This is a genomic window from Streptomyces sp. NPDC086549 (assembly GCF_044746205.1).
Lineage (GTDB): Bacteria > Actinomycetota > Actinomycetes > Streptomycetales > Streptomycetaceae > Streptomyces.
Genome location: NZ_JBIVBS010000001.1, coordinates 1375012 through 1432682 on the forward strand (window position 1 = coordinate 1375012; position 57671 = coordinate 1432682).

General features: G+C 70.5%; 47 protein-coding genes and 1 other RNA gene (1 of these 48 running past the window's edge). 21 read left to right on the forward strand and 27 right to left on the reverse strand.

The window, feature by feature from the left end:
• Positions 1–26: 26 nt before the first annotated feature.
• Positions 27–548, reverse strand: a complete 522-nt coding sequence (locus ACIPSA_RS06315) for a sigma-70 family RNA polymerase sigma factor (RefSeq protein ID WP_010039908.1) — start codon at positions 546–548, stop codon at positions 27–29.
• A 329-nt stretch (positions 549–877) separates the two neighbouring features.
• The gene (locus tag ACIPSA_RS06320) at positions 878–1477 is read right to left on the reverse strand and encodes a CGNR zinc finger domain-containing protein (protein WP_402629200.1); all 600 of its coding nucleotides are present in this window, start codon (positions 1475–1477) and stop codon (positions 878–880) included.
• A gap of 177 nt (positions 1478–1654) precedes the next feature.
• Between ACIPSA_RS06320 and ACIPSA_RS06325 the strand changes: the two genes are divergently transcribed.
• Positions 1655–2200 (forward strand): DUF1772 domain-containing protein, encoded by a 546-nt coding sequence (locus ACIPSA_RS06325; RefSeq protein ID WP_402629534.1) that lies wholly within the window; start codon positions 1655–1657, stop codon positions 2198–2200.
• Positions 2201–2291: 91 nt separating this feature from the next.
• Here ACIPSA_RS06325 and ACIPSA_RS06330 read toward each other — a convergent pair whose 3' ends face one another.
• From ACIPSA_RS06330 to ACIPSA_RS06340, 3 genes are all read right to left on the reverse strand, one after another.
• Positions 2292–3443 (reverse strand): uroporphyrinogen-III synthase, encoded by a 1152-nt coding sequence (locus ACIPSA_RS06330; RefSeq protein WP_402629203.1) that lies wholly within the window; start codon positions 3441–3443, stop codon positions 2292–2294.
• 85 nt (positions 3444–3528) lie between these two features.
• Positions 3529–4914, reverse strand: a complete 1386-nt coding sequence (locus tag ACIPSA_RS06335) for a nitrate/nitrite transporter (protein WP_402629206.1) — start codon at positions 4912–4914, stop codon at positions 3529–3531.
• Between the two features lie 321 nt (positions 4915–5235).
• Positions 5236–6096, reverse strand: a complete 861-nt coding sequence (locus ACIPSA_RS06340) for a hypothetical protein (protein ID WP_402629209.1) — start codon at positions 6094–6096, stop codon at positions 5236–5238.
• A 162-nt stretch (positions 6097–6258) separates the two neighbouring features.
• Between ACIPSA_RS06340 and ACIPSA_RS06345 the strand changes: the two genes are divergently transcribed.
• Complete coding sequence (locus ACIPSA_RS06345) at positions 6259–6894, forward strand: hypothetical protein (RefSeq protein WP_402629213.1); 636 nt, start codon at positions 6259–6261, stop codon at positions 6892–6894.
• A gap of 408 nt (positions 6895–7302) precedes the next feature.
• Here ACIPSA_RS06345 and ACIPSA_RS06350 read toward each other — a convergent pair whose 3' ends face one another.
• Both ACIPSA_RS06350 and ACIPSA_RS06355 read right to left on the reverse strand, forming a co-directional pair.
• Complete coding sequence (locus ACIPSA_RS06350) at positions 7303–7770, reverse strand: NUDIX domain-containing protein (RefSeq protein WP_402629216.1); 468 nt, start codon at positions 7768–7770, stop codon at positions 7303–7305.
• Positions 7763–8479: a DUF5919 domain-containing protein gene (locus ACIPSA_RS06355; RefSeq protein WP_402629219.1), complete on the reverse strand. Its 717-nt coding sequence runs from the start codon at positions 8477–8479 to the stop codon at positions 7763–7765. The genes ACIPSA_RS06350 and ACIPSA_RS06355 overlap by 8 nt, the downstream gene beginning before the upstream one ends.
• 262 nt (positions 8480–8741) lie before the next feature.
• Here ACIPSA_RS06355 and ACIPSA_RS06360 point away from each other — a divergent pair, with 262 nt between their 5' ends.
• A complete protein-coding gene (locus tag ACIPSA_RS06360; protein ID WP_402629222.1) occupies positions 8742–9092 on the forward strand; it encodes a hypothetical protein in 351 nt (116 codons plus the stop codon).
• A gap of 1123 nt (positions 9093–10215) precedes the next feature.
• Here ACIPSA_RS06360 and ACIPSA_RS06365 read toward each other — a convergent pair.
• From ACIPSA_RS06365 to ACIPSA_RS06395, 7 genes are all read right to left on the reverse strand, one after another.
• Positions 10216–10863 (reverse strand): hypothetical protein, encoded by a 648-nt coding sequence (locus tag ACIPSA_RS06365; RefSeq protein ID WP_402629225.1) that lies wholly within the window; start codon positions 10861–10863, stop codon positions 10216–10218.
• A gap of 66 nt (positions 10864–10929) precedes the next feature.
• Positions 10930–11541, reverse strand: coding sequence for a hypothetical protein (locus ACIPSA_RS06370; protein ID WP_402629228.1), 612 nt, complete (start codon positions 11539–11541; stop codon positions 10930–10932).
• A gap of 117 nt (positions 11542–11658) precedes the next feature.
• On the reverse strand, positions 11659–13017 hold the full coding sequence (locus ACIPSA_RS06375; protein ID WP_402629231.1) for a hypothetical protein: 1359 nt from the start codon (positions 13015–13017) through the stop codon (positions 11659–11661).
• Positions 13014–13331, reverse strand: a complete 318-nt coding sequence (locus ACIPSA_RS06380; protein WP_402629234.1) for a type VII secretion target — start codon at positions 13329–13331, stop codon at positions 13014–13016. Before ACIPSA_RS06380 ends, ACIPSA_RS06375 begins: the two co-directional genes overlap by 4 nt.
• A 121-nt stretch (positions 13332–13452) precedes the next feature.
• Entirely contained in the window at positions 13453–14487 is a 1035-nt protein-coding gene (locus ACIPSA_RS06385) for a hypothetical protein (RefSeq protein WP_402629536.1), read from the reverse strand.
• On the reverse strand, positions 14475–15131 hold the full coding sequence (locus ACIPSA_RS06390; protein WP_402629237.1) for a hypothetical protein: 657 nt from the start codon (positions 15129–15131) through the stop codon (positions 14475–14477). The genes ACIPSA_RS06385 and ACIPSA_RS06390 overlap by 13 nt, the downstream gene beginning before the upstream one ends.
• 349 nt (positions 15132–15480) lie before the next feature.
• Positions 15481–16452, reverse strand: a complete 972-nt coding sequence (locus tag ACIPSA_RS06395) for a LysR family transcriptional regulator (protein WP_402629241.1) — start codon at positions 16450–16452, stop codon at positions 15481–15483.
• Between the two features lie 92 nt (positions 16453–16544).
• Between ACIPSA_RS06395 and ACIPSA_RS06400 the strand changes: the two genes are divergently transcribed.
• The gene (locus ACIPSA_RS06400; protein ID WP_402629244.1) at positions 16545–17765 is read left to right on the forward strand and encodes an MFS transporter; all 1221 of its coding nucleotides are present in this window, start codon (positions 16545–16547) and stop codon (positions 17763–17765) included.
• A gap of 114 nt (positions 17766–17879) precedes the next feature.
• Here ACIPSA_RS06400 and ACIPSA_RS06405 read toward each other — a convergent pair whose 3' ends face one another.
• From ACIPSA_RS06405 to ftsE, 6 genes are all read right to left on the reverse strand, one after another.
• Entirely contained in the window at positions 17880–19184 is a 1305-nt protein-coding gene (locus ACIPSA_RS06405) for a hypothetical protein (RefSeq protein ID WP_402629247.1), read from the reverse strand.
• 127 nt (positions 19185–19311) lie between these two features.
• Positions 19312–19709, reverse strand: a transfer-messenger RNA (tmRNA) gene (ssrA, locus tag ACIPSA_RS06410).
• A 94-nt stretch (positions 19710–19803) separates the two neighbouring features.
• Complete coding sequence (smpB, locus tag ACIPSA_RS06415; RefSeq protein WP_402629539.1) at positions 19804–20346, reverse strand: SsrA-binding protein SmpB; 543 nt, start codon at positions 20344–20346, stop codon at positions 19804–19806.
• Between the two features lie 68 nt (positions 20347–20414).
• Positions 20415–21584, reverse strand: coding sequence for a S41 family peptidase (locus tag ACIPSA_RS06420; RefSeq protein WP_402629250.1), 1170 nt, complete (start codon positions 21582–21584; stop codon positions 20415–20417).
• A 67-nt stretch (positions 21585–21651) separates the two neighbouring features.
• Entirely contained in the window at positions 21652–22569 is a 918-nt protein-coding gene (ftsX, locus tag ACIPSA_RS06425; RefSeq protein WP_402629252.1) for a permease-like cell division protein FtsX, read from the reverse strand.
• 41 nt (positions 22570–22610) lie between these two features.
• A complete protein-coding gene (ftsE, locus tag ACIPSA_RS06430; protein WP_361289025.1) occupies positions 22611–23300 on the reverse strand; it encodes a cell division ATP-binding protein FtsE in 690 nt (229 codons plus the stop codon).
• Positions 23301–23525: 225 nt separating this feature from the next.
• On the opposite strand from ftsE, the gene ACIPSA_RS06435 reads away from it, so the two are divergent.
• Positions 23526–23717 (forward strand): hypothetical protein, encoded by a 192-nt coding sequence (locus tag ACIPSA_RS06435; RefSeq protein ID WP_235452640.1) that lies wholly within the window; start codon positions 23526–23528, stop codon positions 23715–23717.
• A gap of 118 nt (positions 23718–23835) precedes the next feature.
• Here ACIPSA_RS06435 and ACIPSA_RS06440 read toward each other — a convergent pair whose 3' ends face one another.
• The 4 genes from ACIPSA_RS06440 to ACIPSA_RS06455 all read right to left on the reverse strand — a co-directional run bounded on the left by ACIPSA_RS06440 (position 23836) and on the right by ACIPSA_RS06455 (position 29621).
• Positions 23836–24450 (reverse strand): hypothetical protein, encoded by a 615-nt coding sequence (locus ACIPSA_RS06440; protein ID WP_402629257.1) that lies wholly within the window; start codon positions 24448–24450, stop codon positions 23836–23838.
• 314 nt (positions 24451–24764) lie between these two features.
• The gene (gene prfB, locus ACIPSA_RS06445) at positions 24765–25871 is read right to left on the reverse strand and encodes a peptide chain release factor 2 (RefSeq protein ID WP_402629260.1); all 1107 of its coding nucleotides are present in this window, start codon (positions 25869–25871) and stop codon (positions 24765–24767) included.
• Positions 25872–26564: 693 nt separating this feature from the next.
• A complete protein-coding gene (locus ACIPSA_RS06450) occupies positions 26565–27812 on the reverse strand; it encodes a serine/threonine-protein kinase (RefSeq protein ID WP_402629262.1) in 1248 nt (415 codons plus the stop codon).
• A gap of 111 nt (positions 27813–27923) precedes the next feature.
• The gene (locus ACIPSA_RS06455; protein ID WP_402629265.1) at positions 27924–29621 is read right to left on the reverse strand and encodes a serine/threonine-protein kinase; all 1698 of its coding nucleotides are present in this window, start codon (positions 29619–29621) and stop codon (positions 27924–27926) included.
• 328 nt (positions 29622–29949) lie between these two features.
• Here ACIPSA_RS06455 and ACIPSA_RS06460 point away from each other — a divergent pair, with 328 nt between their 5' ends.
• The 8 genes from ACIPSA_RS06460 (at position 29950) to ACIPSA_RS06495 (ending at position 45401) form a co-directional block, all read left to right on the forward strand.
• The gene (locus ACIPSA_RS06460; RefSeq protein WP_402629541.1) at positions 29950–33255 is read left to right on the forward strand and encodes an FtsK/SpoIIIE domain-containing protein; all 3306 of its coding nucleotides are present in this window, start codon (positions 29950–29952) and stop codon (positions 33253–33255) included.
• Positions 33256–33422: 167 nt separating this feature from the next.
• Positions 33423–34802, forward strand: a complete 1380-nt coding sequence (locus tag ACIPSA_RS06465) for an ABC transporter substrate-binding protein (RefSeq protein ID WP_402629268.1) — start codon at positions 33423–33425, stop codon at positions 34800–34802.
• 7 nt (positions 34803–34809) lie between these two features.
• Entirely contained in the window at positions 34810–36153 is a 1344-nt protein-coding gene (locus ACIPSA_RS06470; RefSeq protein ID WP_402629271.1) for a carbohydrate ABC transporter permease, read from the forward strand.
• Positions 36150–37058, forward strand: coding sequence for a carbohydrate ABC transporter permease (locus ACIPSA_RS06475; protein WP_402629274.1), 909 nt, complete (start codon positions 36150–36152; stop codon positions 37056–37058). The genes ACIPSA_RS06470 and ACIPSA_RS06475 overlap by 4 nt, the downstream gene beginning before the upstream one ends.
• Before the next feature lie 208 nt (positions 37059–37266).
• Positions 37267–39534, forward strand: a complete 2268-nt coding sequence (locus ACIPSA_RS06480; RefSeq protein ID WP_402629277.1) for a CDP-glycerol glycerophosphotransferase family protein — start codon at positions 37267–37269, stop codon at positions 39532–39534.
• Between the two features lie 161 nt (positions 39535–39695).
• Positions 39696–41897 carry a CDP-glycerol glycerophosphotransferase family protein gene (locus ACIPSA_RS06485; RefSeq protein WP_402629280.1) on the forward strand — a complete coding sequence of 734 codons (2202 nt, stop codon included), beginning with the start codon at positions 39696–39698 and terminating at the stop codon, positions 41895–41897.
• A 7-nt stretch (positions 41898–41904) separates the two neighbouring features.
• The gene (locus ACIPSA_RS06490) at positions 41905–44130 is read left to right on the forward strand and encodes a CDP-glycerol glycerophosphotransferase family protein (protein WP_402629283.1); all 2226 of its coding nucleotides are present in this window, start codon (positions 41905–41907) and stop codon (positions 44128–44130) included.
• Positions 44127–45401, forward strand: coding sequence for a hypothetical protein (locus ACIPSA_RS06495; protein ID WP_402629286.1), 1275 nt, complete (start codon positions 44127–44129; stop codon positions 45399–45401). The genes ACIPSA_RS06490 and ACIPSA_RS06495 overlap by 4 nt, the downstream gene beginning before the upstream one ends.
• 308 nt (positions 45402–45709) lie before the next feature.
• Here ACIPSA_RS06495 and ACIPSA_RS06500 read toward each other — a convergent pair whose 3' ends face one another.
• Positions 45710–46123 carry an organic hydroperoxide resistance protein gene (locus ACIPSA_RS06500; protein WP_402629289.1) on the reverse strand — a complete coding sequence of 138 codons (414 nt, stop codon included), beginning with the start codon at positions 46121–46123 and terminating at the stop codon, positions 45710–45712.
• A gap of 130 nt (positions 46124–46253) precedes the next feature.
• Between ACIPSA_RS06500 and ACIPSA_RS06505 the strand changes: the two genes are divergently transcribed.
• Complete coding sequence (locus ACIPSA_RS06505; RefSeq protein WP_402629291.1) at positions 46254–46757, forward strand: MarR family winged helix-turn-helix transcriptional regulator; 504 nt, start codon at positions 46254–46256, stop codon at positions 46755–46757.
• Here ACIPSA_RS06505 and ACIPSA_RS06510 read toward each other — a convergent pair.
• Positions 46687–48237: a hypothetical protein gene (locus ACIPSA_RS06510; protein ID WP_402629294.1), complete on the reverse strand. Its 1551-nt coding sequence runs from the start codon at positions 48235–48237 to the stop codon at positions 46687–46689. The genes ACIPSA_RS06505 and ACIPSA_RS06510 overlap by 71 nt on opposite strands.
• 253 nt (positions 48238–48490) lie before the next feature.
• On the opposite strand from ACIPSA_RS06510, the gene ACIPSA_RS06515 reads away from it, so the two are divergent.
• The 3 genes from ACIPSA_RS06515 to galE all read left to right on the forward strand — a co-directional run bounded on the left by ACIPSA_RS06515 (position 48491) and on the right by galE (position 52409).
• Positions 48491–49753, forward strand: coding sequence for a glycosyltransferase 87 family protein (locus tag ACIPSA_RS06515; RefSeq protein WP_402629297.1), 1263 nt, complete (start codon positions 48491–48493; stop codon positions 49751–49753).
• Positions 49754–49819: 66 nt separating this feature from the next.
• Positions 49820–51391, forward strand: coding sequence for a glycosyltransferase (locus ACIPSA_RS06520; protein ID WP_402629300.1), 1572 nt, complete (start codon positions 49820–49822; stop codon positions 51389–51391).
• A gap of 37 nt (positions 51392–51428) precedes the next feature.
• On the forward strand, positions 51429–52409 hold the full coding sequence (galE, locus tag ACIPSA_RS06525) for a UDP-glucose 4-epimerase GalE (RefSeq protein WP_402629303.1): 981 nt from the start codon (positions 51429–51431) through the stop codon (positions 52407–52409).
• A gap of 75 nt (positions 52410–52484) precedes the next feature.
• Here galE and ACIPSA_RS06530 read toward each other — a convergent pair whose 3' ends face one another.
• The gene (locus tag ACIPSA_RS06530) at positions 52485–53111 is read right to left on the reverse strand and encodes a TetR/AcrR family transcriptional regulator (RefSeq protein ID WP_402629305.1); all 627 of its coding nucleotides are present in this window, start codon (positions 53109–53111) and stop codon (positions 52485–52487) included.
• A gap of 189 nt (positions 53112–53300) precedes the next feature.
• On the opposite strand from ACIPSA_RS06530, the gene ACIPSA_RS06535 reads away from it, so the two are divergent.
• The 4 genes from ACIPSA_RS06535 to ACIPSA_RS06550 form a co-directional block, all read left to right on the forward strand.
• A complete protein-coding gene (locus ACIPSA_RS06535) occupies positions 53301–54212 on the forward strand; it encodes an ABC transporter permease (RefSeq protein WP_402629308.1) in 912 nt (303 codons plus the stop codon).
• Positions 54205–55077 carry an ABC transporter ATP-binding protein gene (locus ACIPSA_RS06540; protein WP_402629311.1) on the forward strand — a complete coding sequence of 291 codons (873 nt, stop codon included), beginning with the start codon at positions 54205–54207 and terminating at the stop codon, positions 55075–55077. Before ACIPSA_RS06535 ends, ACIPSA_RS06540 begins: the two co-directional genes overlap by 8 nt.
• 101 nt (positions 55078–55178) lie before the next feature.
• On the forward strand, positions 55179–57374 hold the full coding sequence (locus ACIPSA_RS06545) for a CDP-glycerol glycerophosphotransferase family protein (RefSeq protein WP_402629314.1): 2196 nt from the start codon (positions 55179–55181) through the stop codon (positions 57372–57374).
• Positions 57371–57671: the start of a glycosyltransferase family 2 protein gene (locus ACIPSA_RS06550; protein ID WP_402629317.1), read on the forward strand. 1364 nt of this gene lie beyond the right edge of the window; only the first 301 of its 1665 coding nucleotides appear in the window; the start codon lies at positions 57371–57373; the stop codon falls past the right edge of the window. Before ACIPSA_RS06545 ends, ACIPSA_RS06550 begins: the two co-directional genes overlap by 4 nt.

Genomic DNA, 57671 nt, shown 5'->3' on the forward strand with positions numbered 1-57671 from the left:
TCCGCCGTGTCCCCCGTATCCGCTCATCACGCCGTCACCCCCCGCTCCTCCAGTGCCAGCTTCATCGACCGCAGGGCATAGAACACCCGGGAACGGACGGTGCCGCTGGGTATTCCCAGGGTTTCCGCCGCCTCATTGACGGTACGCCCCTTGAAGTACGTCTCGACGAGCACCTCTCGGTGGGCCGGGGTCAGGTCGTCGAGCGCGTCCGACAGCGTCATCAGCCACAGCGCCTTGTCGATCTCGTCCTCCGCGGGGATGACCTCCAGCGGCGACGGATCGACCTCCTGCGGCCGGGCCTGCCGACTGCGGTGGCCGTCGATGACGATGCGCCGTGCGACCGTCACCAGCCAGGGGCGTACCGATCCGGTCGCTCGATTGAGCTGGCCGGCGTTCTTCCAGGCACGGATGAGCGTCTCCTGCACGACGTCCTCTGCTCGCTGGCGATCACCGGCGACCAGGCGAAGGACATACGCAAGGAGAGGTCCGGCGTGCTCTCGATACAGAGCACGCATCAGCTCCTCATCAGGCTCCGAGGGCTGGGACATGCGATGTCGGGCCCTCGATCCATGTTCATTGGCCACGACGGAATCCTTGCGCACGCCCACCTCCGATGTCCGGGGGTTCCCCCAGCCGGTCGCTCGCGTACAGGTACGGAGGTGGGTCGCGATGTGTTCAAAGTGACGTGACACTTTTCTTCGGGGTGGCATGACGAGAAGGACATGGCCGCACAATCCCACCGCGTGATCTTTACATTTCCGACACATCGCCTTCGGCGCGCCGACTTCCCGAGCGGCGCCGGGCGCAAACGCGGTGTTGTCGAAATCACTTCAACTCCAAGGTGGGACTTGGCACTCATACGGCATGAACGGGACTTCTAGGCGCGCGCGAGAGCCGCCCGCCGCCGGTGCCGGGCCACCCGTTCACGGTTTCCGCAGACCTCGCTGGAGCACCAGCGCCTCCTGCGCCCGCGGGACGTATCCAGGTACACGATGGGGCAGTTGTCCCCTTCGCACTCCCTCACGGCGGCCCGCGCGACGGGGTCGGTGAGGAGCTCGACGGCGTCCCGGGCGACGGCCGCGAGCAGCGCCGCGCACGCGAGAGGGCCGTCCAACTTCCGTACGAGCGTGCCGTCGTCACCGCGCACGGCGCGCGGCACGGGTGGCGCGGTACGGGCGATCTCGTTGACCCGGCCGAGCGCGAGATCGTACGGCCGGCCGTCCGCCGAGAGCCCGCCCCGCACCAACAGTCCCAGCTGTCCCCGCAGTTCACGGAAGCCCACGAGCCAGGAGGCGTCGGCGTGCGCCAGCGGGGTGCCCGCCGGGACGAGCCCGGAGCCGACGATCCAGGCACGCAACGGCCCGACCGAGTCCAGCCGTTCGCCGGGATGGGTCGTCGAGAGGAGATCCAGGCAGATCCGCCCGGCATCGAACCGCAGCTCGTACGGGGCTGTGGCCGTGGCCGTACCCAGTGCCATGTGTCTGTCACCGCCTAGGGGTCACCCGGGTGAGGAACCGCTTCGCTCTCTCACAGTGCCTGCCCGCAGGCGTCTGAGGAACCCCTCGTACCGGCGCTGGACGCACACGTATGCGGCCGCGCGTCTCGGCCATGTCCCGCGGGTGATCGCGTGGGTTGACTGGAGGACATGACGGACATGACAGAGAACACCAGCACGCGGCGGCAGACGACCGCCGGTGTCGTCCTGGGCGCGGCAACGGTCACCATGGGCCTGATCGCCGGAGTCTTCTACATCTTCGCGTGCGCGGTCATGCCCGCCCTGCACCGCAGCGACGACCGCGTCTTCGTCGGGGTCATGCGCGACATCAACGACACGATCCAGAACCCGGTCTTCTTCCTGAGCTTCATGGGGGCCCTGGTGCTGACGGGGGTGTCGGCGTGGCAACTGCGCGGGCGGCCCTGCGGCCGGTGGGTGTGGGCCGGGCTCGCGGCCTACGCCCTGGTCTTCCTGATCACCGTCGCCTTCAGCATCCCGCTGAACGACGCCTTGGCGAAGACCGGTGACGCGTCGGCCCTGCGGGACCGGTTCGAGAATCCGTGGGTGGCGTGGAACGCCGTACGGGCGCTGCTGTCGACGGTGGCGCTGGGGTGTCTGGCACGATCGCTCGTGCTCTACGGCCGCTTCTCGGCAAGGGCCGGCATGGTCAGCCCGTCTGGGGGTACCCCCTTTGGGGGAGCTTGAGGACGAGGCCGTTCAGGCCGAAGCGGGGCCTGGGGGCGGGGGCCTGGGGGCAGGGCCCCCAGTGACGGTCACACCAGCACCGGGTGCCGGCTCACACGTCGGCGTACTTCGCGTCCGCCGCCGGATCCAGCGCCAGCCGATACCCCCGCTTCACCACGGTCTGGATCAGCTTCGGCGCCCCAAGTGCCGTACGCAACCGAGCCATCGCGGTCTCCACCGCATGCTCGTCCCGCCCGGCCCCCGGCAACGCACGCAGCAGCTCGGCTCGCGCGACCACCCACCCCGGCCGCCGGGACAGCGCCCGCAGCAGCGACATCCCCGCCGGAGGCACCGGCTTCAGCGCCCCGTCCACCAGCACCGCGTGCCCCCGGATCTCCACCCGGTGCCCGGCGATCGGCAACGACCGCGCCCGGCCGGGCAGTTCCTGACACAGCAGCTGTACGAGGGGCCCGAGCCGGAAGCGCTCGGGCTGGACCGTGTCGACGCCCCGCGCCTGGAGCGGCAGAGCGGTGACCGGCCCGACGCAGGCCGGCAGCACGTCGTGGCCGAGAGCGGCGAGCAGCTCACCGAGCAGCCCCCGCTCCTCGGCCCGGGACAGCAGGGAGGCGGCGGCCGGGGCGCTGGTGAAGGTGAGCGCGTCCAGTCCGCGTGACACGGCCGCGTCGAGCAGCCGGTCCACCGGCCCGATGTCCTCCGGCGGCATCCACCGGTACACCGGCACCGGAACCACCTCCGCTCCCGCGGCCCGCAGCGCCTCCACGAACCCGGGCAGCGGTTCGCCGTGCAGCTGTACGGCGATACGGCGCCCGTCGACCCCCTCCTCCAGCAGCCGGTCCAGCACCTCGGCCATGGACTCGCTCGACGGCGACCACTCCTCCGTGAGCCCGGCGGCCCGCACCGCGCCCTTGACCTTGGGCCCGCGGGCCAGCAGCTCGACCCCGCTCAGCCGCCCGAGCAGCTGCTCACCGAGCCCCCACCCGTCGGCGGCCTCGATCCACCCCCGGAACCCGATGGCGGTCGTGGCGACGATCACGTCGGGTACGTGGTCGATGATCTCCTTGGTGGCGGCGAGGAGTTCGCCGTCGTCGGCGAGCGGCACGATCCGCAGGGCGGGCGCGTGCAGGACGCTGGCACCGCGCCGCTGCAGGAGCGCGCCCAGCTCGTCGGCCCGGCGCGCTGCCGTCACGCCCACGGTGAACCCGGCGAGGGGCCCGTGTTCTGATCGCTGCTGTTCGTCGTACATGGCTCTCCTAGCTGGCCCGCATGCCGACCGAGCCTGTCAACGGTGCGTGACAGGCTCGGTTCGACTTGATGTCGCCGGTGTTACGTCACACCTCGGCGTAGCTGAGCTGCGGCTTTGCCTCGGCGGCAGCCTTGGCCTGAGCCTGGGCGGCCGGACGGCGAAGGTATACGGCCCACGTCACCGCGAAGCAGAGGGCGTAGAAGGCGAGGAAGGCGACGAAGGCGCCGGTGCCGGAACCGTACGAGAGGTAGGACTGCCGGAAGGCGAGGTTGATACCGACTCCGCCGAGCGCGCCCACGGCCCCGATGAGCCCCATGGAGGCACCGGACAGCCGCCGCCCGTAGGACGCCGCCTCCTCACCGGTGAGGCCCTTGGCCAGGGCCTTTGCCTGGAAGATGCCGGGGATCATCTTGTACGTCGAGCCGTTGCCGAGCCCGCTGAGCACGAACAGTACGACGAAGACGGAGACGAACAGCGGCAGCGACTTCTGCATGCTGGCGACGACGAGCACGGCGGTCGCGGAGGCCATGGCCACGTAGTTCCAGAGGGTGATCTTCGCGCCGCCGTACCGGTCGGCGAGCCAGCCGCCCACGGGCCGGATCAGCGAGCCGAGGAGCGGGCCGATGAAGGTGAGGTACGCGGCCTGCAACGGCGTACGCCCGAACTGGACCTGCAGCACCTGGCCGAAGGCGAAGGCGTACCCGATGAACGACCCGAACGTCCCGACGTACAGGAAGGACATGATCCACGTGTGGGCGTCCTTCGCGGCGTCCTTGGCGGCGCCGGTGTCGTTCTTCACGGAGGCGAGGTTGTCCATGAAGAGGGCGGCGAGGACGGCGGCGACCACGATCAGCGGGATGTAGATGCCCAGCAGCACACGCGGACCGCCACTGGCCCCGATGATGGCGAGGGCGACCAGCTGGATGACGGGCACGCCGATGTTGCCGCCGCCGGCGTTCAGCCCGAGCGCCCACCCCTTCTTCCTGAGCGGGAAGAAGGCGTTGATGTTGGTCATGCTGGAGGCGAAGTTCCCGCCGCCGATGCCGGCCAGCAGCCCGACGAGGAGGAAGGTGTCGAAGGACGTCCCCGGCTTCATCACGGCGAAGGCGGCGACGGTCGGGATGAGCAGCAGCCCGGCGGAGATGATCGTCCAGTTCCGCCCGCCGAAGATCGCGACGGCGAAGGTGTAGGGGACTCGGACGACGGCGCCGACCAGCGTGACCATCGAGGTCAGCAGGAACTTGTCGGCCGGGGTCAGCCCGTACTCCGGGCCCATGAAGAGCACCAGCACGGACCACATGGCCCAGATCGAGAACCCGATGTGCTCGGAGAGGACGGAGAAGAGCAGGTTCCGGCGTGCGACCTTCTCGCCGGTCGCGTTCCAGAATGCCTCGTCCTCCGGATCCCAGTTCTCGATCCAGCGGCCTCCCCTGCTACTGCTTGGGGCGGGGGCTGTACTAGGGGCTGTCATGACGCCTCCACGGTGCTCCGGGGCTCAGGTGGTTCGGGGTGATGAGCGGTGATGAGTCCCGAAGGTAAGGAGGACGCGTTTCCGGCCTGTGGCTGTGGGTGACCGGAAAGGAACTTTGCTCTCACTCGACGGGAGGGTCCTCGGTGAGGGCGATCCGGCGGGCGAAGATGCCGAGGGCGGGGAGGATGGTCGTGCGCCAGTGGTAGGCGAGGGCGCCGAGAAGGACGTCGGGGTCGTCGCGGTCGTCCGGGTCGCGACGGACGAGGCGCGACCCGGCTTCCGCCGCCCAGATGGTTGTGAGCCGTCGACCGTGGACGTGGATCAGCGCTGCGGAGGCTGGGGCGGCTGCTGCTGCCAGTACGGGTACTGCTGGGTGTTGTACGGCCCCGGAGCGGCCGCTTGCCCATAGCCGCCGTACGGCCCAGCGCCCTGCCCGCCGTACGGACCGCCGGAGTACGGACCGCCCCCATAAGCCCCTGCCTGCCCGGGCTGCGGCTGCGGCTGCGGCTGCGGCTGCTGCCATTGCTGAGGCTGTTGCGGCTGTTGCAGCTGTGGCTGTGGCTGCTGCCATTGCTGCAGTCCCGGAATCTGCGTGCCGGGTGGCAGATAGCGCAGCCGCCCGCTCTCATCGGTCACCGGCAGGAACCCGGCGGCCTGGAGCCGGGCGGCGAACTTGGCGTTCCGGCGCCGCGTGACGAGGAACCCGATACCCATGATGCCCATGAAGATCGCCCATACGACACCGGCGACGATGAAGTTGACCGCACCGCCGCCCTTCCGCACCGCGTAAAGAAGCAACCCGAGGGTGATGCCGCCGGCCGTGAGGAGCATCCTCTTCTCGGCGTTCTTGCCGGTGAGGTCGAACTGGATGCGGGCCTTGAGGAGCTCGAACGCGTCGGGCACGACAGGTGGCAGCGACACCCCGTCCCCGGCATTCGGATACTGCGCCCAGTTCTGCGCGGCGCGGGCCCGGGCCTCCGGACGGTGGTCCGGCACGATGAGCATCTTCAGCACGTTGTTGCGCGACCCGGTGTACTGCGCGTCGGCGTACTCGTACCCGAACTGCTGTGCGACGAAGGCGAGTCGAGCGATCTTCTTCACAGAAGCCATCGAATTGGTGAGCGCAACAGGCTCCCCACCGGCCATCAACTGCAGCATCTTCCGCACTTGCCGCTTACTCACGGCACCACTCCCCCGTCACCGACTTCACTGTGTTCACTTGCGCAACCAGGTCAGTCTTCCATGCGGGTGGAGGGCACGAATACCCAAGGGGACGGCCCACAGACCTTTTGACGAACCGTTGACACACCACTCGACCGCGGACGCCAGGTGCACAATCCCCCCATGGGAACGGACATCCACGGCTGGATCGAATGCCGCACCTGGAGGGAGGGACTGGAGTACGACGAGACGGCGTGGTGCCCTGCCATCACCTTGTCGATGCTGGGGATACCGAGGGACTACGAGGCCTTCGCCTGCCTCTTCGGAGTCCGCGACTTCAGCAACCACTGGCGCCCGGTCGCGGCCGACCGCGACCTTCCACCCGACGCGTCCGACACGGTACGGACCGAGCTGTCGTCGTGGGGCGAGTCGGCGTTCGGCACCACATGGCTCAGTTGGACGGACGTACAGACCATCGACTGGGACGAGCCGGCGCTTCCCCGGACCACCCGAATCGCCAGCTACCGCCGGAACGAAGACGGCACGCTACACCCGCTCCACCGCTCGATCTGGACCCGAGGCTTCGCCCGCGCCAGCGGCATCGACACCCTGGCCCTGGGCCCCGCAGACATAGCCGACCGCTACCCCGAGGGCACCGAATGGGAGGTGGGCACCACAGTCTTCCGCGCGGAACGAGCCCGCCGCCGCGAGGCGGTCCCGGAGGACGGCTGCTGGCAACCCGTGTGGACGGTCATGGGCACACTGGCCAAGGTGCACGGGGAGGAGAACGTGCGCCTGGTGGCGTGGTTCGAGGAGTAGCCCCCTGTCAGCTACCGCCCTTCCCGGCCATCCGCCCCACCTCGAACCAAAGCAGCTTGCCGGCTCCCCTCCCCCACCCGAACAACTCGCCGCCAAGGGGCCAGCCTCCCCAGGAATCGGCGCAATGCTGAAGAAGACCCAGCCCCCGCCCGCCCTCACCGTCAACCGGGGCGAGCGGCATCCGACCTCCGGGAGGCTCGGCGAACGGCGCGGGGATGTACGGATGGCTGTCCCAGACCCCGACACGCAACCGCCCACCCCCCCAAGGCCGTCAACCGCAGCGCGGCAGGCCCTTCGGTGTGCAGGTAGACATTGGTGACGAGCTCGCAAGCTAGTTGCGAAAGTATGCTCTAAGGACGCTCAGTCGGTGCAGGTCAGGAGGGGTGTGTCGTGTTGCCGCCTCTTCGGCTACCGGGCTGCGGGCATGTCGCCGTCTCGCCAGTCGTTCACGCGCTTGCGGATGCTGGGGACCATCGGAAGCGCGTCGACCTCCTCGGGCTGGAACCAGCGAACATCCGTGGATTCCTCGGACACCGCCAGTTCCCCGGCCACGGGCCGCGCCAGGAAGCAGATGGAGAACTCCTGCCGCACCTCGCCATCGTCGTAGGCGAAGACATGACGGGGGTTGGTGTACGTGCCGACGATCCCGAAGATCTCGACGTCGAATCCGGTCTCTTCGCGGGTCTCGCGGACGGCGCAGTCAGGCAGCGACTCTCCGATGTTCATGGCACCGCCGGGCAGGGCCCACATGCCGTTGTCACGGCGGCGCTGGAGGAGGATGCGCCCGGAGTCGTCGACAACGACCGTGGAGGCGGCGGGAACCAGGCTGTTCGCGGCCGGGGCGTTGGGGTCGTCCTCGTAATCGCGCCTAGCCATTGGCTTCCCTTTCCCATACCGGAGTGCCCCGGTTCCACAGTTCGTCAACGTGCGACGCAAAGCGATCAAACATGCCGTCGTCCTGGTGACGACGCAGATGCAACGTGGGGGCATCGTGTCCGACTCGATGCGTCAGCAAGGGCGTAACAATCATGTCGTCATCGAAGCGGAACACGGACAGGTGGGCGTGTCCGTCGCTGTGCCTCGCCTCGATGCCCGGCTGGCTTCTGATTTTCTCAAGCTCGGCGAGCGTCACGCGGATACGGGTGGAAAGGGGCAGCGCAACGTCTTCGTCCTGCTCACGCGACCGCGTGAGATCACTGTCGGGGTCACCGAGCAGAAACCGGACCCGGCACCCCTGTGCGGCCTTCCGCCGAAGCGCGGTACCGAACCGGGCCTGTTCGAGCCATAGGAAGTAGTTGGTGTACCCCGCGAAGGTCAGCTCTCGTTCGGCCTTGGTGATCAGCAACCGCCACAGAGAGGCCGGGCAACCGGACCGGTACGGATAGACGGACACGACTTCACGGTCCGGACCAACCTTGATCGCCTTCTTCGCGGCTGCTGGCCACAACACCGCCTCGTCCTCTCCGAGTGCTTCGCAGACGGCCCACCGGTGACGGGCACGGGGAACCCGCCCGGTCTCGGTAATCCATCGGCCGACCGTCTTGATGTCGACATCGCACTTCTCCGCTAACTGACGGTCTGTCATGCGTGCTTGGAGCATCGCACGGCGTAGAGCCTCATTCATTGGTACACCCAGGGACGTTAGGCACGCTTCACACGGTGGCCGTACTCCGTGCCTAACGGTCGCGGAACGCAGTAGGAACGCACCGCCAGGGGCGGAAGTGTGGTGAGTCACAAGACCCCCGCGACCGTGGTGGACGGCCCGGGGGCGTGGCCATCAACCCCATGGAGGTTGACGACATGACCCAAGTTATCGGGTTCTGGATGAGCGGCTCGGGGGGCTCTGCATGACCGAGCACTTCACCGTTGCACGATTGCTGCCCTGGACGACCGAGGACGGCAAGCGGTGCATGTTGAGCACCGACGACGCGAGCGGCTTCCTGTCCCGACTCGCTGACGACTTCGAGGCTGCGCAACTCGCCATGGGCGGGGGCATGGTCAAGGAAGCATTCAGGGTGCTGGACAATCCCATGTCCACCCACGCTGAGGTGCGTTACCTGGCGCTGCGCCTGTCGGAGTGCCTGACTGACGCGCTGCGGATCGCTGAGAGCCGGGGACTGCGTCTCTCCGTGCCCGACAACGACGAGGATGACGGCGACGACCAGAGCCCCACCCTGCCCCCCGAGGCAGAGGGATGACCACCGCCCCGGAACGGCCCCGGAAGCCTTCAACGGAACGGGAGTTCGTGGGTGTGCCCCTGGACGAGCTTCCGGGGTACTGCAAGCGGTGCGTCGGGCGTGGGACGGTGTGGTGCCCCTGGTGCTACGGCTTCGACGGGTGCGCGAGCTGTCGGCAAACCGGGATGCTGGCGTGTCCCGAGTGCACGAGTGGCCCCGACGTTCCCGTGATCATGTGGTGACTCCGACCGGCTGAGGACGGCCCGAACAGGGCTCAGCGGGTCGGCACTGCCCCGCCTGTGCGTCCGCCCCCCGTGACGCATCGGGCGGGGCTCTTCGCTGTCCTGGGATGCTGCTCCCTGCTCGTCCCAAGTTGGGTAATGGCGCGCTGTGGGCACGCCGCCGGCAGGAGAGACTTGGGGCGGGAGCTGCCATGGGGCGAGAGAACAAGGGACCTTACGCTGGCCCGGCGGATCGGGCAGTCTCTTGGGTCTGCCCGCGATAGCCCGAGCGGCCCCCCTGTTCTTGGAGGCTCGCCCCATGACGACTGCCTCAGGCCTCGTAGGCCGTCGGCCCCAGCTACAACTGGCGCCGGTCGTCAGCGCACGCGCCCCTTGTATCGAACTAGCCTGAACGGCCGAGCGCCACCTGGCTCAGCCGCTACGCCGCCGTGATGCGGATGGCTGGCGCACCAGACCTGCGTGAGCCGCGCCCCCACGTACCTTTTGAATGGTGCCGCTGTGAGCACTTCCTCACCGAATCGCAGAACCGCCAGCACCCGGACCTCACGGCCGTCCGGCTGTTCCTCGAATGCCCTGAGAGCCCATCCGTGGCAACTGGTCGGCACGACTTCGCAGTCGACAAGCCGCCACGCACGGGTGCTGAGAGTGCGGTGGATGCGGAACGCTGAGATGGCGGTCCAGATGTTCAGCGGAAGGAGGATCGGCACGCCGGTGCACAGGACCATGCCAAACAGCGGAATGAGCCGGTCACGCCGGAAATCGGCGGAACCAGGATGAGAGCCGGCCACACCACCAAGAGAAGTACACCCTGCCGGAGGAGACGCCACCGGATCGCTCTCCGCGTCGGATATGGCTGACGGCTGGTCGCGAGGCCCAGGGCAATGGTGGCGATGGCCTGGGCCTCACCGCTCCGAAGCCTCTGGGATCGATGCGAAGGGGTCGTTGAAGCTGACCAGTTCGGCAATCTGGCGGAGTATCACACGGTAGTGCTCGCGATGAACCGCAGCGATCGTGCTCAGAGTGAGGACTGCCAAACTCCTGCCGTCCGGGTGGGGGAGATGGCCGTGAATCTGGAGCAGCGGTTTCTGGGCCAAGCCCGACTCGTCGGTGGGCGTGAGCACACTCTCGCTGAACGTAGCCGGGCCGCAAGGAAGTTCTGCGTACTCGATGTTTGTGTGACCTTCGGCCTGCGCGACGGAGCGGGCGGCAGTAACTCCCCGCGGGGCCCACGCCGTGTCCACCCAGGTGATGGTGAACAGGGACAGCAGCGCGTCCCCGTGCCTCTCGCTGATGTCGTCACGGTGCAGGCCCAGGGAGAGGTACACCGTTCCCTCCGCCCGCAGGGTGTGAAACAACCGAAGAGCGTTGGCCAGGTCGGCAAGGACCTGCTGGCGGACAACGTCGTCCGGGGCCGCTGCAAGGACGGCTGCCAGTACCTCGCGGGACTCTTCGGCCTTGGCAGAGGCTTGCGGGGCTAGTAGGGCGTCAAGGGGAAGCGACGTGAACCCGGGAGGAGTGGCGAACCAGATGCCCTCTCCCTCCGCGTTCATGTTCGGATGAATGTTCAAGGTGGGTGCTGTTGCCGTCATGAGTCAGGGGTTTGTGAGGTTCCATTGCTACGCGTGGAGCTGCGGAACGTTGCCGCTATACGGGGCGCCAGCGCGGCGGGCACGCTCGATGTCGGCAGCACCGGCGCCCCAGGTCTCGGGCGCACAGCGCCTGTCGAAGACGGGGCGTTGATAGAGAAGGTGTAGACGCCTGGGCGCCTTGCCACTCCGCTTAGGAGCAGCAACAACCGCAAGGAAGCGTGGGTCGCCTGCGAACCAAAGGGGTTCGATCTGAGCCCTGCGTTCAGGTTTGGTGCGAGGGCCTTCCAGTCGTCTCAGCCACCAGTACGACCGCTGGTGTTTGATGAACACCAGCGGGATCTTCTCGTCGAGGTCAGCTGGGTTTCGGAACTCGAACCACATTCCGTCGTCGTGAGCGCCAGGGTACTTACCGAGACCGCTGGGCACTTCTTCGAGGATCTGCCAGGGGTATTCACGCAGGACGCGGCGCATCCGTAGGCCCCGGGGGAAGTACGTGAGCTGGTTGAAAAACCGGTAGAAGCCGTAGAGGAAGTAAGGCATGAAGACCCACACGGCCCAGTTCGGCGTGTATGCCGAGATGCCCAGAAGTGCGATCCATCCAGCGGGCCAGCCAACGAGCCCCAGCACGTTCATGATCATGTGACGTGTCCAGGCGCCACGTGTCGGAGGATGGTCCCACGCCGTGGTGTGGTCCGTGGAATGCATAGGGGTTTGCCTTCGAGTTCGATTCAGGGTGTCGCTGCTGCGGATCGGCGGTCACTGGAAAACCCTGCGGGCAAGGTCGACAGTTTCGCCCACGTCGATCGGGCCGAGGAAGAAGCCATCCACCGAAGTACCGGCGTTCGCCGTCGTGTCGTTGTCTACTGCGTCGACCAGGCTCGCGGCAATTCCGTAGGAGGCCGTGGTGAATCCTGCCCACGGGGCGGCCTTCTCAAGGCCTTCAACCGTCTTGGTCAGCTTGGGTGCCTTCTCCACCACCCAGGTGGTGAACGGATTGTGCAGTTCGGAGAACTCCTTCGCGCTCGCCATGGTCTTGCTCCCGGCACCAGCAAGGCGCTGACCAAGCGAGAGCGCCTCGCCAGCCTCACCGACCCCCCTGAGCAGCATGGGCGCTCCCTTCACCGCGGCTCCGAGCCCAGGCAACATCCCCAGCCCGTCTGCCGTCACGCCGATTGCATTACTCCAGAAGTCCGCGTCGAACTCCCCATGGCGGATACCGTCCCATAGAAACGCGCGCACCTCCGGATCTGACAACCGCCCAGCGACAGCTCCCGCGCTCAACGCGGCAGCAGCCAGCAGCAGTACCGCTGCAGCGGTTCCGCCCGAAAGTACGAACAGAGCGACGATGCCGACCACGGCCGCCGCCCAGCTGAGGATGTCCGGCAGGTTGTCGGTGATCCAGTCCAGAGCGCTCTCGAAGAATCCTGGCTCGTGTGGCGCCAGCTTCTTCGTCGCGTCGCGGATCTTTCCTGCCCGGTAGCGGGCCTTCTCCTCATGCTCCTCAGCGAGTTTCTTCGCTTTGCCGATGATTTTGTCGAGGTCTGCCTGGGCGTTCTCCACGGCCGTGTTCTCGTGGGTCAGATCCTTCTGGGCGTCGTCGCGGCGAGTGCCCCTCTTGTCCAGGTCGGGGTCGTTCTTCGCCTTGCTCGCGTGGCCCTTGGCCTTGTCCAGAGCGTCTCGGGCGTCCCTCGCATCCTCATCCAGGCGCTTGGCGCGGCGCTGGAAATCGTCGAGTTCGCCCTCCCAGCTGTCCAGTTGCCTGGCCGCCTTGCGGATCGAATGCGCAGCGTTCTTGAGGTTGAGCGGCAGCGGACCGCCTTGGAGTTCCTCCCGGAAGGCGACAGCGGCATCACCTTTCCAGTAGCTGCCCTCCATCAGCTTTGTGACCAGCCCGTGCGTCTCCTCCAAGGCCTTGGCGCAAGAGGCGAGCTTCTTGTGTAGTTCGCTTACCGTGTCGGTGTCGCCGGGAACAGGATTGAAACCCAGGTGCATATACGGGTTCGGAAGGTCTGGGCCGTAGGGACTCGACTTCATCCCCTGCGGAAGGTCCGCATTGCGGCGCGCGGAAGAATCGGGGTACGGGTTGGCGGCCTCGATCCCCGGCGAGTACGTCACTTACCGCCGTCCTTCTTGCCGCGCTTACCCTTCTTCAGCGCTTCTTCCAGCGCCTTGTCAACTTCTTGATAGCTGTCCTTGCTCTGGCCGATGATCTTGGCGAGATCTTCGGTCTGCTCACCGATCTGTTCGGTGCCGCACTTCCAGTCTTCCTGGAAGTCTTCACAGGCGGAGTCGAGGTCGTCCGTGCCCAGGCCGGTGACGGTCGCGTCGCTGAGCGCCTTGCGTAGGCCCTTCAGTGAGTCGCTCGACTTGTTCAGCAACTTCATGAAGCGCTTCAGCTCGTCGTCGTCAACGGCCAGCTGGTCTGCCACGCGTCCACTCCCCTGGGTCGGTCACAGCATGAAGGCGGAAGCACGCTATCCGCTTGTCGACTCAGAGGGCCACCCGCCCCTGCCACGCAGGGACGAGTGGTCTACGGACTGGTGCCCTCTGTCACCTGTTGACGGCCTGGATCTCCTGCACCACGACAGTCTGATTGGCACCGAACGTGCCATCAGGCAGATCGCCGCCCGCACCGTCACTGCCGGTCCAGTGGATCTTCCAGGTGATGGTGGCCTTGAGGGGGTACGACCCAGCGCCCGAGGAGCGCAGGTATTTCACTCCACAGGGTGGCGTCTCGTCGGCCTTGCCCTTGGCGTACGCCTCGCCGATGCTGCCGTTGCTGATCTGACAGACACCGGAGGACGGGTAGGTCTCAGCGTCCGTCGTACCCGGGTCAATCTTGAGACTGACAGGTTCCGCCGTTGTCGTCGCGGAGATGCCGAGCACCGGGACGGAAGCGGTCACGGACACCGGCTTGAACTTCGCACCGTCCAGCCAGGCCCAGGTGGGCAGGTTCACCTTTGTGTTGTCCGCGGGAGCGAGGGTCACCTTCGTGCTGGGCACACGGATCTCGTTGTACGCAAGCTCGGCGAGGACCTTCGGGGTGACGGCGTTCTCGATGTCCGTCGGCGGGTTGTCGCCCTTGTCCACCCAAAAGATAGGCTTGTCGCAGTCCAGAGCACGCGGGTCGCCCTCACGCCCCTTCGTGACGTACGAATCCCACCAATAGCCCTTTTCTGCCTTGTCCTTGTTGAAGTCCTTGTACGGGTGCCCATTGACATACCGATCACGCTGTTCGGCATCCCACTCGTAACCGGTTGAGTCGGCCTCCCAGATCGGCTCCAGGTACGCCTTGAGTTTCGCGGGCGTGAACTTGGGTGCGTAGTAGCAGGCGGGCGGGGTCCACGTCGTCGTTGAGCTCACAGCGCCGGCTGACTGTCCCGAGCCGTTCTTGGAGAAGTCGTAGACGACGACACCAGCAGAGAGCGTGCCCTTGTCGTCTGAATTTCCGGAGGTTGTCGGAGGGGGCGACCCCTGGCCGTCACCAGGCCCGTAAGCCTGAGCGATGCCCGGCAGCCCGGACACGCACGCGGCCACTAGAGCGCCCAGCGCAAGGCTCTTCCTCCATCTGCTCACGCGACGCATGCCTTGCTCCCCCGCTTCGAGATCAGATTGGTGGTCTGCCACACGCCCTTCTTGTTCTTCTGGAGACGCGTGTTGTACAGGACGTAAGGACTCTGTTTTGAAGGAGTCTTGTCCACCTTGCTGGTCTTGCGGTTCTTGTTGAATCCCTTGCTCTCGTCAGAGCAATAGACAACAGAGGCTGTTGTGTCACCGGAAAGCGTGACCCTCGGCGCGTAGTAGCGAGTGGTGCCGGTGAAGGAGAGGTTGGCATCCAGGTACGCCTGCACCCAAGCCACCGCGTCCGTCAGGGCCTTGTCCCGGTAGTAGAACGAGAGGCCCGGCGTGCCCGTGTCGCCGCGCAGGATAGCGTCGTTCGTGGCATCAATACGTGCGGCAGTGTCCGCCAGGACCGCGTCCTTGGTCGCGTCACCCGTCTTCCAGTCGTCGTACTTGTCCGTGACGTCCGACGGCAACGCGATCTTCGGGCGATCAGCCGAACTCGACGCAGTGGCACTCGGTGAGGACGACGCCTCGCCCCCCGTATCCGCCCCCGCAATCTTGTCGTTCGACTTCGACTTGGACCCACCCCCACCACACCCAGCAAGCAGAAGTACGGCCGTAGCACCGGCGGCGGCTGTCGTGAGCAGGCGGGATCGGCGGGTCACGGTGGGCTCCTGGTGGGGCGGTTGGGGTTTGAGAAGCAGCCCCATACGGTATCGGGCCCGACTGACGCTGCACCAGAGCGAATTGCCCTGCCCACGCCCCGGCGAATCGGACATGAAGGGGCACAGGAGGGTGAACCAGCGGTTCAGTACGGGGTGATGATTGCCGTTCTGTGACATTGCAACAGCCGGGTTCTGCCGACGAGTTGGCCCTTGCAAAGGTTTCGTGAAGCCGTCGTCGCGCGGCTTCCGTTCGGTCCGCGGCTCGCCGACGCCTCCCCCTCGGCTCGGTTGTGTCGAAGCGGAACCCCCGGGCGGGGCGTGGGCTCCGGTTCGCCGCGATGTTCATGTGTCATCTGTGGGCATTCATGAAGGCCCCATCCGTGGCTGGAATCCATCCATTGGCGGGGCGTATCAGCCAGCCCTCGTCGGTGGCGATCTCCGCCGCGGCCCGTCGAAGCGCGTCGAACCCGGGATGGACCAGACCCTTTCGCCACACGAGCGACACAGGCGACAACGGGACAGGATCGACGAGGGGCCGCAGCACGGTCCGGGGCATGGCCGGAAAGTCCAGCACGGCGAGGATCGGGTTCCGTGTCTTCGCCATGATCCGTTCGAACTCCTCGTCCCCGACGGCCAGCGGAAGGGGTGGGGCGACCCGGATGCCACGTCCCTCGAAGAGGTGGTGCGCGAGGTCGGTCCACTCGGGAGTGCGCGGGTTCCCGGCACCGGCATACACCGTCTCCCCGGCCAGCGCGGCCAGCGGCACCGCCTCCAGCGGGGCCAGCGGATGGTCGTCGGGGAGGACGACGGCCATCGGCTCGTACCGCACGGGCTGGTGGGCGAGACCGGCCCGCAGCGAGGGGGCCAGGCCCGCGAAGCGGCCGAAGGAGGCGTCGAGGCGGCCGGCGAGCAGTTCGGCCGCCGCTCCCGTCAGCCCGCTCTCGTATCGGGCCATCAGTTCGTGGTCCGGCGCGAGTTCGCGGGCCCGGTGCAGCACGCGGCGGCCGGTGGCAAGGCCCGGGGAGTTCAGGTCCACCAGCAGGGGGCGGGCCTGCCCGAAGGCGGCGATGAGGTCGTCCTGCGCGGCGAGGACCCGGCGGGCGTACGGCAGCAGGCGCTCGCCGTCGGCGGTCAGCGTCACCTGCCGGGTGGTCCGCACGAACAGCTCGGCGGCCAGCTCCCGCTCCAGCCGCCGGACGTCCCGGCTGAGCGCCTGCTGGGCGACGTACAGGCGGGCCGCGGCCCGGGTGAAGTGCAGTTCCTCGGCGACGGTGACGAAAGCGCGCAGGAGGCGGGGGTCCAGGTGGGCGGGAGTGGGCATCCGGCAAATTTACAGAATTCACAACGCAGGTGCGTCAATCGGCGGCGATCAGGTGTTGGACCCCTTGATCCACTCCGGGTGAGGGTTGGGCAATGCCTCAACTCAGGGCGCCCCGGCGCACCGCGCCCCGCCCCCTCCTGGCCCCGTACCGCCGTCTCTTCGCCCACCCCGGCACGCGCGCCTTCACCGCCGGGAACCTGATCGCCCGCCTGCCGATGGGCATGTTCGGCGTGAGCGCGGTCGTCATGATCGCCGGTGCGCGGGGCTCGTACGCACTCGCCGGCGCCGTCACCGCGACCGGACTGGCGGCCACGGCGGTGGCCGGGCCCTGGGTGGCGCGGCTCGTCGACCGGCACGGGCAGGCCCGGGTCGCCGTACCAGCCACGGTCATTGCCGTGCTGGGCAGCCTGGCGCTGCTGCTGTGCGTGCGTTACGGCGCCCCGGACTGGACCATGTTCGCCGCGTACGCCGCCACCGCCACCACCCCCAACATCGGCGGCCTGTCCCGCGCCCGCTGGGCCCATCTGCTGCGGGACGACCCCGGGACCCTGCACACCGCGAACTCCTTCGAACAGGCCGCGGACGAACTGTGCTTCATGCTCGGACCGGTCCTGGCATCCTTCCTGACCGGGACGTTCTTCCCGGAGGCGGGAACCCTCGCCGCGGCCGCGCTGCTCCTTGCCGGCATGCTGCTGTTCACCGCCCAGCGGGCCACCGAGCCGCCGCCCAGGGCGCGTACGAAGGCCGCGTCGCCACTGCGCACCCCGGGCATCCCGCCCCTGCTGGCCTGCTTCGTGGCCACCGGCGCGGTGTTCGGCTCGATGGAGGTCGTCACGATCGCGTACGCGGACGGGCAGGGTCACCGCTCCGCAGCGGGTGCCGTGCTGGCGCTCCAGGCGGCGGGCTCGTGCGCGGCGGGGCTGCTGTACGGGGCGCTGAAGCCGGCCCGGCCACGGTTGTCCAGGTGCCTGCTCGCGATGACCGCGCTGATGGCCCTGCCCCTGCTGGCCACCCGCACGACGGGATCCCTCTGGGCGCTGGCGGCCGCCCTGCTCGTGGCGGGCATGGCGACCGCGCCGACGATGGTGACCGCGATGACCCTGGTCCAGCGGCGCACCCCCGAGGAGCGCCTGAACGAGGGCATGAGCCTCGTCGTCACCGGCCTGCTCACCGGCATAGCCTGCGGCTCGGCGGCCGGCGGCTTCCTGGCGGAGCACGCCTCCCCGGCGGCCGCCTTCGCGGTGCCGGTCGCGGCGGCCGCCATCGCCCTGCTGATCAACTCGGCGGCGGGTGCGTACTCCACCCTGCGCTGACGTCCCGCGCCGCGTACCGGCTCAGCCGAGCCCCAGGCCCGCCCGAGCGGTACGCGGCACACCGGTTCACGTCGAGGGTGCAGGCCCTGCACGCTGCGTGCTGGGCCGACGCGGCTACTCCTGCTCCAGAAGGTGATCCACCCGCGAGACGTGGAACTCGCCGTACCCGAAGCGTTCGCCCAGGGCCTGGTAGCGGGCGTACCGCTCCTCGGTGAGCGGCACGGCGAGGCCGTTCAGGGCTCGGAGGAGCAGGCGGAATCCAAGGTCGTGATCAACCTGGGCGACGACCTGCTCCAGCGCCTCCACCGCGGCGGCACCCGGAACGCTCTGCCAGCCGGGACTCACGCTCCTCGTCGCCATCTGCGGGGCGATGTCCCGGAGTTCGCGCAGCACCTCGTCCCGCAACTCCGTCCGCGCCGGCGGGGCGAGGACGAACCGGTGGTCCGGGGCGATGTCCCGCAGCCGCTCCCGGCAGACGTCGGCGATCTGCTCCAGCCACTGCCGTGCGTCGATGCCGTAGCGGTCGAGCCTCAACCCGGCGTCCGACGCGACGAGCCACAGTGCGGTGATCGCGTCGGTGGACAGCGGGGACTCCAGCAGCCTCAGCACGTCCTCCAGCAGGACGGCGGCCGCGGTGCCCGGGGTCTGCGCAGCGTCGTCGGCCTCGGCGCACTCGCGTACCACGTCCCGCGCCGTGTCGTCGTACCGGTGGTCGTGGAACCGGTCGGTGAGCGACGAGAGTCCGAAGTCCCAGATGGTGTCGCGGCGTGTCGTGTCGATGGGTGGCCAGTCGACGGCCAGGTCGTCGCGGACGACCCCGACGTGGTACTCGAAGGGGTCGCTGAGCTCCAGGAACCGGTCGTACTGCTCCTTGCCGACGCGCACTCCGTACGCCTTCAGGAGCCGCAGGAACAGCCGGAAGCCGAGGTCCGCGTCGACCTCGGCGACGACCCGCCGCAGGGCCGGGAGGGCGTCCGGGAGCGGAACCGCCCGTGCCAGGTCCTGCTCGGACGCCCGGATCTCCGCAAGCACGGCCTCCCGCATCTCCTCTTCCACCAGCACGGGCCGAGGAGGGGTGAAGGGGATGGTGCTCAGGTACTTCGTGGGTCTGGGCTCGGACTTCTTCCGGGGCGGCGGGTGCTCGTCCGACAGCCGGCGCAGCCAGGACCCCATGTCCATTCCGTGGCCGGCCGGATCGAACCGTTCCCGGCAGGCGGCCAGCCACAGCGTCCGCATCATGTCCCCGGACAGGGAGGAGTCCAGCAGCAGCCGCGCGTCCTTCCCGAGCTGCTCGTCCCCGACCTGATCGTCTCCGGGGGACAGGGCCCCTGCCGCCAGCTCCCCCGCGAGCCCGCTGAGCCCGAAATCCTCGTCGTACAGCACGTAGTACACGTAGTCCGGCTCGTCCGGCCGTGTCATCGTCCCCCTGCTTCGGTTGTGCAGCTGTCGTCGTACGGCTGTCGTTGTGCCGCTGTCGTTGTACAGCTGTCCCGGCACGACAAAGGCCCCGCTGCTCGAAAGCAGCAGGGCCTTCCCCGCATGGGATGAGTGGAGATGGCGGGAATCGAACCCGCGTCCAACGGTGCGGAATCAGGACTTCTCCGTGTGCAGTTCGCTGTGATTTTCTCGGCCCCGGCAATCACGCGAACAAGTCGCCGACGGGCCCAGTCACTGTTAGATTTCCCTCTTCACCCCGTGACCGGGATCAAGGTTTAGTCCCCTAGCTGATGCCAGGATCCGGGTCGGGAACACCCCCGGGCTGACACTCCCATTAATGAGAGTTTCGCGATTCGCTACTTAATCAGGCAGCGAGGGCGAAACGCTCAGGAGAATCGCTCTTAACAGTGGCGATTATTGTTTTCGGCCTGTGGTTTACGAGATCATGGCCGCTTCCTCGACACGCTTCCCCTGCTTCGACAGCCGCTGTCGAAACCGATCATCCCCATGTTGATTTATCAATGCGCACACCGGGCGTTCGTCCGGTGTTGGTGCCATCGTACGTGACCAAGGCACGCGGATGCCACTGTATTTCCCGCCGTCAGTCGCCCCGCTGCCGGCGCTTCGCCGCCGCGATGGCGCGTCCCGCCTCCCGGCGGTCCTGCTGCTCACGCAGCGTCTGCCGCTTGTCGTACTCCTTCTTGCCGCGCGCGAGGGCGATCTCGGCCTTGGCCCGGCCGTCCTTGAAGTACAGGGCGAGGGGCACGATCGTGTGACCCGTCTCCTGGGACTTGGCCTCCAGCTTGTCGATCTCCTCCCGGTGCAGCAGCAGCTTGCGCTTGCGGCGCACCGAGTGGTTGGTCCAGGTGCCCTGGCTGTACTCGGGGATGTGGGCGTTGTGCAGCCACGCCTCGTTCCCGTCGATCTGTACGAAGCCGTCGACCAGCGAGGCCCGCCCCTGCCGCAGCGACTTCACCTCGGTGCCGCTCAGGACGAGACCCGCCTCGAAGGTGTCGATGATCGCGTAGTCGTGGCGCGCCTTCTTGTTCTGGGCGACGATCTTGCGCTTGCCGCCCTTCTCGCCGTCCCTGGCTTTGGCGGCCGTCCCCTGCTGCTTCTGCTGGGACTCTTTCGGTACGTACATTCCCTTGCTCATAGTGCCGTCCATTTTCGCACTACGGAGGGGGTGCGCGGGAAGTCGTTTAAGCGGAACTACGACGGGTCGCCCAGACCGCTGAGGATGGTCTCCGCCCGCTCCAGCGGCTGTGCGCCGGCCTCCAGGTCGGGGGTGATGCCGCGGCCGTCGACGGCGTGGCCGGAGGGGGTGCGGTAGTGGCCGACGGTCAGCTCGGCGACGGAGCCGTCCGGGAGCCGGGTCGGCATCTGGATCGAGCCCTTGCCGAAGGTGCGGGAGCCCACGACGACCGCGCGGCCGCGGTCCTGGAGGGCACCGGTGAGCATCTCGGCCGCGCTCATCGTGCCGCCGTCGACGAGCGCGACCAGGGGTCTGGCGGTGTCGCCGTCGGTGTCGGCGTGCAGGGCGCGTTGCTCGCCCTCGACGTCGTAGGTGGCGACCAGGCCGCCGTCGAGGAAGGCGGAGGCGGTGGTGACGGCCTCGGTGACCAGGCCGCCGGAGTTGCCGCGCAGGTCGAGGATGATCCCGGCGTCGGCCGGCGCCTGCCGTACGGCGGTGCGGACGGCGTCGCCGGAGCCCTTGGTGAAGGCGGCTATCCGGATGACGGTGACGCCGCCGGGGAGCCTGCGGACGGTGACGGAGTCGGTGGAGAGGCGGGCCCGGCGCAGCGTCTCGTTCCACGCGCGCGTGCCGCGTTCCAGGCCGAGGCGGACGGTGGTGCCCGCTGCGGCGCCCTTCGCGTCACCGCGTAGTAAGGCGACGACGTCCGTGACGGGACGGCCGTCGACCCGCTCCCCGTCGATGCTGCGCAGCCGGTCGCCCTTGCGGATCCCGGCGGCGGCCGCGGGCGACCCGGACTGCACCTTGGTCACCTCGATACGTCCGTCGCGCTCGCGCCGCGCCCACAGGCCGACGCCGGTGTACTCGCCGTCGAGGGCTTCCTGGAACTCCTCGTACTCGCCCTCGGAGTAGACGGCGCCCCAGCGGTCCCCGCTGCGGCTCACGGCCCGCTCGGCGGCCTCCATGGGGGACTTGCCGTCGGCCAGGGCCTCGGCGGCAGCCTTCTCGACGGTGTCGTTGCGGGTGGCCGTGCGGGCCGCGCCCTGCGCGGTCCTGCGGTCGGAGTGGCCGGAGTCCGGGAAGGAGCCGGTCGCCGCGCCGGTGACCAGCACACCGGCGAAGACCAATGTCAGGGCCGCCCCGCGGCCGATGCGGCGGGGCTGACAGAACAGGTCTCGGCCTGACATGCGGGTGAGTCTAGGACAAGGCGAAGGGCCGCACGGTCCGTTGACCGTACGGCCCTCTTGGCATGCGTCACACCTTCAGGTACTTGCGCAGCGCGAAGAATGCGGCAAGAGCGGGCATCAGCACGCTCGTGGCGAGGATGAGCGGCAGCTTGGTCAACACCGCGTCCCAGCCCACGAAGTTGATCAGGTTGAGCTTCGAGGACAGGGCCATGCCGTGGTCGATGGTGAAGTAGCGCCCGACGACCAGGAAGAGGCAGGCGAGACCGCCGCCGATGAGGCCGGCGACCGCGGCCTCCATGATGAACGGCGCCTGGATGTAGAAGCCGGAGGCACCGACCAGCCGCATGATCCCGGTCTCCCGCCTACGGCTGAACGCCGAGACACGCACCGTGTTGACGATCAGCAGCAGCGCGACGATCAGCATGAGCGCCATCACGCCGAGCGCCGCCCGGTTCATCAGGTTCAGCAGCCCGAAGAGGTTGTCCAGGATCCCCTTCTGGTCCTGCACCGACTGCACGCCGTCACGCCCGTCGAAGGCGGTCGCGATCACCTGGTACTTCTGCGGGTCCTTGAGCTTGATCCGGTACGACTCCTGCATCTGGTCCGGCGTGAGCGAACTGGCCAGCGGGGAGTCGCCGAACTGCTCCTTGTAGTGCTTGTACGCGTCGTCCTGCGACTCGTACGAGACCTTCTCGACGACCGACATCTTGTGCAGGTCGGAGAGGATCTGCTTCTTCTGGTCCTCGGTCACCGCGCCCTTGGCGCAGTTGGGGTCCGACTCGGCGTCGCTCTTGTTGCAGAGGAAGACCGAGACGTTGACCTTGTCGTACCAGTAGCCCTTCATGGTGCTGACCTGGTCGCTCATCAGCAGCGAACCGCCGAACAGGGCCAGGGACAGGGCGACGGAGACGATGACGGCGAAGGTCATCGTCAGATTGCGGCGGAGACCGACACCGATCTCCGACAGAACGAACTGGGCGCGCATGGCGTCTGGTTAAGCCTTTCCGTCGTGGAGCGTCGGGGCGGTCAGTGCTGGTAGCCGTAGACGCCGCGGGCCTGGTCGCGGACGAGGCGGCCCTTCTCCAGCTCGATGACGCGCTTGCGCATCTGGTCCACGATGTTCTGGTCGTGTGTCGCCATCACCACGGTGGTGCCCGTCCGGTTGATGCGGTCGAGCAGCTTCATGATGCCGACGGAGGTCTGCGGGTCGAGGTTGCCGGTGGGCTCGTCGCAGATGAGCAGCTTGGGCCGGTTGACGAAGGCCCGCGCGATGGCGACGCGCTGCTGCTCACCGCCGGACAGCTCGCCCGGCATCCGCTCCTCCTTGCCGCCGAGCCCGACGAGGTCGAGCACCTGCGGCACGGACTTGCGGATCTCGCCGCGCGACTTGCCGATGACTTCCTGCGCGAAGGCCACGTTCTCCGCGACCGTCTTGTTGGGCAGGAGCCGGAAGTCCTGGAACACGGTTCCCAGCTGGCGGCGGATCTGCGGCACCTTCCAGTTGGAGACGCGCGCGAGGTCCTTGCCCAGGACGTGCACCTGTCCGTGGCTGCACCGCTCCTCGCGGAGGATCAGCCGCAGGAAGGTGGACTTTCCGGAGCCGGAGGACCCCACGAGGAAGACGAACTCGCCCTTCTCCACTTCCAGGGACACATCCCTGAGTGCGGGGCGGGTCTGCTTGGGGTAGACCTTGGAGACATTGTCGAATCGGATCACGGATGCACCACGGGTCGCCGGGGGTAGATGAGCGTGACCATACGCGAACCAGGAGCGCGAGTGCAGTCGCCGGTCACGGTTGCGTGAGGGTTGTGCACTTTTGTGACGGGGAGCTCTCTCCGGACGACCGCGCCCTTTCCTTGGGAACCTGGCACAGTGGAGGGGGAACGTTCTCGTTTCTGGAAGCGTTGTGTAGGCGAAGGCCGGTGCAAGGAGGGCGAGCGCATGACGTACGACCGGTTGGTGTGCGCGAACTGCGCGGCGCCCGTGAACGAGGGCCGGTGCCCCGTGTGCCGTGCCAACCGCGAGCGGCTGCAGCAGGAGAACTTCTTCGCGGGACTGAACCCGATGGCGCTGATCGCGCTGCTGGCGGTGCTGATCGCCGCGGTGGCGCTGCTGGCGCACCAGACCGCGTAGCCGCACAGCCCGCGTAGTCCTGCCACAGAACGGCCGAAGGGCCCGGAGCGACATGCTCCGGGCCCTTCGCCTACGACGCGGACACGTTCCGTACGTGCCCGTGTGCGACCGGCTACCGTCAGGCGGCCGCGCCGCCCCGGCCGCCGACGAGGCGCGGCAGGACGCGGAAGCCGATGCCACCGGCGATCATGGTGGCGGCGCCGAGGATCAGGAAGGTCGTCTGCGCGGCACCGGTCTCGGCGAGCTGCTTGCCGCTGCCCTGGGCCTCGGTGCCCGAGGAGGTGTCGGTGAGGGCGGACGTGCCCGCCTCCTGGGCCGAGGTGCCGGAGCCGCCGTCGGGGTCGGTGTTGCTGTTGCCGCCGGCGTTCCCGTGGCCGTTGCCGTTGCCGTTGCCGTGGCTGTTCCCGCCGCCGTTGCCGTGCGTCGGGTTGGAGGTGGGCTGCTCGGAGGGCTGGGCCGTGGTCGGGTCCTCGGTGGGCTCCGTGGGCTCCTCGGTCGGGTCCGTCGGCTCGTCGGTGGGGACCGTGGTCTCCGTCGCCGTGGCGGTCGGGAGCTCGGTCGGGAGGGCCGTCTCGGTCGGGTCCGGGCTCGGCGCCTCGTCCGAGCACAGGACACCGAGAACGCAGTCGTCCTCCGTGGCGGAGGCGGCGCCCGCGGCGGTCAGCGAGGCACCGGCGGCGATCACGGCGCCGGCGGCGATCCGCGCGAGCCGGATCCGCGTCTTCTTGGTCATATGGTTGCTACCCCCAGTAGCTGTTGTCGATGAGCGGCGCATGGGGCCGGCAGTGATCGACGGAGGCAGCTGACGAGTTCTACGACACCGTCCAAGTCCCCCGGTTCACATGCGCCCCAGAGATACGCATGCCACGCTTCACCTTTCCCATTTTTCAAAGCAACGTCAAGGCCGATGCGGGCGGGATGTCCGATTACAAGCTTTTTGCCGATGGTTGGAGCTTGTGACTGTGACGTAAAACCCAGACAAATGACAACTGCCGCCTCGGGGGCGGCAGTTGTCAGGCGATGTCGGCGATTACCAAGTCGACAAATTTACTTCTCTTGCTGCTTGCGCCAGCGAATGCCGGCCTCGAGGAATCCGTCGATCTCACCGTTGAACACGGCCTCGGGGTTGCCGACTTCGTACTCCGTCCGCAGGTCCTTGACCATCTGGTACGGGTGCAGCACGTACGAACGCATCTGGTTGCCCCAGGAGTTGCCGCCGTCGCCCTTGAGGGCGTCCATCCTGGCCTGCTCCTCCTGCCGGCGCCGCTCGAGGAGCTTGGCCTGCAGAACGTTCATGGCGGTGGCCTTGTTCTGGATCTGCGACCGCTCGTTCTGGCAGGAGACCACGATGCCGGTGGGGAGGTGGGTGAGGCGCACCGCGGAGTCGGTGGTGTTCACGCCCTGGCCGCCGGGCCCGGAGGACCGGTAGACGTCCACCCGCAGCTCGGACTCGTCGATCTCGATGTGGTCGGTCTGCTCGACCACGGGGAGCACCTCGACGCCCGCGAAGGAGGTCTGGCGGCGCCCCTGGTTGTCGTAGGGCGAGATGCGCACGAGCCGGTGGGTGCCCTGCTCGACGGACAGGGTGCCGTAGGCGTACGGAACCTGCACGGCGAAGGTGGTGGACTTGATGCCCGCCTCCTCCGCGTACGAGGTCTCGTACACCTCGGTCTTGTAGCCGCGCTGCTCGGCCCACCGCAGATACATGCGCTGGAGCTTCTCGGCGAAGTCGGCGGCGTCGACGCCACCGGCCTCGGCGCGGATGTTGACGAGCGCCTCACGGGCGTCGTACTCACCGCTGAGCAGCGTCCGGACCTCCATCTCGTCCAGTGCCTTCCGGACGGCGGCGAGCTCGGACTCGGCCTCGGCACGGGTGTCCGGGTCGTCCTCCTCCTCGGCCATCTCGAAGAGCACGGCAAGATCGTCGATCCGGCCGCGCAGCGTCTCCGCCTTCCTGACCTCGGCCTGGAGGTGGGAGAGCTTGCTGGTGATCTTCTGCGCCTCGTCCGGGTTGTCCCACAGGGACGGCGCGGCCGCCTGCTCCTCGAGCACGGCGATGTCTGCCCTCAGCTTGTCGAGGTCCAGAACGGCCTCGATCGACTCCATGGTCGAGGAGAGGGACTTGAGCTCTTCGGATACATCGAGGACTGCCACGCCTCCAGCGTAACGGCTCCGCCGGGTGAGCAGTGCGGTGCGCTCCGCTGGGCTGGGCTGGGCTGCGGGCGGGCGTCCCTGGGGGCTGCCGCCCCCAGACCCCCGCTGTCGGCCTGAACGGCCTCGTCCTCAAACGCCGGACGGGCTGAGTGATGCGGGGCGGTGCTGGGAGGGGTTGCCCGTGGGGGCAGGGGAAGCTGCGTGGGGGGGCGCAGGAACGCGGTCCCCGCTGGGGGCGTCAGGGGCGCGGGGGCGGAGCCCAGCCGGGGTGCGGGGGCGAAGCCCCGCGAGGGGTGCGGGGGCGAAGCCCCGCGAGGGGTGCGGGGGCGAAGCCCCGCGAGGGGTGCAGGGGACGCAGTCCCCGCCGGGGTCCGGGGCGGAGCCCCGTGACGGGTGCTTCTCGGCCCACCGAGTCGGGCGGGCGGGTGGGCAAAAGCCAGGGGCGAAGCCCCACCGGGGCCCGGGGCGGAGCCCCGTGGCGGGCACCTCTCGGCCCACCGAGTCGGGCGGGCGGGTGGGCAAAGGCCAGGGGCGAAGCCCCACCGGGATCCGGGGCAGAGCCCCGTGGCGGGCACCTCTCGGCCCACCGAGTCCGGGCGGGCGGGTGGGCAAAGGCCAGGGGCGAAGCCCCACCGGGGCCCGGGGCGGAGCCCCGTGACGGGCACCTCCAAGCCCACCGCGTCCGGGCGGAGCTCACGGCGCCGGCGTGCCGTGAGTCACCCGCGGCGGTGCCTCCGAGTCGTCCCCCGAGCTCGCCAGCCACGCGCCGACACCGACCGCCGCGGCCAACGCCACCCCCGCCACGCCCAGGGTGATCTTCCGACGCCGGGCCGCCGCACGGTGGCGGGCCGAACCCGGGCGGGGCGCGCCGGAGGCCCGGGGCACCCGGGCCGTCCCCCGCGCACCCCCGGCCAGCTCGTCGGGGCCCGGCACCCTCATCGACGTATGCGTGTCCCGGTTGGAGTCCGGCTTCGCGCCGGGGACCAGGGACACCGCCCCCCGCCGCCGCGCCCGCTCCCCAGCTGCGGGAGGCGCCGACGGCGCCGACTCCTCCACCGCCTCCTCGGCCGCAGCCGCCTCCTCCGCCTCCGGCTCGTCCACGTCCAGCGGCGGCATCCCGGCCAGCGTCGGCAGCTGCTCCCGCAGCCGCGCCGCCAGCTCGGACGCCCGCAGCCGCGAGGCCGGAGCCTTCGCCAGGCACTGCACGATCAGCTGCCACAGCTCGTCCGGAATCCCCGGCAGCGGTACGACCGTCTCGGTCACGTGCCGCCGCAGCACCGCCCCAGGATGGCCGCCGCCGAACGGCGTGAAGCCGGCCAGCAGCTCGTACAGCACGGTCGCCAGGGCGTAGATGTCCACCGCCGCCCTCGGCGGCAGCCCCTCCACGATCTCCGGCGCCAGATAGTCGGGCGTCCCGATGATCTTCGTGGCGCGCGTCCGCTTCGGGGAGTCGATGAGCTTCGCGACCCCGAAGTCCGTCAGCAACGCGGGGTGCGCGCCCCCCGGGCCCAGCGGCCCCTGCATGTCCAGCAGCACGTTCTCCGGCTTCACGTCCCGGTGTACGACCCCGGCCGCGTGCGCCGCCGCCAGTCCGTCCGCGACATCCACGACGATCGCAACCGCCGCCTCGGGCGCCAGCCGCCGCTCCCGCTCCAGGCGGGTGCGCAGGTCCGTGCCCCGGACCAGGTCCATGACGAGTGCCAGGTCGTTGCCGTCCACGACCAGGTCGCGCACCGACACGATGTGGGGATGCTCCAGCCCGAGCAGCGCCGTGCGCTCCTGCACGAAGCGTCCGACGAGTTCCTGGTCGGACGCCAGATCCTCGCGCAGCAGCTTGATGGCGACGGGGCCCTCCGGTCCCTCGCCCAGCCACACCGTGCCGGCGCTGCCCCGCCCCAGGATCTGGTTGGCGGTGTACCGGCTGCCGATCTTCCGTGCCAAGACTGCTCCTACAGACGCGTGTTGTCGTTAAAAGTACGCGTCCGAAGAGCCGACCTTCACCACGGAGAGCGAAATCACCCGCCAGATGTCGACAAATCCATAGACCAGCGATCAGTTACCGCCGGAAGCACTCCCCAGATCCTTGACCCAGCTGGACACCGAGCCGACCCATTCGCGCAGTTGGTGCCAGTAACCCCGGCCCTCCCCGACCCAGGTGTGCAGCGGGGTCAGGTCCCAGATCAGCCAGCCCGCGACGATCAGGATGACGATCGTGAACAGGCACCCCTTCAGACAGCCGAGCCCGGGGATCTTCATCGGGTTGGCGCTGCGCTGCCGCGGCTGCCGGGGCTCGCGCGCCGGCCGCTGAGGCTCCGCCGGGGCGGCGGGCGGCGCGTACCGCTGCGGCTGCTGCGGCGGGGCGTACTGCTGCGGCTGGTGCTGCTGCGGATGGCCGTAACCGGGCGGCGGCCCCTGCTGCGGCCGCCGCTGTCCACGCGGCTGCGGCTGCTGCTGCGGCGCCGAGCGTGGCTGCGGCTGCTGCTGCGGCCGCGCCACCTGCCGCTGGGGCCGACGGCGCAGCGGGTCCTCGTTCGGGTCGAGGTACTGGACCTGCGTCTGCTCGTTGCGGTCGCGGGCCGCGCGCAGCTGGGTCTGCCAGGGGTGCGGCTGCTCGGGCTGCTGCCCCTGCGGCACCGGTGGCAGCACGGCGGTCGGGTCCGCCGCCCCGGTGTTCGGCAGTACGGCGGTGGGATCGGCCGCGCCCATCGGGCCACCGGCACCGCCGGTGTGCGGCAGGACGCTGGTCGCCGCGTTCGGGTCGTACGCTCCCGGCGCCGAGCCCGTGGGCAGCACCTGGGTCGGGTCGGCGGCCCCGGGCACGCCCGGCACCGAGGTCGGCGCCGGATCGGGGGCGAGCAGGGCCCCGACGCCCTCCGCGGCGGCGATCTGGGCGGAGTTCGCGTGCACGCCGATGCCCTCGGCGACGACGCGCAGCCCGCGCGCGAGGTTCTCGGCGCTGGGCCGTTCCTCCGGGTTCTTGCGCAGGCAGCGCTCTATGACCGTCCACAGCGGGTCGGGCACGGTCGACGGGCGGCGCGGCTCGGCGCTGAGGTGCTGGTGGAGCACTTCCAGCGCGCTCTGGCCGGAGAACGGGGGACGGCCCGTGACCAGCTCGTACAGCAGGATGCCGGCGCCGTAGATGTCGACCGCGGAGGTCTGCGGGCGGCCCTCTGCCGACTCCGGCGCGATGTACGCGGGCGTGCCGACGAACTCGTGGGTGCGGGTGAGGCCCGGGGAGTCGGCGAGGCGCGCGATGCCGAAGTCGGTCAGCAGCGGGTGCATCCGTCCGTCGTACTGCTGGAGCAGCACGTTGGCGGGCTTCAGGTCGCGGTGGACGACGCCGTCGGCGTGGCTGGCCGCGAGCGCGTCGGCGATCTGCGCGGTCATCAGCGCGGCGGCGACGGGCGTGAGGGGGCCGTTCTCGCGCAGGTAGCGGTGCAGGTCGGGACCGTCGACGAGGTCCATGACGAGGGCCAGCAGATCGCCCTCGACGACGAGATCGCGTACGCGGACGATGTTCGGGTGGGTCAGCCGGAGCAGGACGGAGCGCTCCCGCAGGAACCGCATCACGATGTCGGCGTCGTTCGCGAGCTCCTCCTTGAGGACCTTGATCGCGACGGTCTCACCGGGCTGTCCGGGCACGGCCGCCTCGGCGCCCGCGGTCTCACGCTGGCGGGCTCGCCAGACGGTCCCGGTGGCACCGCGCCCGAGCGGCTCCTCCAGGAAGTACTTGCTGCCTACCGGCCGCACGTCATGTGCTCCCTGCTGCTTGCTGGTGTTCCGACCACTCTAGTGCCGCCCCCCAGGGCACTACGTATGCGTTGCCGTGCATGTTCGAAGGAAAGACGCTCGCCTCGGTCTCCTGGTTGCCGAAGCCGGACGTGACCGATCTCAAGTGATCGCCGACGCGTTACTGGTCAGGCACTTTTAGGGGCAGAGCTGACCAATCAAGATCACTTACCACCGGGGTGCGGGCGCACTGTCAGTGGCAGGTGCGAGGATGCCTGCAGTACTGGCCGACGTGCTCGTGTGTGGTGGGGGGAAGTCCGCGCCCGCGCAGAAGGGACCGCTGACGGCGATGCAGATCCGGCTGACCGTCGTAGACCCGCTGGGCCCGGCCCCGCAGCGGGGCCGTGCCGCGAGCCGCGACGTGCTGGTCACGGCGCCCGCCGGCACGGACCTCGCGGCGGTGGCGTCGGCGCTGGCCTCGGCGGTCTCCGGCGACGGCAGCCTGGGCCGCGAGTCCAGCAGCGCCCCGGTCGTGCTGTACGCGGGCGCGGAACGGCTGGACGCCCGGCGCTGCACCCTCGGCGAACCCCCGCTCCTCGACGGCGCCGTGCTGTCCCTGGGCGCGCCCGCCGAGCCCGAGGCGCATCCCGAGCTGGACGACGCCCCGACCCAGCTGCATGTGGTCGCGGGACCGGACGCGGGCGGCGTCCACCTCCTGCACGGCGGCCAGGTCACCATCGGCCGCTCCGCCGACGCCGACGTCCCGCTCGACGACCCCGACGTCTCCCGTCTGCACTGCGCGGTGACGGTGGCCGCCGACGGCCGCGTCTCGGTCGCCGACCTCGACTCCACGAACGGGACGGCCCTGGACGGCACGCGCGTGAGCACCCGTCCGGTGCGCTTCCCTCCGGGAGCCCTGCTGAGGATCGGCGAGTCCGCCCTGCGGCTGACTCCGTCCGGGGGGCCGGGGGCGCGGGTGGAGACCGTGCCCGACGGGGAGGGCTGCGTGCGGGTGGCTCCGGGCGGCCCGGTGACGGCTCCCGACGACCCGGCGCCGCACGCGCGCGAGGACCGCGCCGGGAGCGGTGACGGTCCCGGCGGGCCCACCCATCATGCGTACGGCTCGACGGGCTGGGGCTCCTCGGACCGCGCCCAGGACGCCCGGGAACACCTCACCGTGGAACCGCCGGTCGTGCCGGAACAGGGTGGAGCGCCCGGGATCGAGAGCCGCGGCGGGGACACCCACGCCGGGCGCTTCGGGGTCGGCGGCCTGGGGCCCGCCTTCGGGACCGCGCCGCCCGGTACGGCGGCTGTGCGCAAGCGCGGCGGGATAGGTGCGTGGGCACGGCGGCTGGCCGGCGGACGCGGGGAGCATCCGGGGGCCGGGCCGGAGGTGTACGGCGAGGAGCGCGCCGGTGAGGCGTCCGTGCCCGCGGCCGGTGTGCCGCAGCAGCCGGACACCTGGCCGGACCCGGCGGCGCTGCTGCTGACGGCGCTGGGCCCCGGACCGCGGTTGTGGGAGCGCGGCCCGGGACACCCCGAGACGCTCACGGTCCGGCTCGGTACGGCCGACCGGACGGTGCCGGACGGCTCGGGCCTGCTGCCCTCGGTGCCGGTGACCGCTGATCTGCGCGAGGCGGGCGCACTGGGCCTGGCCGGACCCCGCGCGCGGCTGTCCGGGCTGGCCCGCGCGGTGCTGGCGCAGCTCGCCGCGCTGCACTCCCCCGACGCGCTGGAGATCGTCCTGATCAGCGCCGACCGCTCGCGCACCCTGGAGGAGCGCACCGCCGACTGGTCCTGGCTCGGCTGGCTCCCCCATGTGCGTCCCGGCCACGGCCAGGACTGCCGTCTGCTCCTCGCCCACGACCGTGAACAGGCCGCGGCCCGCACCGAGGAGCTCCTGCACCGTCTGGAGGACCACATGGCGGCCGGGACGGCGGTACGGCCCCCGTCCCCCTCGTCCCGTGACGTCCCCCGGGCCGGGGCAACCGCCGGCGGAACCGCCGACGGCGAGCGGCGTCCGGCCCGGCGGCCCTCCTGGGCGCGGGACGAGCCCGGCGCGGACGGGACGGGCGGCTTCGCCGGTCCGTACACCGTGGTCGTGGTGGACGGCGACCCGGGCGGTGCCGGTCTGCGCGACGCGGTGGCGCGGCTGGCGCTGGAGGGGCCGCGGGCCGGGATACACGTGGTGTGCCTCGCCGAGACGGACCCGGCCTCGCCCGCGTCGCCGGTGACGGAGACGTACGAGGCGGCGTGCGTGGTGGCGCCCACGTTCCGTGAGTGCGGTGCCGTGGCGCTGCTCGGCGGCGACGTGGCCACGGCGCTGCACCTGATGCGGGTGGCCCGGAAGGACACCCACGGCGCTTCGGCGGGTCCCGTCGGCCCCGGCACGGTCGCCGCCGTCGACGCGGTCTCCGCCGCCTGGGCCGAGCGGTTCGCGCGGGCGCTGGCGCCGCTGCGCACGGACGGCGCCGTCGGCGAGCGGCACGCGCGTGCGGCCGCGCCGCTGCCGTTGATGGCGCGGCTCCTCGACGAACTGGGGCTCGCGCGGGCGACCCCCGCGTCACTGATGGCGCGCTGGGCGGACGCGGCCGACGACAAGGAGTCGCTGGGCGGCCGGGCCTGGGCCGTGCTCGGCGCCGGTCCGCGCGGCCCGCTCGTCGCCGACCTGGTGACGGAGGGACCGCACCTGCTGATCGAGGGGCCGTCCGGCAGCGGCCGTACGGAGCTGCTGCGCGCGGCCGTCGCCTCGCTCGCCGCCGCCGAGCGCCCCGACCGGCTGGGCGTCGTCCTGATCGACGGCCGGGACGGCGTCGGCACAGCCGCCGGCCACGGCGAGGGCCTGCGCGTGTGTACGGACATCCCGCATGTCACCACCCACCTCGGCGCCAACGACCCGGTCCGCATGCGGGAGTTCGCCCAGTCCCTGAGTGCCGAGCTGAAGCGGCGGGCCGAACTGCTCGGGCGGGAGGGCTTCGCCGAGTGGCACGCGCACCGCGAGGTGTCGGGCCGTATGGTCGCGCAGCGCACGGCGCACGGGCGCCCCGTCCCATCGGGTGCCGGGGACCTCGACACTCCGCCCAGTTCGACGCTGCGGCTGCGGCCCGCGTCGACGGCACGTCAGCGGACCGAGGCGGCGCCGCCGTTGCCGCGGCTCGTGGTGGTCGTGGACGACCTGGACGCGCTGGTCTCCCCGGCGCTCGGTTCGCCGGGACGGCCCGCCGCGGGATCCGTCATACGGGCACTGGAGGCGGTGGCCAAGGAGGGCGAGCGGCTCGGCGTCCATCTGGTGGCGGCGACCGGGCTCGGCGGCCGTACGGCGGAGACGGAGCCGGCCCGCCGGGCCACCCTGCGCGTGACACTGGAGGCGCCGGCCTCGGGACCGGACGAACCGGCCCCCGGGCGTGGGCGTCTGGCCTCGGCGGACGGGCGGGTGACCGCGTTCCAGGGAGGCCGGGTGACGGGCCGTATCCCGCGCACCGCGACCCAGCGCCCCACGGTCGTCCCCCTGGAGTGGCACCGCATGGGCGACCCGCCGGCCCGCCGGCCGGTGCGTGAACTGGGCAACGGGCCCACCGACCTGGCACTCCTCGCCAGCGCGGTGGAGCGAGCGACGAAGGAGGTCGCGGCCGTGGAGATACCTTCGCTTCTGTAACGGTGGGCACCTTCTCGGCACCGTCCGCCGACCCACCGATCACGACGCGGTCACGATCCCCCGGTTTACAGCGCAGGCGCTCTTGCCGCCCTCGAGCAGCCGGGCGTACACCGGACCGCACGGGACAGTGCTCGGACGTTCAACGGAGAACGAAGAACGGGGCAGTGATGCGTAGCAAGAGCAACACCATCCGGACAAACAGGGCCGTCACGACACTCGCCACCCTGCTCGCGGGAGCGCTCGCGCTCACCGCCTGCTCGAGCAACGACGACAAGAAGGGCGGCACCGAGAGCAGCAGCACCACCGCGACCGGCTCCAACCTCGACCTTCCCAAGCTGAACGGTGTGAACCTGGAGGTCGCCGCCGTCTGGACCGGCCAGGAGCAGAAGAACTTCAAGCAGGTCCTCGCGGAGTTCGAGAAGCGTACGGGGGCCAAGGTCACCTTCGTGCCCGCCCAGGACCCGATCATCAACTTCCTCGGCTCGAAGATCGCCGGTGGTCAGCCGCCGGACGTCGCGCTCCTCCCGCAGCCGGGCGCCATCAAGCAGGCCGTGGAGAAGAAGTGGGCCAAGCCCCTCGGCGCCGAGGCGCAGGCCGAGCTCGCCAAGAACTACTCGCAGGGCTGGCAGGACATCGGCAAGGTCGACGGCAAGCAGTACGGCGTCTACTACAAGGCCGCCAACAAGTCGCTGATCTGGTACAACGCCAAGGTCTTCGAGGGGGCGGGCGCCAAGGAGCCCAAGACCTGGCAGGAGCTGCTGTCGGCCGCGCAGTCGGTGTACGACTCGGGTGTCACCCCGTTCTCCGTCGGCGGCGCCGACGGCTGGACCCTGACCGACTGGTTCGAGAACGTCTATCTCTCCCAGGCGGGCCCGGAGAAGTACGACCAGCTCGCCCAGCACAAGATCAAGTGGACGGACCCCTCCGTGAAGGAGGCGCTGACCACGCTCGCCCAGATCTGGGGCAAGAAGGACTATGTGGCGGGCGGCGCGGACGGCGCGCTGCAGACGGAGTTCCCGGCGTCGGTCACCCAGACCTTCACCGGCGGCGACCAGCCGAAGGCGGCCATGGTCTACGAGGGCGACTTCGCGCAGGTCAACATCGGTGAGACCAAGGCGAAGGTGGGCACGGACGCGAAGGTGTTCCCGTTCCCGTCGGTGGGTTCCACCGCGCCCGTGGTCTCCGGCGGCGACGCGGCCGTCATCCTGAAGGACTCCAAGGGGGCCCAGGCGCTGGCCACCTTCCTGGCTTCGCCGGAGGCGGCGACGATCCAGGCGAAGCTGGGCGGCTATCTCTCCCCGAACAAGAACGTGCCGGCCTCGGCGTACCCGAACGCGGTGCAGCAGACGATCGCCAAGGCCCTGATCGCCTCGGGCGACAACTTCCGCTTCGACATGTCCGACCAGGCCCCGCAGGCCTTCGGCGGCACCCCCGGCAAGGGTGAGTGGAAGGACCTCCAGGACTTCCTGAAGAACCCGAAGGACGTCGCGGCCACCCAGGCGAAGCTGGAGAAGGACGCGGCGGCGGCGTACGGCAGCGGGAGCTGATCCGGCGATGTCGTCGGCCTCGGCGGCAGGGGTCCCACCGACCCCTGCCGCACCGAAGAGTCGCAAGAGCGTGACCGGCACCCGGAAGACGGTGGCAGCCCTGTTCCTGCTGCCCGCCCTGGTGCTGCTCGGCGCGCTCGTGGTCTACCCGATCGGGTACTCGGTCGTCCGCAGCTTCTACAACGCCAAGGGCGACGGTTTCGCCGGAGCCGACAACTACAAGGCCCTGTTCACCGACGACGGCATCCGCACGGCCCTGAAGAACAACATCATCTGGGTGGTGTTCGCGCCCACGGTCTCCACGGCCCTGGGCCTGGTCTTCGCGGTGCTGACCGAACGGGTGCGCTGGGGAACGGCGTTCAAGCTGGTCGTCTTCATGCCGATGGCGATCTCGATGCTGGCTGCCGGGATCATCTTCCGGCTGGTGTACGACCAGGATCCGGACAAGGGTGTCGCCAACGCCGTGTGGGTCGGCATCCACGACACCTTCGCCCAGTCGTCGGCGTTCCCGAGGGCGCACCCGGGACGCGAGTCGCCGCTCAAGCCGGACGCGGGCGGTTTCATCACGTCGGCGACCGTGCACACCGGCCAGACGGTCAGCCTGCCCCTCGTCGGCGTCGCCCCCGACCAGATGCCCGACGGCTCGAAGAAGGCGGTGGCCGCGACGCCCGAACCGGGGAAGATCACCGGCACCACCTGGCAGGACTTCACGCGCGGCAAGGGCGTCGGCAGGCTGGGCGCCCCCGACCCGTCCGAGCTGGGCTACTCCGGCATGCGGATCGAGGCGGTGAAGGACGGCGACGTGGTGGCCTCGACGAAGGCGGCCGCCGACGGCACCTTCACGCTCCCCGCCAAGGCCGACGGAGCCCAGCTCAGGCTCCCCGCGAGCAACTTCAAGGAGCCGTACAACGGCATCGACTGGCTCGGCCCGTCGCTCGTCACGCCGGCCATCATCGGGTCGTACGTCTGGATGTGGGCGGGCTTCGCGATGGTGCTGATCGCGGCCGGGCTCGCGGGCGTGCCCCGGGAGCTGCTGGAGGCCGCGCGCGTCGACGGGGCGAACGAGTGGCAGGTGTTCCGGAAGGTCACGGTGCCGCTGCTCGCCCCGGTCCTCGCGGTCGTCACCGTCACGCTGATGATCAACGTGCTGAAGGTCTTCGACCTGGTCTTCATCATCGCGCCGGGCTCGTCCCAGGACGACGCGAACGTGCTCGCCCTGGAGCTGTACCGAAAGGGCTTCGCCGAGGACCAGCCGGGCATCGCGAGCGCGATCGCGGTGTTCCTGCTGCTGCTGGTGATCCCGGTGATGGCCTTCAACATCCGCAGGCTCAGGCGGGAGGGCAGGCGATGACGACGCACGCCGAAGGCATCGGCAAGGTGGGACCCGTCGGGGCGGTGAAGGCCAGGCAGTCGCTCGGCTCGCGGATCGCCGGGAAGCTCAGCGGCGGACTGGTCCGCGCCTTCCTGCTGGTCGTCGGTCTGTTCTGGCTGGTGCCGACGATCGGTCTGCTCATCTCCTCCCTGCGCTCCCCCGAGGACATGAGCGCGAGCGGCTGGTGGAAGGTGTTCACCGAGCCCTCCCAGTTGACCTTCGACAGCTACCAGAAGCTCCTGGAGAACAGCGACATCACCAACTCGCTCTGGAACACCGTCCTGATCACGGTCCCCGCGACGATCCTGGTCGTCGTCATCGGCTCGCTCGCGGGCTACGCGTTCGCGTGGATGGAGTTCCCGGGCCGCGACTGGTGGTTCCTGGCCGTGGTCAGTCTGCTGGTGGTTCCCGTGCAGGTGGCGCTGATCCCGATCGCCGAACTGTTCGGGAAGGTCGGCCTGTTCGGGACGATCCTCGGGGTGATCCTGTTCCACGTGGGCTTCGGCCTGCCGTTCGCGGTGTTCCTGCTGCGGAACTTCTTCGCGGAGATCCCCCGGGAGCTGCTGGAGGCCGCACGTCTCGACGGCGCCGGTGAACTGCGCCTGTTCGCACGGGTGGTGATGCCGCTGGGCGGGCCCGCGATCGCGAGCCTGGGCATCTTCCAGTTCCTGTGGGTGTGGAACGACATGCTGGTCGCGCTGGTGTTCACCAAGTCGGGCACGCAGCCGATCACGGTGGCGCTGCAGACGCAGGTACGGCAGTTCGGCAACAACATCGACGTACTGGCACCCGGCGCGTTCATCTCCATGGTGATCCCGCTGGCCGTGTTCTTCGCGTTCCAGCGGCAGTTCGTGTCGGGTGTGATGGCGGGGGCGGTCAAGTAGCCTTCAGATCACGGCAAAAAGTACACGAAAGTACACATTTAAAGGGCGAGCCTGCCATCGGCTCGCCCTTCGTGCCGTGTTTTCCGGGGCTGTCCCCCGGAAAACACGGCCACCGCATATCCCCCACATGCCACACGAACCGTAACCAATTCACTCCACCGGCCGTTCCCGGGCAGAATGCCCGCGCCGACCGACCCATGGATGTGCCGTGCCCAGGTTCAGTGTCATTGTCCCCGTGTACAAGGTCCAGGCGTATCTGCACGAGTGCCTGGACTCGGTGCTCTCGCAGTCCTGCGCCGATCTCGAACTGATCGCCGTCGACGACCGCTCGCCGGACGCCTGCGGAGCGATCATCAACGAGTACGCGGCCCGCGACGCGCGCGTACGGGCCGTGCACCTGCCGGAGAACCAGGGCCTGGGCCGCGCTCGCAACGCGGGCATGGAGCACGCCACGGGCGACTACCTGATCTTCCTCGACAGCGACGACACCCTCGTGCCGGACGCGCTGAGTTCGATCGCCGACCGGATCAAGGAGACCGGCGAACCGGATGTCCTGGTCTACGACTACGCGCGCACCCACTGGACGGGCGAGGCCGCCCGCAACAAGTTCGCGCTCCAGCTGACCCAGCAGGGCCCGGCCCCCTTCCGGCTGGAGGACCGTCCGGGGCTGCTGCGGGTCCTGATGGTGGCCTGGAACAAGGCCTGCCGACGGGAGTTCGTCGAGGCGAACGGCTTCCGGTTCCCGCCGGGCTACTACGAGGACACCCCCTGGACCTACCCGGTCCTGATGGCGGCGGAGTCCATCGCGACCCTCGACCGGGTGTGCGTGCACTACCGGCAGCGCCGGCAGGGCAACATCCTCGGCACCACCAGCCGCAAGCACTTCGACATCTTCGAGCAGTACGACCGGGTGTTCGCGTTCATCGACGGGCGGCCCGAACTCGACCGATGGCGGCCGGTGCTGTTCCGCCGCATGATCGACCACTTCTCGACGGTGTTCACCAGGCGCGACCGGCTGCCGCGCGGCACCCACGCCGAGTTCCTCGCCAAGGCCCGCGCGCACCACCGCCGCTACCACACCCGCGGTGCCTCCGTTCCGCTGCGCTCCCGCCTGCGCCACACCCTCGTCCGCTTCGGCCTGCACCGCACCTACCGCGCCCTCCAACTGGCGATGTCGGCGCGTCGCCGCGCCCTCAGGCTCGCCGCCGGGCTCGCCCGCGCGCTGAAGGCCGCCGCCCTCCAACTGCACTACCGCATCCAGCTGCGCCTCCCCCTGCGCGCCGACCGTGCCGTCTTCACCGCCTACTGGGGACGTGGCTACGGCTGCAACCCGGGCGCGCTGGAGGCCGCGTTCCGCACGCACGCCCCGCACATCCGCACGGCGTGGATCGCCCGTCCCGAACACCATCACACGATCCCGCCGGGCCCGCGCCGGCTGCGCCCCGGCACGGCCGCCTACTGGACGGCGCTGGCCCGCTCCAAGTACCTGGTCAACAACGTCAACTTCGACCGTCGCCTGCGCAAGCGTCCCGGTCAGGTGTTCGTCCAGACCCAGCACGGCACCCCCCTCAAGCACATGGGCCTGGACCTCCAGGAGCGCCCGGCGGCCGCCCGCGACACGGACTTCGCGGAGCTCCTGCGGGGCGTCGACAAGTGGGACTACGTCCTGTCCGCCAACCGCCACACCACCCTGACCTGGGAGCGCGTCTACCCCGGCGGCTACACCACACTGGAGTACGGCTACCCGCGCAACGACGTCTTCCAGCGGGCCACCTCGGCGGACGTGACCCGGCTGCGCGAGCAGCTCGGCATCCCGGTCGGCTCGGTCGCGATCCTCTACGCCCCCACCCACCGCGACTACCGCCGCACCCAGCACCCCGCCCTCGACCTGGACCACGTCCTGCGCTGCCTGGGCCCGCGCTTCGTGATCCTGGCGCGTGCCCACTACTGGCACGACGGCCCGCTCGCCGAGGCCCACAGCAACCGGATCATCGACGTCAGCGGCCACCCGAGCATCGAGTCCCTCTGCCTCGCCTCGGACGCGCTGGTCACCGACTTCTCGTCGGTCATGTTCGACTACGCCAACCTCGACCGGCCGATCGTCGTGCACACCGCCGACTGGGAGGTGTACGAGGCGGCCCGCGGCACCTACTTCGACCTGCGCGCCTTCCCGCCGGGCGCGGTCGCGCGCAGCGAGGAGGAGCTGATCGACATCTTCGCCTCCGGCCACTGGCGCGGTTCGAGCTCGGACCGGCTGCGCAGGGCGTTCCGGGAGCGCTTCTGCCCGTACGACGACGGACGCGCCGCCAAGCGGGTCGTCCAGCATGTCGTGCTGGGCCGGACCGAGGGGCGGTCGCCGTTCACCCCGCTCGACGATCGCCACCCGGTGCCGTCGGCGGCATCGGCACTCGCGCGCTCCCCGCTCGCAACCGTGCCGCAACCTTCCCGGCCCCTGCCCGTCACCGAGGGCCGCTGAACACCGTTTCCTCTTCCGGGAGTTCCCCTTGCCCCTCAGCACTTCGCGGCCCACCCCGACCCGGCCGTCCACCTGGCGGCCGACCGGGCGGCCCGGCCGCGTCCGTACGGCCTGAGCTCCAGGACGCCCCTGGACGCCAGGAAGACAACAGAAAGAGCAGAATGCCCCGCTTCAGCATCATCGTCCCGTCCCATGGCGTCGCGGGCCGGCTGTCCCAGGCGCTGGACTCGGTCCTCGCACAGTCCTTCGGCGACCTGGAGCTGATCCCGGTCTGCGACGGGCCCGAGTCCCCGGCCGCCGATGTCGCCGCCGGCTACGCCGAGCGGAACTCCCGGGTGACCCCGGTGCACTCGCCGCCCTCCGCCGGTCTGAGCGGGGCGCGCAACGCCGGGATGCGGGCGGCGACGGGCGCGTATCTGCTGTTCCTCGACGGCGACGACGTACTGCTGCCCGGAGCGCTGGCGGCCCTCGACGCGCGGCTCGGGGAGACGGGCGACGTCGACGTGCTGTACTTCGAGCACGAGCGGACGCCGTGGTGGGAGGGCGAGCCGAGCAACCCGGCGGGGCCGGTCCTGGCGAGGACCCCGGCCGGGGCGTTCTCCCCGGGCCAGGCACCCCGGCTCACCGGCGTCCAGCTGCCGGCGTGGAGCGCCGCCTACCGCCGCTCCTTCGTCGCCGCTCACCAACTGGCCTTTCCGGCCGGGCACTTCACGGACGTCGGCTGGGGCGGGCTGACGTCGGTCGCCGCGGGCCGGCTGGCGGTGCTGCGCTCGGTCCTGGTCCGGCACCGGCTGCGACGGCAGGGCAGCCGGCTCAACCTGGCGGGCGCGCACCAGCACGAGCTCCTGGACCAGGTGGACCTGGTGCTGACCCGGGCCGCCGAGCGGGGGCTGCCCGGCGACCGGACGCGGCCGCTGTTCGAGCAGCTCTTCGCCACCGTCCTGAAGACGGCCTCCCGCCCCGAGCGGCTGCTCTCCGGGCACCGTGCCTTCTTCCGCCGCGCCCGTCACCTCCACCGGCGCCACCGCCCGGCCGGTTTCCGGATGCCGGGCGGGAGTCTGGGCGTCCAGCACCGGCTCCTCGCGGCGGGGGCGTACACCGCGTTCCGCGCGCTGCGCGCCGCCAACCAGTCCGCGGCGAAGGCGGTCGAGCTGGCCCCACGCCCCCGCATGCTCCGCACGCGCCTGCTCTACCAGATCCAGCTGCGCCGCCCCCTGGACCCCCATCTCGCCGTGTACTGCGCCTACTGGGGCCGCGGCTACGCCTGCAACCCGGCCGCGATCCACGCCAGGGCCGGCGAACTCGCCCCGCACATCCGCTCGGTGTTCCTGGTCGAGCCCGGCCAGGAGCACGCCATGCCCGACGGCGTCGACTACGCGCTGATCGGCAGCCGCCGCTACTGGAAGGTGCTGGCCCGCGCCAAGTACCTGGTCAACAACGCCAACTTCGCCGAGGGAATCGTCAAACGGCGGGGCAGCGTGCACGTGCAGACCCAGCACGGCACCCCGCTGAAGAAGATGGGTGTGGACCAGTCGACGTACCCGGTCGTGGCCGCGCAGACCGGCAGCTTCGCCAAGCTGCTCGGCCGGGTGGACCGCTGGGACTTCAACCTCTCCTCCAACCGCCACTCCACCCAGATGTGGGAGCGCGCCTTCCCCGGCTCGTACGAGACCCTGGAGTACGGCTATCCGCGGAACGACGTCTACTACACGGCGACCGCCCGCGACGTGGCACGCATCCGCCGCGAGCTGGGCGTCCCGGCGGACAGCACCGCCGTGCTGTACGCCCCCACCCACCGCGACCACCACACCGGCTTCGAGACCGGTCTCGACCTGGAGGCCTTCTGCGAGGCGGCCGGCGAGGACGTCGTCGTGCTGCTGCGCGCCCACTACTTCTACGACCGGGGGCGCGGCGGGAGCAGCGGCCGGATCATCGACGTCACCGCGCACCGCTCCTCGGAGGACGTGTGCCTGGCCGCGGACGCGCTGGTCACCGACTACTCGTCGATCATGTTCGACTACGCCAACCTGGACCGGCCGATCGTCGTGTACGCCGACGACTGGGAGGTCTACCGGGAGACGCGCGGCGTCTACTTCGACCTGATGGAGGCACCGCCCGGCCCGGTGGCACGGACGCCGGAGGAGCTCGCCCGCGTCTTCCGCGACGGCTCGTACGCGGGGCCGGAGTCCAAGGCGTTGCGGGGCGCGTTCCGGGAGCGGTTCTGCCAGTTCGACGACGGCATGGCCGCCGAACGCGTCGTACGGCGGGTGCTGCTCGGCCGGCCGCCGGAGGCGATCCCGCCCGTGATCCCGCTCGCGGAGCGCATCCCCGCCCCCGCCGCCACGACCCTCGTGAGGAGCTGACCGAGCCGTGCCCCGCTTCAGCGTGATCGTCCCCTGCTACAAGGTGCAGGGCTTCCTGCGCGAGTGCCTCGACTCCGTCCTGGAGCAGTCGTTCCACGACATCGAGCTGATCGCCGTGAACGACCGCTCGCCGGACGGCTCCGGCGCGATCCTCGACGAGTACGAGGCCCGTGACCCGCGCGTGAAGGTGCTGCACCTGCCGGAGAACGTCGGGCTCGGCCGGGCCCGCAACGCCGGGCTCCCGCACGCCACCGGCGACTACCTGTTCTTCCTCGACAGCGACGACACCCTCACGCCGGGCGCGCTGCGCGCCGTCGCCGACCGGCTGGACGAGAGCGGCGACCCGGACGTGCTGGTCTTCGACTACGCGCGCACCTACTGGTGGGGCGGGACGCGCCGGAACGTCCTCGCCCATGTGCTGGCCGAGGCGGGTGACGGCACCTTCACGGCCGGCGAACACCCGGAGATCCTCGACCTGTTGATGGTGGTGTGGAACAAGGTCTACAGCCGCGAGTTCGTGGAGCGCAGCGGCTTCCGCTTCCCGCCCGGCTACTACGAGGACACGCCCTGGACCTTCCCGGTGATGCTCAGCGCCGGCCGGATCGCGGTCCTCGACCGGATCTGTCTGAACTACCGGCAGCGCCGCCAGGGCAACATCCTGTCCACCACCAGCCGCAAGCACTTCGACGTCCACGACCAGTACGCGCGGGTCTTCGCGTTCGTCGACGACCGTCCGGAGCTGTGGACCTGGCGGCCGTACCTGCACCGCAAGATGGGCGAGCACTGTCTCGACATCCTCGCCAAGCCGGACCGGCTGCCGCCGTCGGACAAGGCCGAGTTCTTCCGGCGTACGGCGGAGATGCTCCGCAGGCACGCACCCGAGAACGCCCAGGCCGACGGCGAGGTCGCCGTGCTGGCGGGCACCTACGCGGCGTACCAGGTGAAACGGCAGGCCGGGCGGGCCGGGCGGGAGCTCGGACGGCGGGGGCTCCAGGTCCGCAAGGCGGCGGCCGGGCGGGCCAAGCAGGGCTGGGCGGGCCTGCACGCCCGCCGCCCGATCGACCCCGGCCTCGCCATGTACTCGGCGTTCTCGCACCTCGGGGTGGCCGGCGACCCGGCGGCCGTGTACCGCAAGGCGCGGGAGATCGCGCCGCACATCCGGGGAGTGTGGGTGGTGCGGGACGAAGAAGAGGCGGCGCGGGCCGGCCTGCTGCCGGACGACGTCGAGCACGTGCTCCTCGACACCCCGCACTACTTCGCGGTCGCCGCCCGGGCGGCGTTCTTCGTCAACAACGTCAACTGGCCCGGCACCCTGGCCAAGCGCGCCGGCAGCGTGTACATCCACACCCACCAGGGCACCCCGCTCAAGTACATGGGCGCCGACCTGCTGGGCAAGCCCGGCGCCCGGTACGGCTTCGACGTGCCGCAGATGCTGCGCCGGGCCGACCGATGGGACTACAGCCTGGTCGCCAACCGCCACTCCGAGCTGGTGTGGGAGCGGGCGTACCCCTGCCACTTCGGCTCGGTGCGCACCGGAAGCCCGCGCAACGACGTGCTGGTCGGCGCGGCGGAGGACGCCGGGGCCGGGTTCCGCTTCCGGTACGGCATCCCGGACGACCACCGGGTGGTGCTGTACGCGCCGACCCGCCGCGAGTACTGCCGGGGCGGCCACGTGGACCGGGTGGACCTGTCCCGGCTGGCCGCGGACCTGGGCGAGGGCCACACCCTCGTCGTACGCCTGCACCCCTCCCTCGCGACCGGTCCCGCGCGCGGGATGGGCCTGGCCGAACTACACCGGCGCGGGGTGCTGGTCGACGCGACGGACGAGCCGCACGTCGAGGAGGTGATGCTCGCCTCCGACGTGCTGATCACCGACTACTCGGCCCTGATGTTCGACTACGCCAACCTCGACCGGCCGATCGTCGTCCACGCCGACGACTGGGACGCGTACACGGCGAGCCGGGGCGCGTATCTCGACATCACGGCCGAGGCGCCGGGCCATGTGTCCCGCTCCTACCGGGAGTTGGCGTGGCTGTTCAGTTCCGGTGCGTGGCAGGACGAGGAGTCGGCGCGGCTGCGGGCGGAGTTCCGGGCGCGGTTCTGCGAGTTCGACGACGGGCGGGCGGCCGAGCGGGTCGTACGGACGCTGATGCTCGGCGAGTCCATGCCCGAGACCGAAGCCGCCCGGGTACCGGGTCCGGCCTCCGGGCACGATCTGCTCACGTCGACATGAGGCCGCGCGCCTGGGTCCTGGTCCTGGCCGCCGTCTTCGTCGTGCTCCAGCTCACGAACGTCACGGGCCGGGACACGCCCGACTCCAAGAACTACGTGTCGTACGCGCTGAGTCTGGGCGGCGCGAGCAAGCGGGCGGCGGCCGCGGCCACCATCGACTGGGCCTGCGCGGGCAGGGCGTCCCTCGCGCGCCGCGAGCAGAGCGTGAACGTGGTGCGCTTCCACCGGGCGAGTCCCACCCGGCGGGTGCTCGCGGAGTGCCGGGCCGATGACGGGGGGCTGGTGGAGCGGCGGTTGCGGGCCGGGCAGACGGACGGGCACATCGCGCCGTTCGTGGCCCCGCGGCTGAGGCGGATCTTCGAGGTGCGGCCCGGGTATCCGCTGTTCCTGCTGCCGTTCGTCACGGTGTTCGGCGTGACCTGGGGTGTGTGGCTGGCGAGCGTGGTCGTCACGGCCGCGGGCGGGATCCTCGCCTTCCTGATCCTGCGCACCCTGGCCGTGCCGGTGCCGTTCGCGGTGACCGGCCAGGCCCTGTACTACGTCCTGCCGTGCGGCACGACGGCCATGCGTCCGATGGCCGAGGGCCTGATGCTGGCGCTGACTCTGGCGGCGGTGTGGGGCTGCGCGCTGGCCCTGAACCGTCGGCCCCGGGCCGGGACGGCGCTGGTCGCCGCTGCCCTGCTCGCGCTGTTCGCCGTGAAGCACTCGCAGTCGCTGTTCCTGGGGCTGTGCCTGGGCGCGGCGGGCACGGCGGTCGCGGTACGGCGCCGGCTGCGCGGGCGGTCCGCGGGGCGCGGGGTCGTGACGATCGCGGCGGGGGGCTGCTGCGCCGCGCTGGGAACCGTGCTCCTGGCACGGCTGCTGCACTACCCCTCCGAGTCGGAGAGCCTCCAGGACCTGCTCACCGACCACTTCCACCGGCCGGACCGCGCCCATCCGTGGCCGGAGTTCCTGCACCTGGAGGCGGGCTTCTGGATCGAGTGGCTACGGCGGCAGTTCGTGGAGCCGCTGTTCGTGGCGGCGCTGGCGGCCGGGGCATGGGGCGCGCTGCGACGGCCCGCGTTCGGCTGCTTCCTGCTGGCGGCCGCGTTCACCGGGATCCTCACCCAGGCCGGTCATCCCGACATCAACATCTGGGGCGGGCGGCTGGTCGTGCTGGCCTGGCTGCTGCCCGTGATCGGCGTACCGCTGCTGCTGCACCCTCTCGCACGACCGCTGCCGGCGTTTCCCGCGCAGGGGCAGGGCAAGCGCCAGGTTCACTCGGTCGGGTGAAGGCCGACCGGGCGTGAGCGGGGGTGACGGCGGGCCTCCATACGTGACGGGGGTTCCGCCACGTATGGAGGCCCGCGTCTCTCCCCCGCGCCGGGCGGAAGCGGGCGGACAACGGCGTCCGCGACCGCCGCTGTCCGCGACCGCCGCTGTCCGCGTCGACCCGCGCCGAGCGGCCCTCCGTCGTCCGTCGCCACCAGGTGCGCCGGCGGCCGCTCACGCGCCGGTGCGGGGTGCCCGAGGAGGCGGGCGGCCTGGAGCCGGACGGACGGGGAGGTGTCGGTCGGCGCGGGTCGTTCAGGGGGCGGGTGTCACTCGACGACGAGGGTGACCTCGATGTTGCCGCGGGTCGCGTTGGAGTACGGGCAGACCTGGTGGGCCGCCTCGACCAGCTTCTGGCCGGTGGCCTGGTCCACCGTGTCGGGCAGCTCCACGCGCAGCGTGACCTTCAGGCCGAAGCCCTCGCCCTGCTTGCCGATGCCGACCTCGGCGGTCACCGCGGCGTCGCTGACGTCCACCTTCGCCTGACGGCCGACGAGGCCCAGGGCGCTGCCGAAGCAGGCGGCGTAACCGGCGGCGAAGAGCTGCTCCGGGTTGCTGCCCTGTCCGTTGCCGCCCAGCTCCACCGGCATGGCCAGGGGGAGGTCGATCTTGCCGTCGGAGGAGACGGCACGGCCCTCGCGGCCGTGGGTGGCGGTGGCGACGGCGGTGTAGATCGCGTCCATGGAAGACATCCCTCTCAGAGTCAACGTTTTCGTTCCGGCGACCCGGTCCGGCCGCCCTCACGACCACAAGTAGAGCACACAATTCAATTGCGTACAACTGAATGGCTCGCGCTAGAGCTACCCTGGAGCCATGACCGCCACCCGGACTCCCGCCCCCGAGGCGGACTGGCTCCACCTGGACCGCCAGATCTGCTTCTCCCTGCACGCAGCGTCCCGTGCCTTCAACAGCGTCTATCGCGTGATCCTCAAGGACCTCGGGCTCACCTATCCCCAGTACCTGGTGCTGCTGGTGCTGTGGGAGCACGGCGACCTGCCGGTCAAGAAGCTCGGCGAACATCTGCGGCTGGACTCCGGCACGCTGTCACCGCTGGTCAAGCGGCTGGAGGGGGCCGGTCTGGTACGGCGGGAGCGCAGCACGCGCGACGAGCGGTCGGTGGATGTGCGGCTGACCGAGGAGGGCGCGGCGCTGCGCGAGCGGGCGCTTCAGGTGCCGCGCCGCATCGCCGCCGCGACCGGCTTCGGCATAGACGACATCGACGACCTGCGGGAGCGCCTCGACCGGCTCACGACCGCCCTGGACGCGGCGGCGCTGGGGGAGACCCCGGGGCTGGAGGACGCTCCAGGCTGCCGGTAGCGAGCGAGCGGCGGACGTAGAGCCGGATGACCGCCCGCTTCCGCACCACCTCGGCGCCGGGCGCGAACTGCTGGTTCAGGACGTCGAACTTGAGCCGCTCCGTGAGACTGCCCGGACCGCGGGCCGCGTCCACCACGTACCGGTCGGCGACCACCCACACCCGGTCGAGCCCGGCCAGCCGGCGCCGCAGGGTGTCCGGGCCCACCTCGGTGCCGTAGAGCGTCCCCGACTCGGGCGCCCCCAGCGCCAGCGCCACGTCCCGCGTCCCCCGGAACGCCGCCGGATACGTCAGTGCCGTGCCGCGCGCGGACGAGGGCAGGAACAGCACCGGGTCCCCCGGCCGCAGTTCCCGCGCGGCGGCCCTGGAGACGGCGGCCAGGTCGTCGGGGCGGTGGGCCGGGAGGCGGTCCTCGCGCAGGAGCGGGAGCTGGTGGGCGAAGGCACAGAAGACGGCGAGGACACCGGTGAAGGCGAGGACGGGGGAGCCGATCCGCAGCCGTCCTACCGTCCCGGCCACCCGATCGGCTCCGGCCGCCACCAGCAGCGGCGCCCCCGCGAGCGCGTAGAGCACATACCGGTCGACGTACAGCGGCGAGAACTGCGAGGCGAGCATCAGCGCCACCGGCGGCACCACCGCCAACGGCAGCGCGACCCCCGCACACGTCACCTCCCCCCGCCGCCCGGCCAACCGGGTCAGCCCCACCGCGGCCAACGCCAGGCCCGTCCAGTACACGCCCGACGTCGGCCCCACGAACGCCCGCAGCAGCTCCTGCGCGTTCTCCGTCGTCGGCTCCGTGAGCCACGCCAGCTGCGCCGACTGGGCGTGCGACACGGCGACCATGGGGAGCAGCGTCACGACGACGGCGCCCGTCGCACATCCCCACAGCCGCCACACCCGTCCGCGCGCCCTCGCGAGCGCCAGTGTCCCCGCGTGGGCGAGGACCAGCAGGACCGCGAGTTCGTGCAGCCAGCAGGTGACGCCGAGGATTGCGCCGTACGCCCACCAGGACCGGCCGCCCCCGCCCCGGAGCCCGGCCTCCCCCGGACCGGCGGAACCCTCGGCGGCGGCCCGGACGAGGAGCAGCGTCGCCCCTGTCGCGCCGGCCGCGACCAGGGCGTAGGAGCGGCCCTCCTGTGCGTAGTGGCCGGCCATCGGCGTGACCGCGTACAGCAGCCCGGCCCACAGGCCGACGCGCGGCCGGGCCAGCCGGGTGCCGAGCGCCGCGACCAGCCCCGCGGTCGCCGCCGCGCCGCACACCGAGGGGAGCCGGAGCAGGACCTCTCCGGGGTGGAGGGCGAGGACGGCGTGCATGAGCAGGTAGTACAGGCCGTGCACCGCGTCCACGCCGTGCAGCAGCTGCCAGATCTGCGGCACCGTGCGCTGTGCGACCTGGAAGGTGACGGCCTCGTCGCGCCACATGCCGCCGCGGTCGATCCCCCACAGCCCGAGCACGAGCATCACGGCCACGGGGACGGCCACGGCCAGGGCCTCGGCACGGCGGACACGGCTCGGCGAGGGGCTCGACGGCCGGTCCGATGGCCGGTCCGATGGCCGGTCCGATGGCCGGTCCGACGGCGGGTTCAGTGGCGGTTTCAATGGAGGTTTCAACGGCGTTCTCAGCAGGGGCCCCATGGTCACCACGGACCGATCTTGTGCGATTAGCCAACCTTTGCTGGGTATTGACGGCGTATCAGCACTATTACACCATCCGCGCGGCTTACGCTCCGGTGTGATGAAGCACCGTCAGTTCTCCCTGCCGTCCCTCGCCTTCGCCTGGCTCGTCACCCGTGCCCTGATGCTGTGGCTGCTCGCCCACGACTCCGCACCCTTGCTGGGGCGGGGCTCGGTGACGCGCGAGGTGTGGCGACTGTACTCCCGCTGGTACGGCACTCTGTCCCACGGCAGCTTCCCGGCGCACGACACGCTGTGGCAGTACCCGCCGGGCGCGGGCGCGGTGCTGCTGTCACCCGGGCTGCTGCCCGGCCTGACGTACTTCCAGGCGTTCGTGGCACTCACCCTGACCGCCGACGCGCTGGTCACGGCCGTGCTGGCCCGCGCGGGCGCGCGGCCCGGCCGCAGCCTGCTCGGGGCCGCTCTGTGGACCTGCGGCCTGCCGCTGCTGCTGCACATCCCGCTCGCCCGGTACGACGTTCAGGTCACCGCCCTCGCCGTCGTCTCCCTGTTGACGCTGTCGCGCTCCACGCGCGCGTGCGGGGCGTTCGCGGCACTGGGCGCCCTGGTGAAGGTGTGGCCGGCACTGGTGCTGCTCGGGACGCCGAGGGGACGGGCGACGCGATCCGCCTGGACCTGGGCCGGCGTGACCGGGGCCGTCTCCCTGGCACTCTTCGCGGCATCGTTCAACAATCCCCTGGCCTTTCTGCGGCAGCAGGGCAACCGTGGCGTCCAGATCGAGTCCCTGGGCGGCACGGCGCTCAGTCTCGCGCGGCACGCCGGCTGGCCGGGGAGGGCCCGCTACCAGTACGGCGCGATCGAGCTCGTCGGCCCGTACGTCTCCGCCGTCGCCACCGCCTCCCTCGTGCTCACGGCGGCCGCCTTCGCGCTCCTGCTCCTGTGGCGCGTGCGGGCCCGGCGCTGGACCGCGGCGACGCCGTTCGACGCCGCGCTGTGTGCCGTCCTGCTGTTCACGGTCACCAGCCGGGTCATCAGCCCGCAGTACATGATCTGGCTGGTCGGTCTGGCCGCCGTCTGCCTCACCTCGCGGCACACCGTCCAGCGGCCGGTCGCCGCGCTCGTGCTGGCGGCGACCGCGGTGAGCGCCGTGGCGTACCCCGGGCTGTACGGCGAGGTGATGGGCTGCACCTGGACCGGCTGTCTGCTGATGCTCGTCCGCAACGGCCTGCTGGCGACCGCCGCCGTGCTGTCCCTCGTCCGGCTGTGGCGGTCAACGCGCCCGACACCCGCAAGGGTCACCTCCGTGAGTGAACGCCGGCCGGGCTCCGACCGTCTTCCGCATCGAGCGCTGACCGCCTCCTGACGGGAGACCGCGAACATTTCCAGGATCCCGGTCAACCCTGCCCCGGCCCCTGCCCCTGCCGCTCAGGTGGGCGTCGTCGTCATCGGCTACAACGACCGCGCCCATGTGGGGGACGCGGTGCGCTCGGCGCTCGCCCAGGGGCCCGCTGTCCGGGAGGTCCTCGCCGTGGACGACTGCTCCACGGACGGCAGCGCCGGGCTGCTCGCGGATCTGGCCGCCGGGGAGCCACGGCTGAGGGTGCTGGGCCGCCGGGTCAACAGCGGCGGCTGCGGCAGCCCGCGCAACACCGGCCTCGACGCGGTGACGGCGCCGTACGTGATGTTCCTGGACAGCGACGACGTGCTGCCGCCGGGCGCGGTGGACGCGCTGCTGACGGCGGTGACCGGGGCACGCGCCGAGCTGGCCGGCGGGCTGTGCGTGCGCCGCGAGCTCCCCTCGGGGCGCGAGTACCCGTGGCAGGCGGCGCTGTACTCGGCGCACGCCGTCGTCGCACGCCCCTCGCAGCGCCCCCGCCTGGTCCACGACACCCTCTGCGTCAACAAGCTCTACCGCACGGACTTCCTGCGCCGGCACGGCATCCGCTTCCCCGAAGGCCGCTTCCTCTACGAGGACTTCGTCTTCTCCGCGCGCGTGCTCGCCGCCGGGCCGCGCATCGCCCTGGTGCCGGACCCGGTGTACGTGTGGCAGGTGCGCCGCTCCGCCGGCCGGCTCTCGCTCTCCCTGGACCGTGCCGCCATCGACAACTGGCAGGCACGCACGGAGGCGTGCGGGCTGGCGTACGACATCCTGCTGAGCGCCGGACACAAGGAGCTGGCCCGGGCGGCCCGCGCCAAGTTCCTCGACCACGAGCTGCGCATGTACGCCCGCGAACTGGAACTGCACGACCCGGACTACCGGCGCGCATGGTGGGCGCACACGCGGGACCACCTCGCGCGGTACGGCGCGGACGACTGGGAGCTCAACCCGACCGCGCCCGGCCGGCTGCTCGCCCGGGTCGTCCTGGAGTCCCCCGAACCACGCGACCTCCCCCGCCTCAGGGAACTGGCCGCCCGCCCGGCCCGGCTGCTCCCTCCGTACGCCCGCGCCCCCGACGGCACCCCCGTCTGGTCCGACGACCTCCCCCAGGTCACCCTGGCTCCCCTCCTGACCCGTCCCGTCCGCCTCCTCCCCCTCGCCGTCGACGCGGAACTGCGCCCACGCGCGCGTGTCACGCGCCTGCGGCTGCGCCTGTACGAGCTGTACGGGCGGGTGGCACAGGCGGGGCCGGAGACGGTGGAGACGGAGTGGCGGTGCCGGGAGGACGGCCGTACGTCCCACCGTCACGCGTCCGCGCTCGCTCCCGCCTCCGACGGCACCTGGTCGGCGGAGGTGCCTCTCGATCCCGACGTCCTCGGCGCGGGCACCTGGGACCTGCGTCTGCGTCTGCGCTTCGCCCACGGCGCGCACCGGGATGTCACGGCGCACGCGGTCGCGGGCACGGGCCTGCTGCGCCGTCGCGCCGTTCCGAGCACCCGGCACGGTGTACTGCTCGTACAGCCGTACGCCACACACTCGGGCGCACTGGCACTGCGCGTGGCAACCGGACCACGGGGAGTCATGGCGGTTGTCCGCGGAAGGCTGCGACGCCTGCTTCACTGAGACCGGATCGGGTCGACTGACGAGGGGACGGCCGCACATGACCTGGCTGATCACCGGCGGCGCCGGCTACATCGGGGCACACGTCGTACGGGCGATGACCGAGGCGGGAGAACGGGCGGTGGTGTACGACGACCTGTCCGCCGGCCTCGCCGAGCGCGTGCCCGACGGGGTCCCGCTGGTGGTGGGTTCGACGCTGGACGGCGAGCGGGTGGCACGCGCCCTCGCCGAGCACGAGGTCACCGGTGTCGTCCATCTCGCGGCGCTGAAGCAGGTGGGCGAGTCGGTGGACCGGCCGCTGCTCTACTACCGGCAGAACGTGGAGGGCCTGCGCGTCCTCCTGGAGGCGGTGACGGCGGCGGAGGTGGCGTCCTTCGTGTTCTCGTCCTCCGCGGCCGTGTACGGTCTGCCGGACGTCGACCTGGTGACGGAGGAGACGCCGTGCGCGCCCATGTCGCCGTACGGCGAGACGAAGCTGGCGGGTGAGTGGCTGGTCCGCGCGACCGGCCGCGCGACCGGGCTGTCCACGGCCTCGCTCCGCTACTTCAACGTGGCAGGCGCGGCGGCCCCGGAACTGGCCGACACGGGCGTCTCCAACCTCATCCCCTTGGTCTTCGAGAAGCTCACGGAGAACGCGCCCCCGCGCATCTTCGGCGACGACTACCCGACCCCGGACGGCACCTGCGTGCGGGACTACATCCACGTGGTGGACCTGGCCGAGGCCCATGTGGCCACGGCCCGCGCCCTCCAGGCCTCCCCCGGCAGTGCCCTGACCCTCAACATCGGCCGCGGTGAGGGCGTTTCGGTCCGCGAGATGATCGACCGCATCAACGCCGTCACCGGCTATCACCGTCCTCCGACGGTCACCCGGCGCCGCCCCGGCGACCCGGCCCGCGTCGTCGCCTCCGCCACCCGCATCGCCACCGAACTGGGCTGGCACGCCAAGCACGACATCGAGGACATGATCACCTCGGCATGGGAGGGCTGGGTACACCTGCGCCCGGAAGCGGCACGCAGCTGACCGCCGCCGACGCGGACGCCGGCAGCGCCGGCCCGCCCAGCACCAGTACCTCACCCCGGGCAGCCCCGCCCGGCCTCACAGCGCCTTGAGCGCCTCCGCGGTGGCCCGGGTCAACGCCTCCAGGTACCCCTTCGGCAGCTTCGGGGAGCGGATCACCACCGAGCGCCAGTACAGCGGCCCGGAGATCAGGTCCAAGGCCAGCTCCCCGTCGATCCCCGCCCTGATCTCCCCCCGCTGCCTGGCCCCCGCGAGGATCTTGCTGGCGACGCCCTCCTGGCCGTCGCGCAGGGCCTTCTGCATGGCCTCGGCGATCTCGGGATTGCGGGCGGCCTCGGCCTGGAGGTCGGGGATGATCTGAGAGGCGACGGGGTGGCGCAGGGCGCGGGACGTGAGCTCGTACAGCAGCCGCAGGTCTCCCTCCAGGGACCCGGTGTCCGGCACCGGCAGTCCGAGCACCGCCAGAGCCGACACCACGTCGAGCACCAGGTGCAGCTTGGACTTCCACCGGCGGTACACCGCGGTCTTGCCGACCCCCGCGCGGCGCGCGATGCCCTCGATGGACATCCGGGCGTATCCGACGGACGCGAGTTCCTCGAAGACGGCCGCCCGGATGGCCTCGGTCACGTCCTCACGGAGCACGGCGGCCCCGGCGGGAGCGCGGCGGCGCGGACGCGTCTGGGCTTCGTCGGCGTTCGTCGTCATGCCGTCCAGCATAGGGCGTTACGACGAAACGGTTGCGTTCCGACGTCGATTGGGCCTACGCTCCCGTTGCGACGATACGGTCCCGTCCCGACGTAAGAAAACGTGAAGAAACGCGCGAGGAAACATCGGAAGACGGACCCGCCGGCCGGACGCACGCACCCCCACTCCCCCCGAGCGAAAGCAGCGGATGTGAGCCAGGTACTCCACACACCGCCCTCGACACCGGCCCCGGCCGACGACCTCGCGGCGCTCGCCGCACGCCACGGGCTCTCGGTCAGCGGCGCGCGCCCCACCCTGCGCGAGTACGTCCACCAGCTGTGGGCACGCCGTCACTTCATCACCGCCTTCGCCACCGCCAAGCTCACCGCGCAGTACAGCCAGGCGAAGCTCGGCCAGCTGTGGCAGGTCATGAACCCGCTGCTGAACGCCGCGGTGTACTACTTCATCTTCGGTGTCCTGCTGGGCACCAAGCACGGCGTGCCGGACTACATCCCGTTCCTGGTGACGGGCGTGTTCATCTGGACGTTCACACAAAGCTCGATCCTGGCGGGCACCCGGGCGATCTCCAGCAACCTCGGCCTCGTCCGCGCGCTGCACTTCCCGCGCGCCGCGCTGCCGATCTCGTTCTGCCTCCAGCAGCTCCAGCAGCTGCTGTTCTCGATGGGGGCGCTGATCGTCATCCTGCTCTGCTTCGGCGTGCCCGTCGCGGCCTCCTGGCTGCTGGCGATCCCGGCGCTGGTCCTGCAGTTCACGTTCAACGCCGGCGTGTCGATGATCATGGCCCGGATGGGCGCGAAGACGCCGGACATCGCGCAGCTGATGCCGTTCATCCTGCGGACCTGGATGTACGTCTCCGGCGTGATGTGGAGCATCGACAAGCTGACGAAGAAGGACCATCTGCCGCACCTGGTGACGGTCGCGCTGGAGACCAACCCGGCAGCCGTCTACATCGACCTCATGCGATACGCCCTGATCGACAGCTTCCACGCCCACCAGCTGCCCCCACACGTGTGGGCGGCGGCGACGGGATGGGCCCTGCTCGCCGGGGTCGGCGGCTTCATCTACTTCTGGAAGGCTGAGGAGACGTACGGCCGTGGCTGAGAACGTGAACGACCGCATCCCCGACAACGGCATCCCCCACAACCCGGTCCCCACCGTCGTCGTCGACAACGTCGACATCGTCTACCGGGTCAACGGCACCGGCGCCGGACGCGGCACCGCGACCGCCGCCCTCAACCGCATGCTCCGGCGCAAGCAGGCCGAGAAGGCGGCGGGCGTGCGCACGGTGCACGCGGTCAAGAAGGTCTCCTTCGTCGCGTACAAGGGCGAGGCGATCGGGCTGATCGGCACCAACGGCTCCGGCAAGTCGACACTGCTGAAGGCGGTGGCCGGCCTGCTGCCGGTGGAGAACGGGCACATCTACACCGACGGCCAGCCCTCCCTCCTCGGCGTCAACGCGGCCCTGATGGGCGACCTGACCGGCGAGCGCAACATCTTCCTCGGCGGTCTGGCCATGGGCATGTCCCGGGAGGAGATCAAGTCCCGGTACCAGGAGATCGTCGACTTCTCCGGCATCAACGAGAAGGGCGACTTCATCACCCTCCCGATGCGGACGTACTCCTCCGGCATGGGTGCCCGCCTGCGCTTCTCCATCGCCGCCGCCAAGGACCACGACGTCCTGCTGATCGACGAGGCGCTGGCCACCGGCGACCGCTCCTTCCAGAAGCGCTCGGAGGAGAGGATCCGCGAGCTGCGCAAGCACGCGGGCACGGTGTTCCTGGTCAGCCACAACAACAAGTCGATCCGGGACACCTGTGACCGGGTGCTGTGGCTGGAGCGCGGGGAGCTGCGCATGGACGGGCCGACGGAGGACGTCCTCAAGGAGTACGAGGCGTTCACCGGCGACAAGGCGCCCAAGAAGGCTCCCCCGAAACCGGCCGCGGCGAAGGTCCCTCTTCCTTCCTGAGCCCCCCAGCGGCGCAAGAACGTTTATCCCTTTTGTCGACCAAGTGACAAGATGACGTGAAAGGCGCCCCTGGAGACGACGAGGCGAAGGAGTCCACCGCGATGCCCGAACTCAGCGTCGTCGTCTACGGCCCGAACACCCAGGACCGCCTGACCGGACTCCTCGACTCGCTCGACGCCCGCCCCCTCCCGGACGCCGAGGTGATCGTGGCCGCGGTCGGCGACTGGGCCCGGGAGACGGCCGAGGGGCACGCCCCGGAGACGGTGGTGCTGCCCCTGCCGGACGGCACGGGCGACGCGGCGGCCCGGGCGGCGGGAGCGGCGCGGGCGACCGGCCGCTGGCTGCACTTCGTCCACGCCAAGGACGGCCTGCCCGCCGGCGCCGCCCGCACGGTCGCCGAGCGCGCCGCGGAGCTGCCCGGCACGGCGGACGTCCTCCTCTTCGACCACGTCGCCACCACCTGGCAGACCTCCGGCATGCCGTCGGCCGACGGCCCCGTCCTGGCCCGCGCGGGCCGCGCCGGCCTCGCCCTCGACGACGCCGCCGGCCTGCTGCGCCTCACCCCGCTGCTCGGCAACCGCGCCCTGCGCGCGGACTTCTGGCGGGCACACCAGGAACTGCTCGATCGCGAGGACGAGCCGTACGCCGCGTACGCCGCCCTCCTGCACGCCGGTCAGGTCGCCTGCCTCAACCAGGTCGCGTACGAGGACCGCAGGCTGCGCCCCGAGAGCCTCCCGCCGCTCACCCCCGAACGGCGCTACGCGCTCGTCGACCGCTACGAGGCCCTCCTGTCCCTCGCCAAGGACCGTCCCGCCCCCCGCACGGTCCTCTACGACGTGATGGTCCGCGACCTGCTGCGCACCTTCGCCCGTGAGGACATGCCCGACCCGGTGGCCCGCGAGTTCTTCCGCCGCTCGTCCCTGGCCGCGGTGCGCTGGCGTCCCCCGGACCACCGCCGCCCGGCGGGCCTCGAAGGCATCCGCCGCGGCCTCCTCGAAGAGGGCGCCTACACCAAGTACCGCGCCTTCCAGGCCGCCAACCGCACGCGCAGAACCGCGAAGTCGGCGCTGCGGACCCGCAGACGCCAGGTGGGCACGAAGCTCCGCGACCACCAGTACCGCCGGGCACTGCAGCGCCCGGTCGACCCCGGCCTGGCCGTCTTCTCCGCCTACTGGAACCGCGGGGTCGCCTGCAACCCGGCCGCGATCGCCGCCGAGCTCGCCGAACTCGCCCCGCACATCCACCCGGTGTGGGTGGTGTCGAAGGACAACGCACCGCTCCTGCCGCCCGGCACGGACCATGTGATCCCCGGCACGCGCCGCTACTGGGAGGTGCTGGCCACGGCCAAGTACCTGACCAACAACGTCAACTTCCCCAACCCCGTGCTCAAGCGCCCCGACGCGGTCCACCTCCAGACCCACCACGGCACCCCCCTCAAGCGCATGGGCCTGGACCAGATGGAACACCCGGCCGCCGCCAAGGGCATGGACTTCGCCGCGCTGCTGGCCCGCATCGACAAGTGGGACTACAGCGTCTCCGCCAACAGCCACTCCACCCGTATGTGGGAGCGCGCCTACCCCTCCCGCTACACCTCCCTCGACCACGGCTACCCGCGCAACGACGTCCTCTACTCCGCCACCGCGTCCGACATCCGCGCGATCCGCGCCCGCCTGGGCATCGCCCCCGGCGCGACGGCCGTCCTCTACGCCCCCACCCACCGCGACTACGAGGCCGGCTGGACACCCCGCCTCGACCTGGCCGCCCTCGCGGACCGCCTGGGCGAGAACACGGTCCTCCTGGTCCGCGGCCACTACTTCTACGGCGGCACCGCGTCCCCCCTCGCCGGTCTGCGCCGCACGGGCAGGATCGTGGACGTCTCGTCGTACGACCCGGTCGAGGACCTGTCCCTGGCCGCCGACGCCCTGATCACGGACTACTCGTCCATCATGTTCGACTACGCCAACCTCGACCGCCCGATCGTCGTCTACGCCGACGACTGGGAGACCTACGCGACGACCCGGGGCGTCTACTTCGACCTGATGTCCGAGGCACCCGGCCAGGTGGCCCGCACCCAGGAGGAACTGGCGGAGGTCTTCGTCTCCGGCGCGTGGCGCGACGAGGCCGCCACGAAGGCGCGGGCGGTGTTCCGGCGCCGGTTCTGCGAGTACGACGACGGACGCGCCGCCGAACGCGTCGTACGACGGGTCTTCCTCGGCGAAAGCGAGGACTCGCTGCCACCGGTGATCCCGGTCGAGCGGCGCACACCGGCACCGACCCCCGAGGAGGCCGAGTCATGACCCCCGACGTCACGGTGACAGTGATCGTCCACAACGACGCGGCGCGGCTGCCCCGCGCGGTCGCCTCGGTACGGCGGCAGACACACGCCGGCATCGAGATCATCATCAGCGACGACCACTCCACGGACGAGACCCCGTCGGTGGCCCGGGAGCTGGCGGCGCGGGACTCCCGCATCCGCTTCCTGCGTCTGCCGAGGAACAGCGGCGGCTGCAGCGCCCCGCGCAACAGAGCCCTGGAGATCGCCCGGGCGCCGTACCTGATGTTCCTGGACAGCGACGACGAACTGCCCGAGCGGG

Excerpts from the sequence above, each read along its gene's own strand:
- ACIPSA_RS06440 (WP_402629257.1), bottom strand. The coding sequence starts at position 24,450 with ATGACCAAGAAGACGCGGATCCGGCTCGCGCGGATCGCCGCCGGCGCC.
- ACIPSA_RS06530 (WP_402629305.1), bottom strand. The coding sequence starts at position 53,111 with ATGACGACGAACGCCGACGAAGCCCAGACGCGTCCGCGCCGCCGCGCT.
- smpB (WP_402629539.1), bottom strand. The coding sequence starts at position 20,346 with ATGTACGTACCGAAAGAGTCCCAGCAGAAGCAGCAGGGGACGGCCGCC.
- ACIPSA_RS06475 (WP_402629274.1), top strand. The coding sequence starts at position 36,150 with ATGACGACGCACGCCGAAGGCATCGGCAAGGTGGGACCCGTCGGGGCG.
- ACIPSA_RS06500 (WP_402629289.1), bottom strand. The coding sequence starts at position 46,123 with ATGGACGCGATCTACACCGCCGTCGCCACCGCCACCCACGGCCGCGAG.
- ACIPSA_RS06395 (WP_402629241.1), bottom strand. The coding sequence starts at position 16,452 with ATGCCCACTCCCGCCCACCTGGACCCCCGCCTCCTGCGCGCTTTCGTC.
- ACIPSA_RS06345 (WP_402629213.1), top strand. The coding sequence starts at position 6,259 with ATGGGAACGGACATCCACGGCTGGATCGAATGCCGCACCTGGAGGGAG.
- ACIPSA_RS06495 (WP_402629286.1), top strand. The coding sequence starts at position 44,127 with ATGAGGCCGCGCGCCTGGGTCCTGGTCCTGGCCGCCGTCTTCGTCGTG.
- ACIPSA_RS06320 (WP_402629200.1), bottom strand. The coding sequence starts at position 1,477 with ATGGCACTGGGTACGGCCACGGCCACAGCCCCGTACGAGCTGCGGTTC.
- ACIPSA_RS06545 (WP_402629314.1), top strand. The coding sequence starts at position 55,179 with ATGCCCGAACTCAGCGTCGTCGTCTACGGCCCGAACACCCAGGACCGC.
- ACIPSA_RS06465 (WP_402629268.1), top strand. The coding sequence starts at position 33,423 with ATGCGTAGCAAGAGCAACACCATCCGGACAAACAGGGCCGTCACGACA.
- ACIPSA_RS06315 (WP_010039908.1), bottom strand. The coding sequence starts at position 548 with ATGTCCCAGCCCTCGGAGCCTGATGAGGAGCTGATGCGTGCTCTGTAT.
- ACIPSA_RS06330 (WP_402629203.1), bottom strand. The coding sequence starts at position 3,443 with ATGTACGACGAACAGCAGCGATCAGAACACGGGCCCCTCGCCGGGTTC.
- ACIPSA_RS06370 (WP_402629228.1), bottom strand. The coding sequence starts at position 11,541 with ATGATCATGAACGTGCTGGGGCTCGTTGGCTGGCCCGCTGGATGGATC.
- ACIPSA_RS06335 (WP_402629206.1), bottom strand. The coding sequence starts at position 4,914 with ATGACAGCCCCTAGTACAGCCCCCGCCCCAAGCAGTAGCAGGGGAGGC.
- ACIPSA_RS06405 (WP_402629247.1), bottom strand. The coding sequence starts at position 19,184 with ATGACACGGCCGGACGAGCCGGACTACGTGTACTACGTGCTGTACGAC.
- ACIPSA_RS06365 (WP_402629225.1), bottom strand. The coding sequence starts at position 10,863 with ATGAACGCGGAGGGAGAGGGCATCTGGTTCGCCACTCCTCCCGGGTTC.
- ACIPSA_RS06350 (WP_402629216.1), bottom strand. The coding sequence starts at position 7,770 with ATGGCTAGGCGCGATTACGAGGACGACCCCAACGCCCCGGCCGCGAAC.
- ACIPSA_RS06360 (WP_402629222.1), top strand. The coding sequence starts at position 8,742 with ATGACCGAGCACTTCACCGTTGCACGATTGCTGCCCTGGACGACCGAG.
- ACIPSA_RS06505 (WP_402629291.1), top strand. The coding sequence starts at position 46,254 with ATGACCGCCACCCGGACTCCCGCCCCCGAGGCGGACTGGCTCCACCTG.
- ACIPSA_RS06485 (WP_402629280.1), top strand. The coding sequence starts at position 39,696 with ATGCCCCGCTTCAGCATCATCGTCCCGTCCCATGGCGTCGCGGGCCGG.
- ftsX (WP_402629252.1), bottom strand. The coding sequence starts at position 22,569 with ATGCGCGCCCAGTTCGTTCTGTCGGAGATCGGTGTCGGTCTCCGCCGC.
- ACIPSA_RS06460 (WP_402629541.1), top strand. The coding sequence starts at position 29,950 with ATGCAGATCCGGCTGACCGTCGTAGACCCGCTGGGCCCGGCCCCGCAG.
- ACIPSA_RS06515 (WP_402629297.1), top strand. The coding sequence starts at position 48,491 with ATGAAGCACCGTCAGTTCTCCCTGCCGTCCCTCGCCTTCGCCTGGCTC.
- ACIPSA_RS06470 (WP_402629271.1), top strand. The coding sequence starts at position 34,810 with ATGTCGTCGGCCTCGGCGGCAGGGGTCCCACCGACCCCTGCCGCACCG.
- galE (WP_402629303.1), top strand. The coding sequence starts at position 51,429 with ATGACCTGGCTGATCACCGGCGGCGCCGGCTACATCGGGGCACACGTC.
- ACIPSA_RS06355 (WP_402629219.1), bottom strand. The coding sequence starts at position 8,479 with ATGACAGACCGTCAGTTAGCGGAGAAGTGCGATGTCGACATCAAGACG.
- ACIPSA_RS06325 (WP_402629534.1), top strand. The coding sequence starts at position 1,655 with ATGACAGAGAACACCAGCACGCGGCGGCAGACGACCGCCGGTGTCGTC.
- ACIPSA_RS06385 (WP_402629536.1), bottom strand. The coding sequence starts at position 14,487 with ATGCGTCGCGTGAGCAGATGGAGGAAGAGCCTTGCGCTGGGCGCTCTA.
- ACIPSA_RS06420 (WP_402629250.1), bottom strand. The coding sequence starts at position 21,584 with ATGTCAGGCCGAGACCTGTTCTGTCAGCCCCGCCGCATCGGCCGCGGG.
- ACIPSA_RS06435 (WP_235452640.1), top strand. The coding sequence starts at position 23,526 with ATGACGTACGACCGGTTGGTGTGCGCGAACTGCGCGGCGCCCGTGAAC.
- ACIPSA_RS06400 (WP_402629244.1), top strand. The coding sequence starts at position 16,545 with ATGCCTCAACTCAGGGCGCCCCGGCGCACCGCGCCCCGCCCCCTCCTG.